The following is a 57,671-nucleotide window of genomic DNA, read 5'->3' on the forward strand; positions in this document are numbered from 1 at the left end:
CGCGGCCGATGAACTCGACCTGTCCGTCCTCGCGCCACCGGGCCAGGTCGCCGGAGCGATACATGCGCTGCCCGGGGCTGAAGGGATTGGCGAGGAAGCGCTCGGCGGTGAGATCGGGCCGGTTCAGGTAACCCTGCGCCAGCCCCGCACCGGCAATGTACAACTCGCCAACAACACCGACAGGAACAGGATGGAGAGATGCGTCGAGGATATGCGCCTGCATGTTGTCCAATGGCCGCCCGATCGGAGCAGCCCCCCGATGCGAGGGGTCAAGCTGGCAGGTCAGGGCAAAGGTGGTGGCTTCAGTTGGCCCGTAGCCATTGACGATCCGAAGTTTCGGGAAGCGCTCCTGCAGCAGCGCGATGGCCGAGGGCGACAATATATCCCCGCCCGCCCAGATCTGCTCGAGGCCCGCGAAGAAATCCGGTGCGGTGCGCACGAACTCGTTGAACAGGCCCGCGGTCAACCAGGCGGAATCCACGCGGTGCTGCCTGAGCACACGGGTCATCTGCGCCGGGTCGGTCGCCTCGCGCGGGCCGATGACGATGGTGCGGCCATTCAGCAGTGGCATCCACAGCTCGAAATTCGAGGCGTCGAAAGCATGTGGCGAATGCAGCAGAACGCGCTTGTGACCGCTGGAAAAGCGGCGGTCGCGGATGAAATCGGCGATATCCTGGTGACGGATCGCGACACCTTTTGGCGTGCCGGTCGAGCCCGAGGTGAACATGACATAGGCCAGCATGTCGGGGACAGGCATATGCGATTCTGACCTCGCCGCAGGCAGCGGCTCGCGGTCAAGACGCAACAGGTGCCGGCTGGTGATGTCGCGCCCTTCGAGAGCGGCATCGGCGATCAGATGACCGGCGCCTGCGGCTGCGATTACCTCGTTCAGACGTTTGTCGGGATGCAATTCGTGCAACGGCACGTAGTGACCACCGCATTTCAGCACCGCCAGTGAAGCTGCGATCACATCGGCCGATCTGCTCAGCAACAGTGCCACCGGCTGACCCATTTCCACACCCTGCCGTTGCAGGACTGCCGCGATGGCATCCGAGCGGGTGTCGATATCGGCAAAACTGTGGCTGACATCACCATCGATTACCGCGACGGCATCGGGCGCCTGCTTCACGACCCCGGCGAAAAGCCCGGTGATCGTTGCGGGTGGAAGATTGGTGGAGGTATCGTTGGAGGTCGCGATCTGCCGGGCTTCGCTGGCGGTCAGCAGGTCGATGAGTGCCAGCGGACGATCGGGCGCGGCAAGGGCGGCGGTGGCGAAATCGAGGAAGCGATCAAGATGCATCCGCATCTGCAACGGTGTGGCGATCTCGGTATTGCCATCGAGGTTGACGGTAAAGACCGGGCTGCCCGGTATGCCGACGATGGTCATCGAAATATCCTGAACCGCGCCGTTCGACAGGGCAGTCAGTTCAGCGGGAATGCCGGCGAAATCGAAATGGTAGTCGAAAGGAACGATATTGATGCGCGGACCGAAGCCGCGAGCCTCGCTGCCGGTCAGTTTCAGGATTTCGGCGCTGCGGCAGCTTTGATGCTTGATCGCGTGGCGGATCCCCGAACCGATCGCGCGGGTCAGGTCGGTCAGTGAGCTGTCCGGGGTCATGTCCAGCCGAAGGGGCGCGACATTGGCCAGCATCCCCGGCGCATTGCGTGTGGTGCGGGTGCGTGCTGCCACCGGAAAGTCGAACAGCATCGATGCGCGCCCGGCGATGCGCTGCAGATAGGCGGCGGCCAGCGCCGTCAAGAGCTGCGGCCAGCGTGTGCCTGTGGTCGCCTCGGCGTCCAGCAGCGCACGCGCCAGATCGGCGGGTATCGCGGCGCTGGCCCGGTGATAGGCCGACGAGGCGCGATGCGGCGAGCCGTCCAGCCCGGCGGGGGCAGGTGCATCCACCAAAAAGTCGCGCCATGCCTCTATATCCCGCGCGTGGCGGCCGGAGGCGCGGTAGCGTTCATCCTCGGCCAGGATCGTTTCGACGCTGTCGACATCGCCGGCCGGTGCAGCGCTTCCGCCGGTGAGCGCGGCGTAATGCGCGGCCAGCCGGCCGTTCATCAACGAGCCGCTGAAACCATCCATGACAGCATGGTGATAGCGCTGGAACAATACTGCGCCATTGCCCGCCAGTTGGTACAGGACGAATGTATATGGCGGTTCGGACGCCAGATCATAGACATGGCGACAGCGTCTTTGCATATCCGCCTCTGCCTCGGCCATGTCGGCGCAGTTGATGATGGTCAGGCCGCTGCCGCAATCACCGGTCTTGAACTGGCGTGGACCGTCGGGCGTATCGATGATGCGCAGACGCAGCGTGTCGAACTCGGCCACGCTGGCATCCAGCGCCTGACGCAATGCATCGGTGTCGACTTCGCCTTGCAGATGCAGATGACCGCGCAGGTCCAGAAGATCGTTGGTCGGGTCAAGTTGTTGGGCGAACCAGATTTCTGCCTGGGAAGCCGAAAGCGGGCGCAGATCGCGGGTATTGATGGTCATCGGAAGAACTCCCGTATTCGGTCTCCGTCACGCGGACAGGGGGACTGACAAGGCGGCAGCGGGGCGGGTGGCGGCGTGGTTCTGCCGTCCCACCAGCCGGGCATAGAATTCATGCGTCGCCACGAGCTCGGCATGCGTGCCCGAGCCCGAGACCTGGCCGCCTTCGAGGAAAACGATCAGGTCGGCGTCGAAAACGGTCGACAGGCGGTGCGCAACCACGATGTTGGTCCGGCCCGCGCGCAAGCGGTCCAGGGAGGCCTTCACCTGGCTTTCGGTTTCGCCGTCCAGCGCCGATGTTGCCTCGTCTAGGATCAGGATCCGGGGATCACGCAGGAACATGCGTGCGATGGCGATCCGCTGGCGCTGACCGCCCGACAGGTTGTTGCCCTGTTCGATCAGATTGGTGTCCAGTCCGCGCGGCAGCGTCTCGATGAAACTCAGCGCATCTGCGCGGGCGGCGGCATCGCGGATCTGGTCGTCGGTGAAATTACCGGTCAGGCCATAGGTGATGTTGTCGCGCATGCTGCCCGGCATGATCGGGGCGTTTTGCGGGACATAGCCGATCATTCGGCGCCAATCCTGCAGGGGTATGCGGGCGATATCCGTGCCGTTCAGCGTGATCCGCCCTTCGGAGGGCAGGTAGAAGCGTTCGATCAGCGACAGGATGGTGCTTTTGCCGCTGCCGCTGGGACCGACCAGCGCAGTGGTGCTGCCCGGCGCAAAGGCCAGTGACAGATCCTGCAGAACCGGCTGGCGGTCACCGTCATCCGCTTGATAGGCGAAAGAGACATGCTCGAAGCGAAGTTCCCCGCCCTCGGCGGGGGCGGGATCGCTGGTGAGATATTCCTCTTCGGTTTCGTCCAGCAGGACGGCGATACGGGCGGATGCGCCCTTGGCTCGCTGGAACTCGGCCATGAACATGGTGAGTTGCATCAGCGGCGAGATGACGTTCAGGATCGACAGGATGAAGGCCGTCAGGGTGCCGACGCTCATGGTTCCGACGGAAACCCGGCTGGCGCCATAGATCAGGATGGTGACGATCGCCGCCGTCATGGCGAGCTGGATCACCGGCTCCAGCGTGGTGTTGACCGTCGAGCTGCGCATGCCCAGGCGCCGCAGCTTTTCCAGTGCCTTGCCGATGCGGCGGCTTTCGCGTTCTTCGGCGGTGAAAGCCTTGACCAGCCGGATTTCCCCGAAGACCTGGGTCAGCAGCCCGCTCAGGCGAGCCGCTTCGTCCTGTGTGCGGCGGCTGAGCCCGTCCAGCAGCATCGACAACGGCACCAGAACCGCGAAAGCGGCGATCATCGCGCCCAGCAATGTCATCGTCAGCGCGTTGTCCAGCGAATACAGAACCACCGCCACCCCGATCAGCATCATCGTGCCAGTAATCAGGTTGACCGTCTGTGTGGTGGTCAGGGCCGAGATGCTTTCGCAATCGCGCATGATCCTACTGACCCTTTCGCCGCTGCCCTCGCGGTCGAAGGCGGGGATCGTCAGCCGCAGCATCTTGTCGGACAGCCGCTGGCGCAGATTGGCAACGATATTGTGGCCGATCCGGGCCAGAAGCAGCGATGAAAGCGCATTGAACAGGGTGGCACCCAGAAGCGCCGCGATCAGGAAGGACATGGTTTCGCTGATCAGCCCGCCGCTGCCTGCGGTATCGACCACCTTGCGGGTCAGCAGCGGAAAGACCAGCGAACAGGCTACGCCCGCCGCTGCTGCCAGGGTGGCCGCGATCAGGGCCGTGACCGAGGGCCGACCCGCGCGGATCAGCCGAAACAGCGGCGTGGAACCGGATGCCATGTCATGTCCTCCATTGGGCTGGCAATGCGCCTTTTCGAGAGCAGCATGACGGGGATTCGAGATCCGGGCTAAACGCCCATTCAGCCTTGCATCTTCTGTCCCGCACAGATGAGGGGGTTAGCTCCGGTCGGCTCGTCTGGCATCAGGGGCAACCCGCATGCGGTGGTTGCGAGGCCTCAAGCCAACCAGGAAATGCACCGCTATACACTTGTTTTGCTGCCGGGTGCCCGAACCATGGACCATGCCAGAATTCTTGACAGAGAAGACGATGGAGTGCTGCTGATCGCCCCCATTGGTTCAGCCGCGAATGCCCGGCCGCGCCTTCTGTCGCTCTACAGCGATCAACTGGAGGTTCTGTCCGAATCCGAACGCGATGCTTTTCTAACCGGGCGGGCGATGGTGATGCGTGGCATGCGCCTGCTACGGTTGCCGCCGCAAGCGATACCCGAACATCCCGAACGGCAGTGGCCGACCGATTTGACCGGTGCAATCAGCCACGACGGCGGCCAGGTGGCCGTCTGGCTGCGCCGAGGCAGAAGCGAATCGCTGGGTTTGGACTTGCGGGCGATTCGCGCTGATGCGCAGGCCGGTCCGCTATCCGGGACGGAGTTGCATTTGCTTGCGCATCAGCCCGGGCTGACGCGGATGCGGCCCGAGGAGAGACGGATGGGGGCGATCTCGGCCAAGCACGCACTGTCCCGCGGACTGGCGTCACGACTGGGCACAGCGGTCGGCCCCGCCGATCTGGAGGTCCGTGCCTCGGCCCGATCGGGAATCAGCCTCCGGCTAGCCGATGCGGTGCTGTACGGGCTGCGACCCGGCAGCCGTTTCCGCGTGGAATTGCGGGTCATGCCGGGGCTGGTGCTGACCCGGGTTCTGGTCGGGGCATTGCCACGGCTGCGGCCCTGCTGAACCGCCGCCCACCGGCCCGCACAGATGCGGGGGCCGGAATAGGCGCGTGCAGGCGGGGCGCTGTCGGTCAGCCGTGGTTTCCTTGAGGCTTCCCGCAATCAGGAAGCAAGGAGCACCTGCCGATGTTCATTCTGATCCAGCCACATGAAATCGCTGCCAACTCTTCGCTGATGCGTGCCATGTTCCGGCTGCGCAAGCGGGTTTTTCACGACCGGCTGAACTGGAAGGTCGAGGTGGCCGGAGACGAGGAACGCGATGGATACGACGATCTGGGCGCCTCCTATCTGGTCTGGTGTTCCAGAGACCGTAGCAAGCTTTACGGAGCCGTGCGGCTGATGCCGACCGATGGGCCGACGCTGTTGCATGACGTATTCTGGGCCACGCATGGCCGTAACGCGGATCTGATCGGCAATGATATCTGGGAAGGCACGCGGATGTGCCTGAACGAGGAACTGTTGTCGCAGGATTTTCCCCATATGGATGCGGGGCGGGGTTTCAGCCTGATGCTGCTGGCACTATGCGAAGCGGCGCTGGCAACGGGTATCAACCGGCTGGTATCGAATTTCGAACCGATGATGGGCCGCGTCTATCGCCGGGCGGGCGTCCGCATGCAGATGCACGGATCAGCCGATGGCTATGGCCGGCGCCCGGTCTGCTGCGCATCCTTTGCCGTTTCGCAGCAGGTGCGGCGCGACATGCAGAAGGCGCTTGGCGTTGCCGGGCCGTTGTTCCACGCTCCGGTTCCACCCATGCTACCCTGCCAGCAGCCGGTAATACGCATTCCCGCGATGCTGCATTGACAGGCGGCCGCTGGTGGAACGCGAACTGGACAGTTTCGCCCTTTATTGTCTGGCTGCGGAAATCCGCCCCGCCGAGACCCTACGGGTTCTGGGGTTGATCGAACGTAGGTTGGCCGGCGATCCGGAAAATGCCGAAATCCATCTCTACAAGGGGGCGCTGCTGTCGCGTATGGGGCTGGAGATACAGCATCCCGCGCAGGCTCAGCGTTTCCTGAAGACGGGGGTCGGGATCATGCGGACCATACAACCCGTGACTCCCATGCGGTCGCTGACGCATTTGCGTATGCTTTATGCCCGCGGAACCACGCAGGTCATCCTGCCGGTGCCGCCGATGACGGTGCGAGAAATCCATGAAGGCATAGTCCGGATCCTCGATCATCCCGGCTTTGGAATGCTGCATGGCTCTCGCCGCGCCGTCGTGCTGGGAATGCAGGCGCACCTGCTGAAAAAGCAGGGGCAGGATCGGATGGCGGCCCGGTTATGGCAGGCTGCCACCCGGATAGAAAAGCGAATTAGCGGCTTTCCAGACGCGCCGCCTCAGATCATCTTGTAGCGCACCGCCTTGGCCACTGCCTGTGCCAGCGAAACGCAGTTCAGTTTCACCCGCGCCAGCTTCAGATAGCTGCGCACGGTATGCTCCGACAGGTTCAGGATGATAGCGATTTCGCTGTAGGTCTTGCCTTGAGCGGTGAAGCGCAAGCATTCGTATTCGCGCGGCGCAAGTTGCGGAATGCCCTTCGCATCGGCCGCAGCCTCGGCCAGCGCCTTTATATGCAGGTCCATATGCGCTTGCTCCAACCCGCTGAGATGCGCGTCGATATGTGCTTCCCAGTCTTCGGGCTCGGCGCGACTGATTGACAGCACGCTCTTGCGGCCATGCGGGTCGATATGGACGAGGCTGTAGCCGACCGTGCCAAGGCCCGCCTGCACGAATTCCTCCATTGTCCGGACCTGATTGTCGTCCAATACCAACTCGGACCAGAAAAAAGCCTCATCGCCTCTTTGTGCGCGTTGCAGAACAGGATCCGCGACCGCCATGTTGTTCAGAAGATAACGGCTGACCCAGCTTTCCGGATAGGTGGTCCGGACGAAAGGATTGTCCATTCCCGTGGTTGGGTTGTTCAGCATATGCAGCGTGACATGATCGACCCGCAGAAGCCCGCGCAAGATCCGGATCGCTTCGGCGGTAGAATTGGCGGGTAACATCGAACGAACAAGTGTCATTTGCGGCCAGAAGGTTGCGTCTTGGGTCTTCACTTTGATCAGTAGCGAAGCATAGCTTAGGCAAATTGTGTGACGCTTTCCTGTCCCGATTTGATTTCAGCCGAAATTTGCCGGATTGTCCGGGTGTACATGTCCGGCCTAGGCGATTAACCGCCGGATTCCGAAAGGCTAGATTCCGGGACTTATCCGGCCGAGCTTTTCCGGGCTAGCTTATCGGCCGCCTCGTCGATTCGGAACTCGGACAGATGTGCCGCCGGCCGCTCGACATCCCGGGCCTGTAGCAGAGCCAGCTTGGCCGTGGCCACGGCTCCAGGCGGGTCTGTGGCAGGCATTCGCGGCGCGGGAAGCGAATGATCGGGAGGAGGATCGGGCAGGATGCGAGCCACGCGCCGCCCCAAAGAATCGAGATAGGTCAGCATGACCGGCACCACCACCAGCGTCAGCAGGGTGGATGAGACCAGCCCACCGATCACTGCATGTGCCATTGGTGCGTTCTGGCTGGTGCCTTCATGAAGACTCAGGGCCATCGGCAGCATCCCGAGGATCATCGCCAGCGTGGTCATCGCAATAGGACGAAAGCGGGTGCGAGCCGCGCTCACGAGGGAGTCGTAGAGATTGAGGCCCTGGCGGACCTGCTGATTGGCATTGTCTACCAGCAGGATGGCGTTCTTGACTACCAGACCCATCAACATGATGATGCCGATCGCCGACATCACGTTGAGACTGGAGCCGCCCAGCCATAGCCCCACGATCACTCCGATCAGCGACAGCGGCAGCGACATCATGATTGCCAGTGGTTGCAGGATGCTGCCGAATTGCGAGGCCAGCACCAGATAGATGCATGCCACCGCCAGCAACAGCGCCGTAACCGCCGAGGCACCCGCTTCGGCCATCTGCTCGGTATCGCCGCCGAGCGAGAAGCGATAGCCTTCGGGCAGCTCCATTTCATTCGTCAGGCGAGAGAGCTGCGCGTGGACGTCGCCGGGCGCGTCGGGGGAAAGATTCGCCTCGATCGTGATCCGCCGCGACAACTGTTCGCGCAAGATTTCGTCCGGGCCGCTGCGCTGCTCGATCCGGGCGATCTGATCCAGCCGGATGATCTGGCCGTTCCCGGAACCGATGCCTACCGGCAGGTTGCCCAATGTGGCGACCCGGCTGCGATCGGCTTCGGCGAGGCGCATGACGACATCATGGCTTTGACTATCGGGGGCGGTCCAGGTGGCGATGGTTTCGCCGGTTGTCATCGACGCCAGAACCGCGCTCAGATCGCGGGCGGTCAGGCCCAGCTCACTGGCCATCTGCCGGTCCGGTTCGATGCCTATCTCGGGCCGAGTCTGCCGCATTGAGGACGAGATATCCTCGACTCCCGGGATATCGGCCAGCCGGCCCGCCACTTGATCGCCGATCCGCCGCAGAACCTCGCTGTTCTGTCCCAGAACGATGATTTGAACCGGTTTCCCGCCACCCGCAGCATTCCCGGCGCTGACCTCTGTTCGCAAGCCCGGGTAACGCCGGAGCATTGGGCGCAGGCTGGCGGCGAACTCTGTCGCCGAGGCATCGCGCTGCGCTTGCGGGACCAGGGTAATCCCGATATTCGCGGTGTTTCGCTGCCCTGTTCCCACACCGGCCGTGCCGATGCTGGCATAGGTAGAGGCAATTTCGAGCATCTCGCCCAGCTTGGCTTCGATCTGGCGCACGCGCGCAGCGGTATAGTCCAGCGAGGATCCCGGGGGCGTTTCGATGCTGATCGAAACGCGGCCATCATCCTCGGCAGGCAGGAATTCGGCGCCGATCATCGGGATCAGGGCAAAACTGCCCAGGAACAGGGCGATGGCCATCGCCAGCGTAACCAGCCGGTGCCGCAATGACCAGCGGAGCACCGAAAGGTAATGCCCGGTCAGGCGGTCGAAGCTTTGATCGAGCCGCGCAACCCATCGCCCGACCGGGCCGCGACGGGCACCGGGATGCGTGGCCGGATCATTCCAGACGCTGGACAGCATCGGGTCCAATGTGAAGGCCACGAACAGTGATATCAGCACGGCCACCGAAACCGTCACGCCGAATTGCAGGAAGAACCGGCCCAGAATGCCTTCCATGAAGGCGACCGACAGGAACACGGCGATGATGGCCAGCGTTGTGGCGGTCACGGCAAGGCCGATCTCTGCCGTTCCGTCCAGAGCCGCATGGCGGTGACTCTTGCCTGCCTCCAGGTGGCGGGTGATGTTTTCGCGCACGACGATGGCATCGTCGATCAGGATGCCGACCGACAGCGACAACGCCATCAGCGTCATGATGTTCAGGGTGAAGCCGAGGAAATGCAACGCCACCATCGTCCCGATCATCGATATCGGCAACGCCAGCCCGGTGATCACGGTCGAGCGCCACGAGTTCAGGAACAGGAACACGATCAGCACCGACAGGATCGCGCCCTCGATCAGCATATTCTGCACGGCGGCCACCGAATCCCTGACCGCGTCTGCCTCGCTGGCGATGATCTCGATGCGCACATCCCCGGGCATCAGATTTCGTTCGGCGCTTTGCGCCGCGTTGGCGATACCGTCGGTCACGTCGATGGTGTTGGCACCCTGAACCTTCATCACGTCGACAGCCAGCGCGGGCTTGCCGTCGAGAAAGGCGAGGCTTTCGGCCTCGGCCGCACCGATGCGGATATCTGCGACTTCGGATAGACGAATCGGCTGCCCGCCTTGGCGACCTATGATCAGGTCACGGAAATCGCCGACATCCGCCAATGCGCCACGGATCTGGATCGACTGCGACCGCGCGCCGCCGGTGATCGTCCCCGCCGGCAGGTTCTCGGCATTGTCCGCGATCGCCGTTCTGACCTCGGACAGAGGAATGCCCTGCGCGGCCAGTCGCTCGGGATCGATGATTACATCCACCTGCGCCGGAACTCCGCCCACCAGCGAGACGCTGCCAACGCCGCCGACGTTGCGCAGCCGGTCAAGAAGGTGATCTTCGGCCAGCCGGGTCAGTTCGGACAGCGAACGGTGGTCGGAACCGATCGCCAGAGAGATGACCGGCGTTGCGGCGGGATCGAATTTCACAATGGTGGGCGTCTCGGCGGCATCCGGCAGGCTGGACTGAACCGTGGCCATCTTGTCGCGCACCTCGTTCATCGCCTCGGCCGGGGATATTCCCAGGTCGAATTGCATTAACACCGTAGCCTGCCCGGCTTGCGCGGTAGAGCGGATCACGTCGATGCCGCTGATCGTGGCCATGCTGTCTTCGACAGGCTTGATGACGTCATTCTCGACCGCTTCCGGCGATGCTCCGTCATAGGCAATCACGATGGCCACGGCGGGCACGTCGATATCGGGCATATGCTCGACTGGCAGGCGGTGCCAGGAGAACAGGCCGAAAATCGTGATGGCCAGCATGACCATTGTTGTGAAAACCGGGTTGTTGACGCTGGTTCGGGTCAGGAACATCAGCGCGGCTCCCCGACCCGAACTTGCATGCCTTCGCGCAGATCCGGCAACCGTCCCGAAACGATCCGGTCCGAGGTCTCCAGGCCCGAGGTTATGGCGATCAGGGCGTTGCCCCACATTGACGGGTCGATTTCGACCGGCTGGCGGATCAGGTGGCCGTTGCTGATCTTGAGCACATGATGACCATCCACGTCTTCCCGCAATGCGTCATGCGGGATGGCGATGGTCTCGGAGATACTGTCGATCTCGATCTGGCCGTTGACGAACATGCCGCCGCGCAGGAGGCCATCGGGATTGTCCACTCGGACCGTCACGGCACTGTTGCGGCTGCCTTCGCTGGCAACGGGAGAAATGCCATCCACACGGCCGATGAACTCCCGGCCCGGCAGACCCGGCGATGTCAGGTGAACCCTTTGCCCGGGTTTCAGCAATACGGTTCTGGCCACCGGGACATCCATCGTCGCCAGCATGCTGGACAGGTCGGCCAGTTCGAATACGGTAGTGCCGTTGGCGACAGTCTGGCCCGGATCGACCTTGCGTGCGGCGATCACGCCATCGAACGGTGCCAGAATGCGGGTGTCGCGGAGAGCTATCTCGGCAGCGGAGACGGCGGCCCGCTGCATTTCCAGGTTGGCCGCCTGCACTTCCAGATTGCTGCGGGAGCTTTCGAGATTCGCTGCGGCGGTCAGACCGCGATCGCTTAGCCGTTCGGACCGCTGCTTCTGCGCCTCGGCCAGCAGCGATTGCGCGCGGTTTGCTTCAAGCGCCGCCTGCTGTTGGAGGAGCTCGGCCCGGAGACTGTCGCTTTCGATCTGCAGCAACAAGTCACCTTGCGACACCCGCTCTCCCAGCCGCGCGCCGACCTGCTCGACCAAGCCGGTCGTCCGGCTGGCGATCTCGACCTGCATATGCGGATGCAGGGTGCCGCTGACCGGCAGGGTTCTGCGAAGCTTTTGTGGCCGCACCGTGATCACATCCAGTGGGTGCAAGATGGTGGCGATATCAGTGGAGGTGGTATCGGAAGGCGCGGCGGGTGGTGCCGGATCGGGTATCACGGCGACGGCCGCCAGTGCCAGAACCAGAAGGCCCAGAAGCCCCCAGGGCCACAGCCGCCGAGGTGATTCGGATGCGGCGGTTTCGCGGCGCAGTTCGCGGGCGGTTTTGGCCCATGCCGGTTTGTCGTTCCGGTGGGCCGGAAGACCTTGCTGATCGTTCGAAGGCTCGGGCGACATCTGGTAGGATTCCGTTTCTGCGCAAGGAGGCGATGTCTCCGGAGAATGCCCGGTATTGGCCAAAATCGGAAAACGCCAGATAAATCCCGTACAAATGAGGGGGTGCCGCCCGGTCGCCCTTGCCCGCCGCGAGGGCCGAGCCCTTAGCCACCCGTCAAGCCAGAGCGAAGCGGAAGCCGGGTGCACGGACCGGATCAGGGTCTAGGGCCACGACTCTAGTAGCCTGAAATCCTGATCGCCGGATTATCTATCGTTCCGATGTGTTGAAGGACGGACATGCAGGCGATCCACCCGTGGGTTGTGCGAAATGGCGCTTTGTCAATCCGCGACCATCATGCTGGCGCGGCATGCCTGCTTGAGCGACGTTTGCGAAGGCGAATGAGCGCGTTCCGGATGCACTCAGTGTCACCGAGAACCTTCAGGAGTTCGGCACATGCGGGCTGCTGCTTTCCGCTCGCCGCGCCATCTGCCTCCAGTAGAGTAGCGACATCCCATGCCCCGCAACATGCTGTAGCGCCCGTGTGATCGCGGTATGCCGAAGGGTATGGAGCGTTACGTCATCCAGCCCGGCATTCTTGCAGATGATTTTCCACGCGATCTTGAGGTTGCGGCAGCGTCTTCCCTGATATTCCACAGTATTTTCTGTTAGCCTTGGGCAAGTGAGGAGCAAGCAGACGCTTGTTTGACGCGTAGGCGATCTTGTGAAGTTGGACTGTGCTGTTGCCTCCCTTCCGACGATTGCGCGCGGACCCTGACCTGCGCGATCACCCGGCCCGCTGCACAAGATGAGAACTCGGGCGTCGGGCGATTGCTCGGCCTGTGCCGGTAGGCCTCAACAATGTTGCGATCAGGGGTTTGTTGGCAGCGCCGGGGCGGGGCCGGTCGATCCACGCTCGACGATGCGGCACGCCAGTTCGACCCGACGAGGCGGCAGATCGGGACCGGTGATTGTCTCGCGCAACAGATCGAGGGCGAGACTGCCAATGGTGCGCATCGGGATCTCGACGGCCGATAGTGGCGGGGTCTGCAGATCGCATTGCGGCAGCCCGTCGAAGCCGAGCACGCTCACCTCGCCCGGAACGTCGATCCCGGCGCTGGCCAAGGCGAGGAGCGCCCCGACGGCGAGGCTGTCTCCTGCCGCCAGAATCGCTGTGAAATCTCGGGGGCCTTTCGAAAGGCGGCGTGTCACTGCGGCGGCGGCGGCATCGGGCAGCCAGTCATCGACCTCCACGACCAGCGAGGGTTCCGGTGCGATTCCCTCGGCTGTCAGCCGGTCCGCCCAGCCTTCGCGGCGGCGTTCTATGGTTCGGCGGCCGGGTCGGGTCAAAAACAGGATTCGCTTGTGTCCGAGCCGGAGCAACAGCTCGGTCGCCCGCGCCGCGGCAGTGCGATTGCAAGGTGCGACTGACGATAGCCGCATCATCGGATCGTCGGCATTGACGAGCACGACCGGCCGGCCGAGCGCGGCGGCCTCGGCAATCGCGGCATCCGTCTCGGGTGTCAGAAGCACATAGCCCGCCGCGCCCTCGTCAGCGGCAAGGGTCGTGTCGAGCGATGCCGTGGCGGTGCGGGTTTCGAGGGTCATGCCTAGGGCCGCCGCGCGATCCCGCATTCCGTCAAGGACGTGCAGCGTGAACTGGCTGCGGGCATAGTCGACCATTGCCGCCTGGCTCGCCACAAGGATTGCCGTGCGGCCCGCCACCGTCGATGGCATCGCGTATCCCAGCAGCGCTGCCGCGTCGCGAATTCTGCTGCGCAGTTCGGGCCGCACGCCGGGACGATCCGCAAGCACGCGGCTCACCGTGGCGATCGAAACGCCACAACGCTCCGCCAGGTCCTCCATCCTGATGCGCCGTCGCTCCATGATCGCTCCCGCCCGGATTCGAGCATAGACTGCAAAAAATTTACATGTTGTGCAAACAATTTTCCGTCAGCTATCCTGATGGCAGGGGAGGAACGTAATGCGAGACGAACTGGCGGTTCGCGATGCGTTGACCCGTGTGGTCGACGGTCTGACCTCGCTGCGCAACGACGGAAGGTTCGACGAACCCAACCTCGATGGCACAGCCGGGGACTATATCAGCTTTCAGGCTTGGGAATGGCCGCAGGGCGTCGGGCTTTATGGGCTTGTCCGGCTGTGGCGCGACACCGGAGAAGAGCGGCTGCGCACCCTGTTGGAAGATTGGTTCGCGGCACATGAAGCGCGCGGGCTGCCCTCTCTCAACGTCAACACGACGGCTCCGATGCTGGCGCTGACCCTGCTTTGGGGCAGGACACGCGATCCGCGCTGGGAGGCGATGCTGTCTGAATGGGCCGACCGTGTGCTGGCCGAGATGCCGCGCACGCCCGAGGGCGGGTTTCAGCATGACGTGTCCGACAAGATCAATGATGGCGAGCTTTGGGACGACACGCTGTTCATGGTGGCGTTGTTTCTGGCCGCCTATGGCGAGTTGTCGGGCCGACGCGCGCTCGTCGACGAGGCACAGCATCAGTTCCTGGTGCATGCGCGTTATCTGGCGGATCCGGAAACAGGGCTCTGGTTCCATGGCTGGAGCTTTCCGCGGCGCGACAACTTTGCCCGGGCCCGCTGGGCACGGGGTAATGCATGGATCACCGCCGGGCTTGCCGATCTGCCCGAGCTCTGCCGACTGGATCCCGCGGTCGCGCGCTTTCTGGATGGGGTGCTCGGCGCGCAGATCGCGGCGCTTTTGCCGCTTCAGACCGCAGGCGGTGCCTGGCGAACCCTGCTTGATGATCCGTCCTCCTATGAGGAAACCTCGGCCACGGCCGGCATCGCCTATGGACTGATGAAAGCCGCACGTCTCGGCCGTGCATCACCCGAGGCACGCAGGGCGGGGCGCCGTGCGGTCGATTATGTGCTGGGGCAGATAGGTGCCGATGGTGTCGTGGGCGGCGTGTCCTACGGCACACGCATGGGCCAGGATCTGCAATTCTACCGCGACATCCCGATACAGCCCACCGGCTACGGTCAGTCGCTCGCCATCCTGTGCCTCGCCGAGGCGCTCAACGATCCGGAGGCCCGATGACCTGGACCACCCGATATGGTGCCGCCCCGTCGGCGATCGACGGAATGACCGCCGATGACCTGCGAAACGAGTTCCTGATCCCGGAGCTCTGGGCAAGAGGCAAGGCGCGGTTTGCCTATACACATGTCGACCGAATGGTGATCGGCGGCGTCGTGCCCGAGACCGGCGGCATCGCCATCGGTGACGGCGCGGAGGTCGGCACACCGCATTTCTTCGATACCCGCGAAGGTGGCATCGCCAATCTCGGGAAAGGGCGGGGGACGGCCGTGGTGGACGGTGAAACGTTTTCGGTCGGCCCGCGCGATATCCTTTATGTCGGGCGCGGCGCAAGAGACGTGCACCTGACTTCCGACGACACAGCAAACCCGGCGATGTTCTATCTGAATTCGGTTCCGGCCGGGGTTGAGCATCCGCATCGCCTGATCACCCGAGCCGAGTCGAAACCGATAACGATGGGCGAGGCCGCAAAATCGAATATGCGGACTTTGAGGATGTATATCCATCCCGAGGTGGCGCCGTCCTGCCTGCTGCTGATGGGGATCACCGATCCGGCGCCGGGAAGCATTTGGAACACGATGCCGCCGCATTTGCACGAGCGGCGGATGGAAGCGTATTTCTACTTTGACATGGACGGGGAGGATCGCGTGTTCCATTTCATGGGTCGTCCCGACAACACCCGCCATCTCGTGGTGGCCTCGGGTGAGGCGGTGCTTTCGCCGGCCTGGTCCATCCACATGGGCGCGGGCACGGGACCCTATGCCTTCGTCTGGGGAATGACCGGCGAGAATCAGGTTTACAAGGATGTCGATCCGATTCCGGTGAGGGCACTCAAATGAGCCGCCTCGACCGTCCGCTCATGCCCGGTGCGCCCATTACCCTCTGGCGGGTTTCGGCGGTTGCGGAAGAACCGTTCGATGTGGCCGAGCGCCCGATGGAGGGCGAGATGGATCCGTTCTTCTTCCTGACCAAGGAGAAGAACTTCATCCCGCACGAATATCCCTGCCGGACAGATTTCGCGGAGCGTTTTCGGGGACGCCGCCCCGACGAACGGGTAACAGGGGCACCGGATCGGGTCTGGCTCGGTTTCGGGTCGCCGCGGCTCGATCTCTCGGGCTTCTGGTTTCGGGCCACGCGTCTGGCCGCCCGGGCCGAGACGCTTGTCATTGCCGAGACCGCCGGGCGCGCGAGGCTGCGGCTGGCCACATGTGGCGGTGCGATACTCCGGTTGAATGGAGAGGAAATTCTGTGGACCGCGGAGTATCGACGGAATTTCGAGACCGTCGCCGAAATCGCGGTGGATCTTGCGATGGGCGAGAACCGGATCGAGTTGTTCCTGGACGACCTGGCCGAGCGGGATACGCGTTTCTATGCGCAGTTGGACTATGATGGGGGTCCAGTTGCGCGGCAGGCGATCCGTATCGGGGCGAGGGCCGAGCATGCGCGGGCGGTGGAAACTGCCCTGGAGACCATGCATTTTTCCCGAACCTGCCATGATGGCGGGCCGGTTCGCCTGACCCTGCCGAATCCGTTGCCGGTTCCGTGCCATGCCGAGATCCGGATCGAGGGCGATTTCATGTCCCACGATCCGCTTCCACCGATGCAGATCGACCTTGCCGCAGGAGCAACCGAGATCGATCTCGGCCATGCCGATGCGCTTCCTGCGGATTTCCGGCATGTCGTGGTGCGCCTTGCGGTCGACGGTTTCGCGGCTGAACGCGTCTATGGCACCGAGATTGCCCATAGCAGGAAGCAGGGTCCGGCGCCTGCCGGCATGGCCGCACGCGTTGCGGAGGCGCTGACCGCCGTTGCCAATGGCGGCGAGGCCGATACCGTTCGGGCGCTGGCGCGGCTTGCGCTGGAGGATGGCGGCGCGGAAACACGGGCGATGATCGAGGCCGCGCTGCCCCGGATTGACGCCTGCTGGGACTGTGCGGATTTTGCGCTTGTGCCGCTGATCTGGTGCCGGACAAGCTGGCCCGAATTGCTGGGGGCAGAGCTTTGCGCACGCATAGACCGGACAATCCGCGCCTACCGGTACTGGATGGACGAGCCCGGCAACGACGTGCAGTGGTATTTCTCCGAGAACCATGCGCTTCTGTTCCATACCGCCGCGCATCTCGGCGGGGCGCTCCTGCCAGAGGGGGTTTTCGTTCGCTCCGGCCGCACGGGAGCGGAACAGTCCCGAATTGGCGCTGAACGGCTTGGCCGCTGGTTCGATCATTTCGAGAGATGGGAGATGGCCGAGTTCAACTCCGCTCCTTATTTTCCGATTGACCTGAAGGGGCTGACGGCGCTTTACGCGCTTTCGCCCGATGCCGGTTTGCGCGAACGTGCCGCAAGCGGGATCCGCCGGCTGATCGATATCGTGGCAAATTCGGCCCACAAGGGCGTGCTCACTGCCGCGCAGGGCCGCAGTTACGAGCATACGCTTCGGGCGTCGATGACGCTGGAGCTTTCTGCGATAGCACGGCTTCTATGGGGGAGTGGAAGCTACGGCACCCGGTTTCATGCGACGCCGCAGCTTGCGGTTTGCCTCAGGGATCACGGGCTGATGCTGCCCGATCACACGGACCGTGCAATCATGGCAGGCGATGGGGCGCAGGAGTGGCGGTTCGCACAGGGTCAGGACGCGATCGCCAGGCTTTATCATCACAAGACCGCCGATCACGCGATGGGCAGTGCCGTTACCTACCGCTGGTATGAATGGGGCTATCAGGAAACCCTGATCCATGCCCGGCTCGGCGAGAACCCGAATGCGCAAGTGTGGATCAACCATCCCGGCGAGGTGACCCATTCAGGCTATGGGCGGCCCTCTTACTGGGGAGGCTCGGCTTCAGTCCCTAGGGTTCAGCAATATCGCGACCTGGCCCTCGTCCGGTTCGCCGGGGTGGCTCCGCAACCGGATTTTACCCATGCTTGGTTCCCCACCGGCGATTTCGACAGCGCCCGAATCCAAGGTGACAGGGCTTTTGCACGGTCCGGGCCTGCCCATCTGATGCTGCGCGGTTCCTCGCCGTTCCGTATGGTTGACAGTGGCCCCGCGGCAGGTAACGAGTTACGCCTTTCCGGGCGCGAAAACTGGTGGCTGTTGCGTCTTGGGTCCGTCCTTGCCCATGGGGACGAGATGGCATTCGCGGCGCGATTCGCCAGGCTGGTTCCCGAGGAGAAAGCGACAGCAATCGAGATAGAGGACCCAGATTACGGGCGTGTGATATTCCATGACGACGGGACGGTGGCGGCGGAGGGCCGTCGGATCGATCCGGCCGAATTCACCGTATCGGGCCAGCGGGAAATCCTGCACCGCGTGCCGTTTGTTTCCACGCAGGACAAGGCAACGGCCAAGGCCGGTGCGGGCCAGAGGCCATGACAGGGAGGAAGACCGGATGAAATTCACGATGGCATCGTTTGCGGCGCTGGCCGTGGCCGGATTCGGCTCGGCAGCGTTTGCCCAGGACAAGGTCGAAGTCCGCGTGATGTGGTACTCCGACGGGATAGAAGGCGAGGTGATGCAGGATCTGCTCGATCGGTTCGAGAAGACGCATCCAGAGATCGATGTGGTTCTCGACAATGTCGCCTATCAGGTGATTCAGGAGCAATTGCCGATCCAGCTAGCCTCCGGCAAGGGGCCGGATATCGCCCGGGTGACGAATCTCAAGGAACAGGCCGAGCACTGGCTGGACCTGCGCGATTATGTCGAGGACCCGGCTTACTGGGAGGCGAATTTCGGCGACCGTTTCGACTGGATGCGTCCGGACGGCTCGGATGCGATACCGGGCTTCATGACCCAGCTCACGCTGACCGGAGGCTTTGCCAACAAGACGCTTTTCGAGCAGGCCGGTGTAGAGATGCCGGGCGACGGGGCAACCTGGGACGACTGGATCGCGGCCTCCAAAGAGGTGATGGAAAGCCAACAATTGCCCGCCGCCTTTGCCATTGACCGCTCGGGACATCGAATCTCGGGACCCAACGCCTCGTATGGCGCGAATTATATCGGCGATGACCGGATGCCCGCGCCGATCGACGACGGCACCATGACCTTTGCCTCCAAGCTTGTCGACTGGACCAATCAGGGGCTCATGCTGCCCGAGGTGTGGGTTTCGGCTGCCGGGACCACCTACCGCGCAGCAGCGGACGATTTCATCAATGCCCAGATCCCATTCTACTATTCCGGCTCCTGGCAGATCGCAAATCTCTCGACCAAGATCGGTGACGCCTTCGATTGGGTCGCTACCGGCTCGCCCTGCGGGAGCGCCGGATGTTCCGGACTCGCCGGCGGCGCGGCTCTCGTGGCGATCAAATACACCCGGCATCCCGAAGAGGTCGCGGCGGTCATGGATTATCTCGCCTCCGAGGAGATCCTGCGCGAGTTCACGGAACGCACCCTGTTCCTGCCGGCACATAAAGGCGTGGTCGAGGCCGGTGGCCTGAATTTCCAATCCGACGACCCGAATGTCGCCCCGGCGCTCGACAAGTTCATCTCTGCCTCGACCGAGACCCTGCCGTTTGCTGATGCCCTGCCGGCGTGGAAATGGGCAAACGCCTATTACGGCGCGCTCGTCACCCGGATCAGCCAGGTCATGGCGGGCGAGATCAGCCTTGAAGAGGCCCGCACGCTGATGGACCAGGACATCGCCGATCAAGTCAGCGCGGCGTCGCAGTAAGCGATGGCCGGGTTTGGCAAAACCTTGGGAAGAGCGGTTACCTGGCCGCTCACCCTGGTGGCAAGGGCCGTCGATCCGCCGCTGCGCGTCTGGCAGCGCTGGACCGGCACCGGGGGCATGGCAGCCGTATTTCTTGCGCCCAATCTCGCGATATTCGGCGTCTTCGTCCTGATCCCCCTGGTTTTGAATTTCGTCTACTCGATGACCGGGGGAACCGGCATCCTTCTTGATCAGCGTTCCTTCATCGGGATGGAACAATACGGCCGGCTGCTCGAATGCGAGGATTATACCCGCCGTATCACCTGCCGCGAGGACCAGTTCTGGACGGCGGTGACCAATACCGCGACCTTCGTGATATTCCAGGTTACGCTGATGGTGACTGTCTCGTTGATCACCGCGCTGATCCTCAACCGCAACATTCGTGGCCGTGGCTTTTTTCGAGCCGTTTTCTTCTTTCCGGTTCTTCTGTCGCCTGTTGTCGTTGGCCTGATCTGGCGCTGGATTTTGCAGCGGCAGGGGCTTTTGAACCTGATCACGGTCAATCTGGGGTTGGAGCCGGAAGTCTGGCTCAATGACAGGTTCTATGCCTTCGCGGCCACGGTCGGGGTGTCAACCTGGGCGCATATGGGTTTCTATACCCTGATCCTCCTGGCCGGGCTGCAGGCTATCCCGCGGGATCTCTATGAAGCTGCAGAGATGGATGCGACACCGCCCATGCGCGTGTTCCGGCGGATCACGTTGCCGCTCCTGGGACCAAACTTCGCTGTGGTTCTGGTGCTGGCGCTGATCCGCGGTGTGCAGATCTTTGACGAGGTCTATGTGCTGACGGGTGGCGGTCCGGGCACCTCTACCCTCTATCTCACGCAATATATCTACGAGGTCGGCTTCGCCTCGATCCTGCGCAATCCGGGATTGGCGGCTGCGGCATCGATCCTGATGGGCGCAGTGCTCGTGGTGCTGACGCTCCTGCAGCTCTGGTTCTCACGCCGGGCAGAAGGGAGACGGGCGCGATGAGCCGTATCCTCACCTTTGTTTTCCGGCGCCGCGGTCATGGCGGGCGCTGGCACTGGACCGACATCGCCACCTGGATCTGGCTGATCGGCGGCACGATCCTGATGTTCGGCCCCGCACTCTGGCTTGTCGCATCATCGTTCAAGGGGCCGGCGCAGCTGGCGGAGTTCCCACCAACGCTCCTGCCTTATATTCAGCAGACGGCAGTGGTCGAGGGATATGACGCCCCGCTGCCGCTTTACACTGCAACGCTGGAAGATGGCTCGGTAGAAGTCCTGGCGGAGATCCGGCGTATCGGCGTCAATTCGCAGATGGTCGATCCCGAGAACCCGGGCGAGCGGATCAATGTGAACATCGCCGACCGCAGCCCTGTCCGCGAGATAGGGTTCGCGACCGGGAATTATGTCGAGCCGCTTGTCGCGAACAATTTCCTGCGTTTCCTCTGGAATTCGGTCTTCGTGACAACAATGGCCACGCTGATCACGCTTCTGACCAATTCCATGGCCGCGTTCGCGCTCTCGAAATATCGGTTCCGGGGCCGTGACGCGGTGATGCTCCTGATCGTTGCCACACTCATGGTGCCACTCTCGGTCATTCTCGTGCCGCTCTATTCGGTGGTGAATGCGACGGGACTTCTCAACACGCTTTGGGGGGTGATCCTGCCCACGGTAGCGACGCCGACGGGGGTTTTCCTGCTCAGGCAATACATGCTCACGATCCCCGACGAGCTTCTGGAAGCCGCGCGGATGGACCATGCCAGCGAATGGCAGATCTATTGGCGGATCGTGCTGCCTCTCGCTGCCCCCGCGCTCGCCGTCCTGGCCATCTTCTCGGTCGTCTGGCGCTGGAACGATTTCCTCTGGCCGCTGATCGTATTGTCGCAGCGCGAGCACTATACGCTGCAGGTCGGGCTCAACACATATGCGGGTGAGTTGAACGTGCAATGGCACTATATCCTTGCCATGACCGTGGTGACGATGATCCCGGTGGTCCTGGTCTTCGTATTCCTGCAGCGCTTCATTACCACCGGAATTGCCGGGGCAGGCATCAAGTAGGGGGACGCATGGGACGGATTGTCTTGAAGGGGATTACCAAGAGCTTTGGCAATGCCGAGGTCATCCATGGCATCGATCTGGAAATCGGCGAAGGCGAACTCGTGGTTTTCGTCGGTCCCTCGGGCTGCGGAAAGTCCACGCTGCTGCGGCTGATCGCGGGCCTCGACCGGCCGACATCCGGCAGGATCGAGATCGACGGCGAGGATGTCACCCGCGTCTCTGCCGCCGATCGCGGTCTCGCCATGGTGTTCCAGTCCTATGCGCTATATCCGCACATGACCGTGCGGCAGAACCTTTCCTTCGGACTGGAGAATACCCGGATGCCGAAATCCGAGATCGCAAGCCGGATTGACGAGGCGGGGCGGATGCTGGAGATCGGCGATCTCATGGAACGGCGACCGACCCAGCTCTCTGGCGGCCAGCGTCAGCGCGTCGCGATCGGCCGTGCCATTGTTCGTAACCCGACCGCGTTTCTTCTGGACGAGCCCTTGTCGAATCTTGACGCCGAGCTCCGCGGAACGATGCGGGCGGAACTTGCTCAACTGCACGAGCGGCTGGCGACCACGATGATCTATGTCACCCATGACCAGGTCGAGGCGATGACGCTTGCAGACAGGATCGTGGTGCTGCGCAAGGGCATGGTCGAACAGGTCGATACACCGCTCGGACTTTACAACCAGCCGCAGAACCTGTTTGTGGCGGGCTTCATCGGGTCTCCTAATATGAACTTCTTCCGCATCCGCGCCACCGGCGGATCCGCAGAGTTGCCCGGTGGGCTGAAGGTTCCGGTTCCGTGCGATGGCGAGGTAACAATTGGTATCCGTCCGCAGAATTTGAAGCTTGCTGTGGATGACGCACCGGCATTGGAAGGGGAAATTCGGCTTGTGGAGGCGCTCGGTGCTGAAACTGTTATCCATGCCGATGCCGTAGACGGAACGCCGATGGTGACGGTCCTTTCCGGCCAACCGGCGCTTGGAGCCGGTCAGCGCATCAGGCTGACTTTTGACGAGTTGCCGCATCTTTTCGGAACGGATGGAATGAGGCTGAATCCGCATTAGGGTAAGCACCGCCGAACAGCTCGGCAGCCGATCCATGCCGATGCGCATCGATGACGGCCCCGTAGTAACCTTCGATAGCTGGCCGTGGGGGGTAAGGAAGGTTCCGGAATAAAACTTAGCCAATTGACGAAGTTTTTCTTGTCCTGCGAATATGAGACATGTTAGTTAGCCGCATGGCTAAACATGAACCTGACCTATCACTCCTTTTCCACGCATTGGCCGATCCGACCCGAAGGTCGATCCTGACGCGCCTGGCCAGGGGGCCTGCGCCGGTCACCGAACTGGCCAACCCCACCGGACTGCGCTTGCCGACGGTGATGCGGCATCTCTCCGTGCTGGAGGCAGCGGGGCTGATCGCCACCTCGAAGGACGGGCGGGTGCGCTCTTGCGCTATTGTGCCCGAGGCGCTCGCCCCGGTGCGGACATGGCTCGATGAACAGCGGGAGATCTGGGAAGGCCGGCTCGACCGGATGGACGAATATGTGATGAAGCTAATGGAGGAACGCGCGAAATGAAACCGGAACAGCTTCCGAATATCGGCACGAGCAGCCGTTTCGCGACACTGACCTTTGAGCGTGAGGTATCCGCCCCGGTCGAGACCCTGTGGCAGGCCTGGACTGCACCCGCCGCCCGCTCGGTCTGGGCCGCGCCTTCGCCCGCAGTTACAGTCGAGTTCCTTGAAGCCGACACGAGGGTGGGCGGACGCGAGGTTTCGCTTTGCAAGGTCGAAGGCCGGTCCGATATCCGTTGCGATTGCGGCTGGCTGGAACTGCGGCCTGAAAAGCGCAGCGTGAATTACGAAGTGATATCGTCCGGCGAGTTGACGCAATCGGCGGCCTTGGTGACAGCGGATTTTGCGGGCACGGCCGAGGGTAGCAAGCTGACGCTGACGGTTCAGCTTTCGTCTGCGGTTGATGACATGGAGGCAGGCTATCGGCAGGGCTTCGGCGCCGGTCTGGACAATCTGGCGGGGGTGGCCGAACGCACCATGATACTGCGACGCAATATCCGGGCACCGCGACAGGTGGTTTGGGAGGCTTGGGCAAATCCGGAAGCGCTGCCTAAATGGTGGGGACCGGACGGGTTCAGCTGCCATACGCACAGGATTGACCTGCGTCCTGGCGGCGAATGGGTCTTTGACATGACAGCGCCGGACGGCACGGTCTTTCCGAACCACCACCTTTACAGGGAGGTCCGGACCGAAGAGCGGATCGGTTACACGCTTTTATGGGGCGAGAACGGACCGAAACACGCCGATGCCTGGATTTCGTTCGAGGAGGTGAACGGGGCCACCGAGGTGACACTCGGCATGGTGTTCAGCACGGCGGCGGAGTTTAGGGACGCCAGGGGTTTCGGTGCGGTGGAACTGGGCCTGCAGACCTTGGGCAAGCTGGCGCGTTTCGTCGGGGCCGATTGACATGCGGTGATTTTCCGCGGGTTGGAACTGGAATTACGGGCGGGGTTCTCATCCATATCGCGCCCGTCCTCACCGGCGACGGCATCCGCCACCCGGTCGGTAGCTCAGTCAGGCCGGAAAAGACCAAGGGCCTGATAGCGGGATAGATCACCAATATATGCTTCCGCTTCGTGGGGTCCAGGAAAATGCCGACCGCTGATCTTCACTCGCGGGACCTGTTAACTCATGTCAGCCCCCGGGCCGCTCGAGTAAGGCTGGATCCAGCGGATTGATCGATAGAGCAGTTTGCTGCTGATCGGGTTCAGTTGCGAGTTGCGCCCCGCGATCGGGCGCTGCCCCCATCCGGCCCATCCGGGCCGGATTCCCCGGGGATATTTGCACGAAGAAGAAGGCGACGGCGCGTCAGCGCGCGTGCCGGTACAGCTCGTCGGACAGCCGCGGGGCGGTCATTGCCTTTTCGCGCACCAATGCGAGAAAGAAGCCGCGAATGCCGTTCAGCATCTTGTTGTGCCTGGCCATTGTCATCTCCTGATCCAGAACTCGTTGCGGTGGATGGCCTGCATCCGGTCACGCAAATTCGATAGCGCAAACATAGGGTGCTGCGGCTGAATGTGAACCGCTGATTCCGAAAAGCCGCTTTGCAGGTGCAGCATGGGTTTCCTGCCCACTGCATTGAGTGGAACCCAGATCCAAGGCGGGCTGTAATGACAAGGCAGCTGAAGATTGCCGCTCTGGAACCCATTCCAAAAGGCGGCGGCGCCTCTCATCGGGCGAACTGTCCGGGAAATACGGCCGCGCTATCTATATCGCTGCAGCCGCGGCAAGCGTTACAGGCGGTTACCGTATGAAAGTGATACACCGCCTTGAGGGGATCAAACCCGGTGACGACCACTTTACCACCGGGACCGGATTGAATGGCATCATGCCTTGTGGCTGGATGCCACAGAACCGCGCCTTTCCACGGGGCATCTATCACGGAAAGCGTGGTCTTCAGCGGATATCCCGGGTCGCGACCGAAATGCTCATGACCGGGTGCCGCATCTCACCTGTCCATTTTGACATTGTGAGCATCCCTGCAAGGAATAGGCCAAGGTGTCACCTGTAGCAGGGCATGAAGTTCCGGATTGGACATTCAAGCCGATGTTGGCGATAAGCTCGAAAACGTTTCGGATCCAGGAGTTGATATCATGGCAACGCTGAAAGATGTCGCCAGGAAGGCCGGGCTTTCGGTGACCCAGGTCAGCCGTGCGCTCAACAATCATTCCGATGTCAGCGCCCGGACGCGCGAGCATGTGCAGGCGGTTGCGCGCTCACTGGGCTATCAACCCAATCTTTCGGCGCGCAAGCTGGTATCGGGACGATCGGGCATGGTGGGGCTGGTTGTGCCCCGGTCTCCCGATCTGGCGTCAGATGGCTTGTTCATGGAGGTTGTCGCCGGGCTGTCCACGCATTTTTCCGCGCGCGAGATGCAATTCGTCGTTCATGTCGCGCAGGAAGGGGAACCGATCCTGCCGGTCTATAGACGGCTGATCGGAAACGGCGCATTGGATGGTTTCGTTCTGATCGATCCCGAGGACAATGACGAGAGGGCGGCGTTCCTGACCGAACTCGATGTGCCATTCGTGGTGCATGGGCGGATCGGCGAAAATCCGGTTCATCCCTATTTCGACATTGAAAACGAAAGTATTTTTTTCGAATTGACGGATCATCTTCTCTCTCTCGGCCACCGACGGATAGCCCTGCTCAACGGGGTCGAGGGGCGCAGCTATGTGGGTGCGCGGTTGCGCGGATATCTGCGTGCCCTGGCCGGGGCGGGAGTGGACGCTGACAAGGCCATCACCCGCAATTGCAAGATGACCGAGGCGTTCGGGCTGGTTTCGACGGTCGATCTGTTCTCACCGGGGGGCGATGCGCCGACGGCGATCATCTGCGGCAATGTGCGGATCGCCAAGGGAGTGTATCAGGCGTTGCAGGCTCTTGGGCTGACGGTTCCGGGTGATGTGTCCGTCATGGCGCATGACGATCATCTGGGCAATCTGCAGACTGCAGCCTTTTATCCCGCGCTCAGCGTGACCGATGCGCCCTTGCGTGACAGCTGGGAGCCCTTGGCCGGGTGCCTGGCCGACGCGATCACCGGAGCGCCATTGTCGAAATTGCAGTTGATAGGCTCCCATCAGTTCCGGTTTCGTCGGTCCACCGCCGCGCCGCAAAGCTGAAAACCCTCTTTGCTTAACGAATCGTTGACAGCGCGAGAATGTTTCCGCTAACAAATCCGAAACGTTTCGGATTGTGATTTAAGTAAAAACATCGCGGCGAGACGCAACGGGGAGCGAAGCGGGCCATGTCGGTGCCGCAAACAGGGAGGAGAAGATCATGAAAATACGGATGGTGAAGTCCGGCTTGTCGATATGCGCGCTATGCGTGGCCGCGGGGATGTCGCCTGCCGGCGCCGAAGAGCTTTTCTATGTCAGCGGGGCGGTCGGGAATGCCCTCGAGAACTTCAGGGAGACGGTGAAGCCATGGGAGGAGGCGACCGGGCATACCGTGACGCTGGTGCCCATGCCGGCTTCGAGTTCGGATCAGTTCGCGCAATATCGCCTGTGGCTGGCTGCCGGGACGACGGATGTGGATCTGTATCAGACCGATGTCATCTGGGCGCCGCAGCTGGCCGATCATTTCGTCGATCTGTCCGATGCCGCCAAGGACCTGATCCCGCAGCATTTCCCCTCGGTTATCGAAAGCCAGACCGTTGACGGCAAGCTGGTCGCGCTGCCGTTGTTCACCGACGCGCCGGCACTGTATTACCGTACCGACTTGCTGGAGAAATACGGCAAGGAAATTCCCGCGACATGGGAGGAGCTGACCCGAACCGCGCAGGAAATCCAGGATGCTGAACGTGCCGAGGGCGCGGCGGATTTGTGGGGATATGTCTGGCAGGGCAACGCCTATGAAGGTCTGACCTGCAATGCGCTGGAATGGATCAAATCCGCCGGTGGCGGGCAGATCGTCGAGCCGGACGGCACCATCTCGGTCAATAACGACGCGGCGGCAAAGGCGCTGGAGATGGCGGCTGGCTGGGTCGGCACGATCAGTCCCGAGGGCGTGCTGGCCTATCAGGAAGAGGAGGCACGCGGCGTCTGGCAGACCGGCAACGCGGTTTTCATGCGCAACTGGCCCTATGCCTACAACCTGTCGAATGGCGATGACAGCGCGGTGAAGGGAAAATTCGATGTGGCGCCGCTGCCATCGGGCGGAGACGGCTCTGCCGCAACGCTCGGCGGCTGGAATGTCGCGGTTTCGAAATATTCGACCAAGCAGGAGGCGGCGATCAGCCTTGCGCTGTATCTGTCGGGACCCGAGGGACAGAAGAGCACGACGCTGAGAAACAGCAACCTGCCGACCATCACCGCGCTTTACGACGATCCCGACATCGCCGAGCAGGTGCCGTTCGTCCCGCGCTGGAAAGAGGTGTTCGAACAGGCGGTCCCGCGCCCTTCGGCGGCGACCAAGGGAAAATATAACGAGGTTTCGGCAAAATTCTGGTCGGCTGTCCACGAAACCCTGTCCGGGACGGGGAGTGCCGCCGAGAATCTCGAATTGCTGGAACTGGATCTCAGCGACATCCAGGGTTCGGGCTGGTGATCTGACCGCCTGACGGCCCCGCCGACCGGGTCGGGCGTTTACCACGCCCGCCCCTTCATCGGCCAGGAGGGCCATGACGAGGAGATATTCCAATGACCGACCTTACCTTGGGCCGTGCCGCCGGTCCCAGTCTGAAGCAACGCAGGCAAAGGGCGGCCTTCTGGTTCCTGGCGCCCATGCTGATCGCGTTGTTCTGCGTCGCCGCGTGGCCGCTCTTGCGCACCATCTGGTTCTCGATGACCGATGCCAGCCTGTCCGGCCTCTATGACGCGGAATGGACCGGTTTCGACAATTACCTGTCCGTCCGGACCCTGTCCTCGGGGCGCGTCGTCTATCGCGGGACGCTTGTTGATCCGGACTGGTGGAACGCGGTCTGGAACACGGTGCGCTTCGCGCTGATCTCGGTCGGTTTCGAGACCGCCTTCGGCCTGGTCGTGGCGCTGGTGATGAATGCCGAATTCAAGGGCAGGGGGCTGGTGCGCGCCGCGATCCTGATCCCCTGGGCAATCCCGACCATCGTTTCGGCCAAGATGTGGGGCTGGATGCTGAACGACCAGTTCGGGATCATCAACGATATCCTTATGGGCATCGGCCTGATCGATCAGAAGATCGCCTGGACCGCCAGCGTGGACACGGCGATGACCGCGGTGCTGATCGTGGATATCTGGAAGACCACGCCCTTCATGGCGCTGTTGATCCTGGCCGGGCTTCAGATGGTGCCCCGCGACATCTACGAGGCGGCGCGGCTGGACGGAGTCCATCCGGTCAAGGTGTTCTTCCGCATCACCCTGCCACTAATCAAGCCCGCGCTGATGGTCGCCGTCATCTTCCGGATGCTGGACGCGCTGCGAATCTTTGATCTGGTCTATGTGCTGACGCCGAACTCGGCGGCAACCAAGACCATGTCGGTCATCAGCCGCGAGAACATGATCGATTTCGACAAATTCGCCTATGGGGCCGCGCAATCGACGCTGCTCTTTGCCATCATCGCCGTTTTCGTCAGCCTCTATATCTGGCTGGGGCGCGTCGATCTGTCGGGGGAAAGCCAGCGATGACCCGCAACCTGCCTTCCCGCATCGCGTTCTATGCATTGGTCGCCGTGATCGTGCTGTTCGCGGTATTCCCGTTCTACTATGCCATCGTCACCAGCTTCTCGACCGGTACGGCGCTGTTCCAGGTGAATTACTGGCCGAAGGTGTTCGATCTTGCCAATTACAAGGCCGTTTTGGGCAGTCGAAACTTTTCACGCTCGATCCTGAACTCGGTCTTCATCGCCGGTTGCACGGTGGGTTTCGCGCTGTTCCTGGCGGTAACCGCCTCTTATGCGCTGGCCCGCGTGCGGTTCCGGGGCAGGGGCCTGCTGCTGATGACCATCCTTGCCGTGTCGATGTTTCCGCAGATTGCCGTTCTGGCGGGATTGTTCGAACTTGTCCGGTTCCTTGGCATCTTCAACACCCCCTGGGCGATGATCCTGTCCTACACCATCTTCACCCTACCCTTCACGGTCTGGGTGCTGACAACCTTCATGCAGGATCTGCCGGTCGAGATCGAAGAGGCCGCCATCGTGGACGGCGCCAGCCCCTGGGTCATCATCACCCGCGTCTTCCTGCCGCTGCTCTGGCCGGCGCTGGTCACGACCGGGCTTCTGGCCTTCATCGGGGCGTGGAACGAATTCCTGTTCGCGCTGACTTTCACCAGTTCGGAATCCATGCGCACCGTTCCGGTGGCCATCGCGCTTTTGTCAGGTGCCTCGCAGCAGGAAATTCCCTGGGGGCCGATCCTCGCGGCCTCGGTCATCGTGACCGTGCCGCTGATCGTCCTCGTCCTTATCTTCCAACGCAAGATCGTCGCGGGCCTGACCGCAGGCGGAGTGAAAGGCTGAAACCATGGCCAAGATCGAACTGAAGAACGTCACCAAATCCTATGGCGCCGTCGAGGTGATCAAGGGCATCGACCTGGAAATCCGCAAGGGCGAGTTCATGGTCTTTGTCGGCCCCTCGGGCTGCGGAAAATCGACCCTGCTGCGTCTTATCGCGGGGCTGGAAGAGATCACCTCGGGCGACCTGCTGTTCGACGACCAGAAGGTGAACCATCTCGTCCCGTCCGACCGAGGTATCGCGATGGTATTCCAAAGCTATGCGCTGTATCCGCATATGAAGGTTTATGACAACATGGCCTTCGGCATGAAGTTGGCACGGGCGGACAAGGCCGAGACCGACAGGCGCGTGCGCGAGGCCGCAAGGCTTTTGCAGATCGAGCATCTGCTCGACCGGCTGCCCAAGCAGCTTTCGGGCGGTCAGCGTCAGCGCGTTGCCATCGGCCGCGCCATCGTGCGCGACCCTCGGGTATTCCTGTTCGACGAGCCGTTGTCGAACCTTGACGCGGCGCTGCGTGTGCAGACCCGGCTGGAGATCGCCAAGCTGCATCACGCGATGGATGACACCACGATGATCTATGTCACCCATGACCAGGTCGAGGCCATGACGCTGGCCGACCGGATCGCGGTGCTGCGCGATGGCAAGCTGGAACAGGTGGGCACACCGGCGGAGCTGTATGAGAATCCCAAATCGATCTTCGTGGCGGGGTTCATCGGCAGTCCGAAGATGAACTTCCTGACCGGCAGCTTTGCGGATGCCAGGGGCTGTGCGACACTTGGCGCCCGGCCTGAACATATCGAGCTGGCACCGGATGGCAGCGGCGAGTGGCAGGGCGAAGTGGTTCATGCCGAGGATCTCGGCTCGGACAACTACCTGTTCGTCGAGATCGGCGCGGATGAGCCCGTGGTCGTGCGCCAGCCCGGCAAGCTGGCAATACCCTATGGCAGCCGGGTATCGTTGCAACCGCAGGCCCAGCATTTGCATCGCTTCGGCGTGGACGGCCAGCCGCTCCGCTGACACTGCCGCCAGCAATACCAGTCAAACCCCGCCGATGCGGTCGGCGGGTCAATCCGAGGAGAGCAAGATGAATATCCGCGTCACCGTGTGGAACGAGAACGTCCATGAGCAGGAAAACGAGATCGTCGCGTCGATCTACCCGAAAGGAATTCATGGCACGATTGCCGAAGAACTGAATGCCGATCCCGCGATCACCGCCGCCACCGCCACGCTGCAGGAGGATGAGCATGGGCTGACCGAGGAAAGGCTGGCCCGGACCGATGTGCTGTTCTGGTGGGGGCATTGCGCCCATGGCCAGGTCGCCGATGAGGTTGTCGAGCGGGTCTGCAATGCCGTCTGGTCCGGCATGGGGATGGTTTTTCTGCACTCGGCGCATTTCTCGAAGCCCTTCAAGCGGCTGATGGGCAGCCCCTGCAACCTGACCTGGCGTGAGGCGGGCGAGCGGGAACGGCTGTGGATCACCTCGCGGGGCCATCCGATCACCGCCGGACTGCCGAACCATTTCGAGCTGGAACACGAAGAGATGTATGGCGAACCCTTCGGTGTGCCCGAGCCGCTGGAGACGGTGTTCCTGAGCTGGTTCTCGGGCGGCGAGGCGTTCCGTTCGGGCCTGACCTACAGGCGCGGGGCCGGAAACATTTTCTATTTCCGGCCGGGGCACGAGACCTATCCGACCTATCACGACGCCAATGTGCAGCGCGTGCTGCTGAACGCGGCGAAATGGGCGTATAACCCGGCGCCGCGGCTTTCCGATCCCAATATCGCGCCGAATGTTCCCGTGACCGAGGCGCTCGAACCCATCGAGGAGCGCGGCCCCCGGCTGCATCAACATGGCGAGGAAGGATTCCGCTGATGAGCAATATCCGGCTTTTGATCCTTGGCACCGGCGGCATGGCACGAAACCATGCCGAGGGTTTCTCCGAGCTTCCGGGTGTCGAGATCGCCGCGGGCGTGGATACCCGCGCCGACCAGCTTGCCGCCTTTTGCGGGGAGTATGGCATCCCAAACGCTTTCGGCTCGCTGGACGAGGCGCTTGCGTGGGGGCAGTTCGATGCGGTGACGAATGTGACTCCCGATGCCGCGCATTACCCGACGACCATGCCTCTGCTGGCGGCGGGCAAGCATGTGCTCTGTGAAAAACCCCTGGCGACCGATGCCGTCCAGGCACAGGAAATGGCCGAGGCTGCCGCGAAGGCGGGCGTGGTGAATATGGTAAACCTGTCCTACCGCAATGTGCCCGCCCTGCAGGAGGCCGCCCGCATGGTTCGCGCCGGCCGGATCGGCACGGTAAGGCATTTCGAGGCATCCTATCTGCAAAGCTGGCTGACCCAGCCTGCCTGGGGCGATTGGCGCAGCGAAAGTCAATGGCTGTGGCGGCTGTCCACCGCGCATGGTTCCAAGGGCGTGCTGGGCGATGTCGGGATCCATATCCTCGATTTCGCGACCTTCATCGCCGCGCAGGACGCGCGCGAGGTCTCCTGTCGCCTTGCCACTTTCGACAAGGTGCCCGGCGGGCGGATCGGGGAATATACCCTTGATGCGAATGACTCTGCCACGATGCAGATCCTGCTGGAAAACGGCACATTGGGAACCGTGGCCGCGACACGCTTTGCCAGCGGCCACCTGAACGATCTTCGGTTGCGTATCTATGGCGACAGGGGCGGGCTGGAAGTGGGCTTCGAGCGTCAGGAAAGCCGTTTGCGCGCCTGCCTTGTCCCCGATCTGCAAAGCGCTGAATGGCATGATGTCGACTGCCCTCCCGTGGTTCCGATCTATCGCCGTTTCATCGATGCGATACGCGGCGAGGGCGCAGCCGATCCCGACTTCGCGCGGGGTGCCGCATTGCAGCGCCTGCTGGACCGCGCCGAGGAATCGGCTTGTCAGGGCGGGCTCAGCCTTGCCGTCTGAACTTATCCGGCGAAGGCCGTCAGGCTGGCTAAGTGGGAAACTCGCGATTAATCTCGGGGGACAGATTGCTTGAGCAGCCCGGGGTCATCAAGATGAACAAAATACCATTCATTATCCTTTCGCTAATTCCGCTGTCCGCATGTGTCGAAAACGGCGCCGTTGGTGTGCCTTACGGCCATAAACCACCGCCGGGGGAATGCCGCACATGGATTCCGGGCGTGCCGGCGGGACATCAGCCACCGCCTTACAAGTGCTGATCGATCCCGGTCTCCGGCCTTGTTCATCCAGGTCGAGACCTTGGAAGCTGCGAAAATATGCGGGCCAGGCAGGCTGTCGAAGCCAGGAATGTGACAGGCACAAGGGTAGTTGCCTGTCGGTATTCCCACATTCCGCAGCTTGCCGGCGTTGTTCATCATGGACCCGGGCCTGATCATACATACCGCGCATGAGATCGTCGGGAGGGTTGAGTTTCCTGGCAGGATCGAGCAATCATCATAAGAGCCGCCTCGTGGGAAGTCGCCCGGATGTCGAAAAAGCTGAAAACTGCAATCGTTGGAGCTGCCATCGCTCTGATCGTTGGTTTTGCGGTTAGTTACGATTTGATAAGTCAGGAAACGGCAGATCAGATAAAGACCAAGACCGACGAAATCCTGACCGAGGAAGAAACGTCCCGGCCGGCATCCGAGACCTCTTCTGCGCCTCCCGTGGAAACTGCACCCGAGGCTTCGGACCCTCCTACGGAAGAAGGAGCGAATGAACCCGCACCGGATCAAGCGCCTTCGGAGTGAGTCAACAGCCTGCCCATCCGTCCGTGCCATACAAAGGGGCGGGGGAAGTGGCAAAAAGAACCGCCATCACTTCTCGCCCGTGTCCGAACGAAGGGGGTTTGCCAGGTTGGCGCTGCGCCGGAATATCCGGCGGCGTGGCACAGAGGGCTGAACCTCCAGTGAACACCATTGATGGGCAGGGCCGGTTCCCGGCGCCACGCTCCCGGGAAAGCGCTATCCCAGGACCCGCATCGCCTGTGTCAGCCCCTCCAGCGTCAGTGGCATCATCCGGTTCTCGAATATCTGCCGGATCATGGCGATGGATTGGGTATAGCGCCAATGCGCCTCGGGCACCGGGTTCAGCCAGACATGGTCGGGCCATGTCTCGCAGACGCGGCGCAGCCAGATCTCGCCGGGTTCCTCGTTCCAATGCTCGTTGGCCCCGCCAGGCACCGCGATCTCGTAGGGGGACATCGAGGCGTCACCGACGAAGATGCATTTGTAGTCGCGGCCAAGGCGGTTCAGGATATCCCATGTTGGGATCTGCTCGGTCCAGCGGCGGTGATTGTCCTTCCAGACGCCTTCATAAAGGCAGTTATGGAAGTAGAAATGCTCCATATGCTTGAATTCCGCCCGGGCGGCCGAGAACAGTTCGTCCACCAGCCGCGTATGGTCGTCCATGCTGCCGCCCACGTCGAGAAACAGCAGCACCTTGACGGCGTTGTGCCGCTCGGGCCGGGTCTGCACGTCGATATAGCCGTGATCGGCAGTGGCGCGGATGGTGGCGGGCAGGTCCAGCTCTTCGTTCGCGCCATGACGCGCCCATTGCCGCAACCGTTTCAGCGCCACCTTGATATTGCGGGTGCCCAGTTCCACGCTGTCGTCGAAATCGCGGAACTCGCGCTTGTCCCAGACCTTGACGGCGCGGCGGTGGCGGCTCTCGTGCTGGCCGATGCGCACGCCCTCGGGATTGTAGCCATAGGCGCCGAAGGGCGAGGTGCCCGCCGTGCCGATCCATTTGTTGCCACCCTGGTGGCGGGATTGCTGCTCGGCCAGGCGCTCGCGCAGCTTCTTCATCAACTCCTCGAAACTGCCGCTGCCCTCGATCCGCGCCCGTTCCTCGTCGGTCAACAGTTTCTCGGCCAGTTTCTCCAGCCATTCCTTCGGGATCGCCTGCTCATGGACCAGCGCCTCGACGGGCACATGCTCCAGCCCGGCGAAGGCCTCGCCGAAGGCGCGGTCGAAACGGTCTATATGACGCTCGTCCTTGACCAGCGCGGCGCGGGCGAAATGGTAGAAACCATCGACCGACCAGCCGGTGACGCCTGCCTGCATCCCTCCCATCAGATCGAGCCATTCACGCAGGGAAACGGGCACCCCCTGCCTGCGCAACTGATCGAGGAAAGGAATGAACATCACACCATCCGGTCGACGATGACGGTGGCGAACAGGCCGATCACCGCAAAGGCCAGCGCAAAGGCGGCGGCGTATTGGGCGCGATCGCGGCGATTCCCGCCAAGTGCGGCGGCGCGGCGCCAGCCCAGAAGGGCGCCGATGACAATGGCGGCGATGACAATCATGATGGCCTCGGTTGATCTTTTGCATCAGCAGATAGACCGTGCTTCAACCTCGTGCAACCGCCCGCTGATTCGGGTGGGTGCGGCGTATTGACCCCGGGAGAGTGACCGATGAGCCAGCTTGACGATATCCGCCAGACGATCCGCGACCTGCATTTGAGCAATGAGGAAGCCCTGATCGGCGAGTTGGTGAGATCCCATGCCCCCGATCAGGAGGCACGCGATCGCATTGCCTCCGGTGCTGCCGATCTGGTCCGGGCTATCCGCTCCGACAGCAAGCCGGGACTGATGGAGGTCTTTCTCGCCGAATACGGCCTGTCCACCGAGGAGGGCGTGGCGCTGATGTGTCTGGCCGAGGCCCTGCTGCGCGTGCCCGATGCCGAGACGATGGACGAGTTGATCGAGGACAAGATCGCGCCATCGGAATGGGGTCAGCATATGGGCAAGTCGTCCTCGTCGCTGGTCAATGCCTCGACATGGGCCCTGATGCTGACGGGCAAGGTTCTGCGCGACGAGCCGCATCCGGGGATCGCGGGCCATCTGCGCAATGCCATCCGCCGCTTGGGCGAGCCGGTGATCCGCACTGCCGTGCACCGCGCCATGCGTGAGATGGGACAGCAATTCGTGCTGGGTGAAACGGTCAAGGACGCGATCAGGCGAGGGCGCGAACGGGTCGGGCAGGGATACAGCTACAGCTATGACATGCTGGGCGAGGCGGCGCGGACCGAGGCCGATGCCCGCGCCTATCTGGCTGCTTACGAAGGGGCGATCCGCTCGCTTGCGGGCGAAGCGAAGGCGGGCGATATCCGCGACAATCCCGGTATCTCGATCAAGCTATCGGCGCTGCATCCGCGCTATGAAGAGCCGCAGCGCGACCGGGTCATGGCCGAACTGGTGCCGATCGTGCTGCGCCTGTGCCGGCAGGCGAAAGAGGCGCGGATGGGGCTGAATATCGACGCCGAGGAAGCCGACCGGCTGGACATCTCGCTGGATGTCATCCAGGCGGTGCTGTCCGATCCCTCGCTGGCCGGTTGGGATGGGTTCGGCGTCGTGGTGCAGGCCTATGGCAAGCGCGCGCCCGCAGTGCTCGACTGGCTGGAGGCGCTGGCCGAAAGCCTTGACCGCAGGATCATGGTGCGGCTGGTCAAGGGCGCCTATTGGGATACCGAGATCAAGCGCTACCAAGTCGAGGGGTTGGCGGATTTCCCGGTCTGGACGCATAAATCGGCCACCGATGTCGCCTGGATCTGCTGTGCGCGGAAACTGCTGGCCAGTCCGCGCATCTATCCGCAATTCGCCACTCATAACGCTCATTCCGTCGCCGCGATCCTGCATCTGGCCGGAGAGGACCGGGATTTCGAGTTCCAGCGCCTGCACGGGATGGGCGAGGCGCTGCACGAGATCGTCAAGGAGCGGCATCACACCCGCTGCCGCATCTATGCCCCGGTCGGCGCGCATGAGGATCTGCTGGCCTATCTGGTCCGCCGACTGTTGGAAAACGGCGCGAATTCCAGTTTCGTCAACCGGATCGTGGACGAGGACATCGCCCCCGAGGATGTCGCCCCCGATCCCTTTGCCGAATGGCAGGCGGTGGCGGGCAAGCCCGCGCCCGGCGTAATTCGCCCGGCCGAGCTTTTCGCCCCCGACCGGATCAATTCGAAAGGCTTCGACCTGCGCGACCCGCTGGAACTGGCGCGGATCGAGGCCGAGCGCACGCGCTGGATCGAGCATCGCTGGACGGGCGGAGCCTTGCTGGCGGCTGCCGGTGACGAGAACGGGCGCGACCTGGAAGAGATCGTCAATCCCGCACATGGCAATGACCGCGTGGGGCAGGTGGCATGGGCCACGGATGAGGATATCGCGGCTGCCCTGTCGGCGGCGCAGATCTGGGATGCCGCGCCCGAGGAACGGGCAGAGGTCCTGCGCCGCGCTGCCGATCTTTACGAGGCGAACTACGGTGAGCTGTTTGCGCTGATCTCGCGCGAGGCGGGAAAATCACTGCCCGACGCGGTGGCCGAGCTGCGCGAGGCGGTGGATTTCCTGCGCTATTACGCGGGTTTCGCGGCGGGGGACGCTCCGCGCGGGGTGTTCACCTGCATCTCGCCGTGGAATTTCCCGCTGGCGATCTTTACTGGCCAGATCGCGGCGGCGCTGGCGGCGGGCAATGCGGTGCTGGCCAAGCCCGCCGAAACCACCAGCCTGATCGCCTGGCGGGCAACGCAATTGCTGCATGAGGCCGGGGTGCCCGTAACCGCGCTGCAGCTTTTGCCGGGCGAGGGACGGCGTGTCGGCACAGCGCTGTGCAGCGATGCGCGTGTGGCCGGGGTATGCTTTACCGGTTCGCTGCCCACCGCGCAGGCGATCAACCGGGCGATGGCCGCGCATCTGTCGCCCGATGCGCCTCTGATCGCCGAAACCGGCGGGCTGAACGCGATGATCGTGGATTCCACCGCCTTGCCCGAACAGGCGGTGCGCGACATCCTCGCCAGCGCCTTCCAGTCGGCGGGGCAACGCTGCTCGGCGCTGCGGGTGCTCTATGTGCAGCGCGATGTCGAGGAAAAGCTGCTGAAGATGCTGCATGGTGCGATGGATGAACTGCATATCGGCGATCCGTGGTATCTGGACAGCGATATCGGCCCGGTCATTTCCGCCGCCGCCAAGAAGGGGATCGAGGATCATATCGCCAAGGCGCGCAGCGAAGGGCGCATCCTGCATCGGCTCAAGACGCCGGGGCGCGGGCATTACGTGGCGCCGGTGACGATCCGCGTGGGTGGGATCGAGGATGTCGAGCGCGAGATCTTCGGCCCGGTTCTGCATGTCGCCAGCTTCGAGGCCAGCGACCTGGACCGGGTGATCGGCGCGATAAATGCCTCGGGCTACGGGTTGACCTTCGGGCTGCATACGCGGATCGACGACCGGGTGCAGCATATCGACAGTCTCGTGAATGCCGGCAATCTCTATGTGAACCGCAACCAGATCGGCGCCATCGTCGGCAGTCAGCCATTCGGCGGCGAGGGGCTGTCGGGGACCGGGCCGAAAGCGGGTGGGCCGCATTATGTCCCGCGTTTCCGGGCGGCGAAGGTGAACCGGATGCCCGCGGCGGAGGGACCCGAGGCCGATCCGGCGGCGCTGCAAAAGGCGCTGGATGCCGCACGGACCGATAGCGCGACCCCGCGTGAAACCCTGCTGCTGCCCGGTCCGACGGGGGAATCCAACCGTCTGACCACCCATGCCCGGGGCACGGTGCTGTGCCTTGGTCCGGACAGCGCAGCGCAGGCATCTATCGCCCGGGCAAAGGGTTGCGCCACTGTGGAGGTGCCGGGAAGCCTGCCCGCCGATGCCCTTGGAACGCTGTCGGGCATGGCGCTGGTGGCCTATGACGGTCCCGAAGAGCAGGCACGGCTATACCGGCAGGCATTGGCGGCGCGCGAGGGGGCGATCATTCCGCTGGTGACCTCGGTGGAACTGCCGGGCTATGCGGTGCTGGAGCGGCATCTGTGCATCGATACGACCGCCTCGGGGGGCAATGCCTCGCTGCTGGCGGCGGCGGAGTAGGGGCAGACCCGTCGCCGGCGGGCTTCACGGAGCGGTGGCGGGACTCGTCGGCGGCCCCTGCAAGGTATTTGGACAAAGAAGAAGAGGGCCTGTCAGGATTCGACCAGCGGTCCGGAGAGGTTGATGGGAGGGGATATGCAGGATTTCGGGGAGTATGATTTCATCATCGTGGGCGCGGGCTCGGGCGGTTGCGTGCTCGCCAATCGTCTTTCCGCCGATCCGCGCAATCGTGTCCTGCTGCTGGAGGCCGGGGGCAGCGACAACCGCTTCTGGGTGCATGTGCCGGTCGGATATCTTTACGCCATGGGCGATCCGACGCTTGACTGGTGTTATCGCACCGAGGCCGAGCCGGGGCTGAATGGCCGCAGCCTGAATTATCCGCGCGGCAAGGTGCTGGGCGGCTGTTCCTCGATCAATGGCATGATCTACATGCGGGGGCAGGCGGGCGATTACGACCGCTGGCGGCAGGCAGGCAATCCGGGCTGGGGCTGGGACGATGTGCTGCCCTATTTCCGTCGTTCCGAACATCATTACGGCCCGTCCGACGCGTTCCATGGCGACAGCGGCGAATTGCGGATCGAGCGGCAGCGGCTGAACTGGCCGATCCTCGATGCCGTGGCCGAGGCGGCGCAGGAGCTGGGTCTGCCGGTCCGCGACGATTTCAACAGCGGCGATAACGAGGGGGTGGGTTATTTCCCTGTCACCCAACATGGCGGCAAAAGGTGGAATTCTCGCAAGGCCTTTCTGAACCCCGCGAAATCCCGCCAGAACCTGCGGATCGAGACCCATGCGCAGGTCGAGTGCCTGTCGCTGGAGGGCGGCCGCGCCACCGGCGTCGTATTCAAGCAAAAGGGCCGCCGGATGCATGCGAAGGCGCGGGGCGAGGTGATCCTTGCAGCGGGGGCGATCAACTCCCCGGCGATCCTGGAACTGAGCGGGATCGGGCAGGGCGAGCGGCTCTCGGATCTGGGCATCGAGACTGTTCTGGACCTGCCGGGAGTGGGAGAGAACCTGCAGGACCATCTGCAACTGCGGACCGTGTTTCGGATCAGCGGTGCGCGCACGCTGAATGATCGGGCGCGGTCGATCTGGGGCAAGGCGGGGATCGCGCTGGAATATGCGTGGCGGCGGTCGGGGCCGATGGCCATGGCACCCAGCCAGCTGGGGATCTTCGCGAAATCCTCGGAAGTCTTCGAGACGGCGAATATCGAATATCACGTCCAGCCTCTGTCGCTGGAGAAATTCGGTGATCCCCTGCATGATTTTCCCGGCCTGACCGTCTCGGTCTGCAACCTGCGGCCCGAGAGCCGGGGGCATAGCCATATCGCGACACCCGATCCGGCGGCGGCGCCTTCCATCGCGCCACGCTACCTGTCGGCGGAAGCGGATCGGCAGGTGGCCATCGACAGCCTCCGTCACGCGCGACGGCTGATGGAAACGCGGCGGATGGCGGAATTCCGGCCCGAAGAGGTCAAACCCGGAGCGCATCTGCAATCGGATGATGAATTGGCCCGGGCGGCGGGGGACGTGGGGACGACGATCTTTCATCCGGTCGGAACCACGAAGATGGGCAATGATCCCATGGCCGTGGTGGATTCGGAGTTGCGGCTGCACGGGATCGAGGGGGTGCGTATCGCGGATGCCGGGATCATGCCGCTGATCCCCTCGGGAAACACGCATGCGCCGGTGACCATGATCGCGGAAAAAGCCGCCGACATGATCCTTGCCGGCGGTTATGCCTATCGAAGCTGATAATCCGGGTTACATCCTGGGCTGGGCAGGGCATGCGGCAATCTATGAGATCGGATTGACGCGTCCGAAGGCGGAATTGGGGAAGGGGGGCTCTGCCCCCGCCCGGCCCGTGGGGTCCGGGCTCCCCCGAGGTGTTGGAACAAAGAAGAAATCCATGCAGGTATTCGACAAGATCATATCGGATCGCGGATCGCGTTATGCCGTTTCGGGTGGGGCGGCGAAAAACCGGGACGAGGTTGCGGCATTGCTTGCGGAACTGAAGCGGAACAAGCGTTTCGCCAAGGCCACGCATAACAGCTGGGCGGCGATTCTGGGCGGGGAGCCGGTGAAGGATGACGATGGCGAGACCGGGGCGGGCGCGCTGATGCTCCAGATGTTGGAGCGGGCCAGGCTGCAGGATCACGTGGTTGTCGTCACGCGCTGGTATGGCGGCAAGCATCTGGGAGGTGATCGCTTTCGCCATGTGGCGGACGCGGTGCGCCATTACCTGCGCGAGACGGGACTGGGGGATTAATTCTGCCCGGTGGTCTTTTCCTGAAGATATTTCTGGAAATTCTCGCCCGATTCATAGCCGTGATCGCGGACCCATTCCAAAAGCGCCGTGGTCGTCCCCTTGCCGAAGGCGCCGGGCATGGTGGCGACCGATGCCTGCGAGGCGGTTACGTCTTCCCCCACCTCTTCGGGCAGGAAGATCATGGTGGGTGTGAACATCGCCCCCCAACGGTTCACCATCTCTTTCTCCGGCAGCTCGGTGCCGTCGAAATCGGTGACGGGAATGTCGCCGAACATATTGATCTGCACAACGAAATAATTGTCTGTGATCAGTTGCGCGATGGCCGGATCCGAAAACACCTCTTCATGCATCCTGGTGCAATAGATGCAGCCCCGCTGTTCGATCAGGATCATCAGGCGCTTGTCCTCCGCATTCGCCTCGGCCAGATCTTCGCGCAGATCCATGAAAGTCTCGCGAATCCAGGGCTCGTCATACAGCCCGTCATCGCCAAGTGTGACCGCATGGGCGGGCAGGGCGAGGGCAAGTGCCAGAAGGGTCGTGCGAAGAAAACCCATGTTATCCTCCTTCAGATCAATGTGGCGGACCAGTTGAAATGCTCGATCATCCAGGCGGCGATCAGGTTCACCGTATTCGTCGCGATCAGGATCGCGAAGAGGATCAGCATGCCTCCCATCAGCTTTTCGACATGTCCCAGATATTTGCGGTTGCGGCCGGCCCAGGCAAGGAAGGGCCGGGCGAAAGCTGCTGCCAGGACGAAGGGCAGTGTCATGGCAAGGCCATAAACCAGCAGCAGCGTGCCGCCGCGCCACAGATCACCGCTGCCCGAGGCGACCAGCAGGATCGCGGTCAGGGCCGGGCCGACGCAGGGCGTCCAGCCGAAGCCGAAGGCAAGGCCCATGACATAGGCACCCGCGATGCCGGCGGGTTGGCTCGGGCCGTCCAATCTTGCCTCGTGATATAGGAAGGGGATGCGGATGACACCGAGGAAATGCAGGCCGAAAAGCGCCAATATAGCCGCAGCGGCATAGCCAAGCGGACCGCGCCATTGGGCGAATAACTGTCCAAGCGCTGTCGCCCCCAGTCCCAGAAGAACGAAGATCGTGGTGACACCAAGCGCGAAAGCGATGGAGGAGGCAACCAGACGCCGGGTGGCACCGCGCGAGATCCCGCCATTACCATGCAGTTGTGAGATCGAGATCCCGGCCATGTAGGACAGGTAGAACGGCACCATGGGCAATATGCATGGCGACAGGAACGACAGGATGCCTGCGACTGCCGCACCCCAATATCCGATCTCCAGCATATGCCTGTCCTTTCCGCGATGACCGCCCGAAGCGGTTTCCGTATAACAATCAAGAATACGAATATGTGCTTATGTCAATCGCGGAAGCGCCGCCCCTGCCATGCGGGTTTGCTTCAGCCCATGCCAAGTGGATCGCTGCGATGTCGGGCGCGTTCGGCGTCGCTTCGTGCGCTCCACAGGGCGATGGCACCCCAGCTTGTGCAGTAGAAACATCCGAAGCCCAGCACCAGCCAACCGGGGAAAGGGCCGATGGAGGCGCGTTCGAGAAGCTCTCCGGCCGATTGCAGTGGTTCCGGGTGGACGACCAGCTTGCCGAGATAGGCGATGGTCTGGATCAGCAGGATCCAGAAGTAATTGCGCCTGATGCGCCGCCCGACCGCCGTCCACATGCTGACATGATAGGAGGGACGGCGGTAATCCTCGGCCAGCCGGTCCTGCCAGCGCTCTTCCATATGCAGATCGCCCTCGGTCAGCATCGGCACCATGAAATGCAACTCGATCCATCGGCAGCGCGCCCGCCAGACATTGAAATAGCGATAGCGCCGCGCTTCGAGCATCAGGAAAAACACGATCAGGATGCCGACCAGCACCAGCGGCAGGGGCGAGGCCTGCGGCGAGGAATAGGCGATGGAAAGCGCCACGCCCAAGGTTACCACCGACCAGTTGGTCGTGGTGTCCAGCCGCGTTCGCCACAGGGTCGAGCGATAGATCTCGCCGCGATAAAGATGCGCGATCACCCCCATCTCGGCTGAATCGAGCCCCGCGCGCGGTGTCAGATTGTCCATCGCTGCATTCCTCCCAAAACCGCGACATATCACCAGCCTGTTCAAGAGATTGGCAGGGTGGGGGGATATGGGCAAGTGGGTGGCGTGACATGTGGTGCCACGGCGAATGTCCTCTTGCCGGTCGGTAAATGAATGCCGCGCCCGTTTCGCGCGCCCCGCGGTTCGGCCGGTCCGGTATCGATGATCCGTGAATATGGCTCAATGGAGAAGAGAACATGGAACTGAAGGGTAAATCCATCATCATCACCGGCGCGAGCAGCGGGATCGGTGCGGCGGCCGCGCTCCTCTTCGCGAAAGAGGGGGCAAATGTCGTCCTTGGCGCCCGCAGATCACCCGAGTTGAAGGCCCTGGCGCAGACCATCAATCAGGGCAGCGGCCGGGCTGTTTTCCTTCCGGGCGATGTGAGGGACGAAACCTACGCCCCGGAACTGGTCGAGCTTGCGGTTGCCGAGTTCGGCAGGCTGGACGGCGCCTTCAACAATGCCGGGATCGTCGGTGACATGGTGCCCGTGCCCGAGATGTCGCTGGCCAACTGGAACGACGTGATGGCGACCGACCTGACAAGCGCCTTCCTGTCCGCGAAGGCCCAGATCCCGGCGCTGAGGCGGAATGGCGGTGGCGCGATTGTTTATACCTCGTCATTCGTGGGGTTCAGCAATGGAGGACTTCCGGGAATGGCTGCCTATGCGGCGGCGAAAGCCGGGCTGATCGGCCTGACGCAATCGATGGCCTCGGAATTCGCGGCCGAGGGAATTCGGATCAACGCGCTGTTGCCTGGCGGCACGGTCACGCCATCGGGGGGCGAGGGCAATCCGGAGGTTCTGGATTTTATCTCTGACCTGCATCCGATGAAACGGATGGCGAGCCCGACGGAGATCGCGCAGGGTGCCCTCTACCTGCTGTCGGAACGGTCCTCCTTCATGACCGGCAGCGCGATGGTGGTCGATGGCGGCATGTCCGTGCGGCTGAACTGAGGCCGTGATCGGGTCCGCCCGGTCAGCGGAGCGGGGCGTGGAGATGTCAGCGCCCCACTGCCTCGCGCCAATGGCGGCGGCAGAGCGAGACATAGGTTTCGTTGCCGCCGACCTGCACCTGTGCGCCCTCGGTAATGGCGCGGCCATCGGCGTCGCGGCGGATCACCATGGTGGCCTTTCTGCCGCAATGGCAGATGGTGCGGACCTCGCGCATGTCATCGGCCAGTGCCAGCAGGGCGGCGGAGCCGGGGAACAGCTCGCCCCGAAAATCGACGCGCAGGCCATAGCACATGACGGGAATGTTCAGGTCATCGGCCACGCGGGCCAATTGCCAGACCTGTTCGCGCGTCAGGAACTGTGCCTCGTCGATGAAAATGCAGGCAGAGCTTTCGCCATGCTCTTCGATGAGCGCGAAGAGGTCGCTTCGGCTGTCGAAGGTCAGCGCGTCATCGGCGATGCCGATCCGGCTGGCGATGCGTCCCTTGCCTGCGCGGTCGTCCAGCGCGGCGGTCAGGAGCAGCGTCCGCATGCCCCGCTCGCGATAATTGTAGGAGGCTTGCAGCAGGAGCGTGCTCTTGCCGGCATTCATCGTCGAGTAATGGAAATAGAGCTTGGCCATGGCGGCAGCAGATAGCGTTACCCGCTATGGCCATCAAGATGGCGAAACTCCGCATTCTGTCCCGCAGGGGGTTGCCAAATTCGTGAGCCGGTGGCAAATACGGTTAACGGCGGCGGCGAAATCCATGGCGCGATTCTGTGCGCCGTCCTTTCATGTCTATATCATAGGTTGATTACGATGCGTGACCAATTGTTCCGCATGGCCCTTGTTCTGGGGCTATTATCCGCCGTCGGTCCCTTCGCGATCGACATGTATTTACCCGCGATGCCGCAGGTGGCCGCCGATCTGAATACGACCGAGGCCGGTGCGGCATTGACGCTGACCTCCTATTTTATCGCCTTCGGGATCGCGCAGATGATCTATGGCCCGATGGCCGATGCGATCGGGCGCAAGAAGCCAATGGCCCTGGGGGTGGCGATTTTTCTGGTCGCCACCGTAGCAGCGGCGCTGGCGCCCACGATCGGCTGGCTGATCCTGGCCCGGGCGGTGCAGGGTTTCGGGGCGGCAACGCTGATGGTGGTGCCGCGCGCGGTGATCCGTGACGTCGCCACCGGACCGGCCGCGGCCAAGATGATGGCGGCAATCATGATCGTCATCTCGATCTCGCCCATGCTGGCGCCGCTGACCGGTTCGCTGGTCATGGCCTGGGGCGGGTGGCGCGAGATCTTCGGGGTGCTGGGTGCGGCGGCGTTGCTGAGCCTGTTCCTGATCCTTGCCGTGCTGCCCGAGACGTCGGAGCCGCAGAACCGGCAACCGGTCCGGATCGCGCAGATGATGGCAGGCGCGCGGCGATTGCTGACTGATCGCCGCTTCATGGGGCTGACCATGATCGGCGGTTTCGGCATGGCCAGCTTCTTCGTGTTCCTGTCCACGGCGAGCTTTGTCTACAAGCATCAATACGGGCTGAGCCCGACCGGCTTCTCCATCGCCTTCGCGATCAATGCCATCGGTTTCTTCAGCGCCTCGCAATTCGCGGGACGTCTGGCCGAGCAATTCGGGATGGAGCGGGTTATCTCGCTGGCGATCACCGGATTCTCCGGGCTGACGCTGATGCTGACGGCACTGGTCTGGTCGGGGGCGGATGCGCTGCCGCTGGTGGTGGCGGGGCTGCTGGTGGCGAATGCCTGCCTCGGGCTGGTCATTCCGACCACGATGGTCATGGCACTGGATCCACATCCGGATATCGCGGGGTTGGCCTCTTCGCTTGGCGGCACGATCCAGATGCTGACCGGGGGGCTGATGATCGCGGTCACGGGGCCGTTCATGGATAACACATCCGCGACAATGGTTGCCGGGATCGCGCTTTGCGCCCTGCTGGCATGGTGCGCGGCGGCGGCTTCGCTGCCCCGTCTGCGCCTTGGCCGCATGGTCTGAGCCAGCATATCCTGCCGGTCATGGCGTGGCCCGGCCGCGATTTTTGCCGCGGCCGGGAAGCCGGGGGCCGGGATGTTGGCATCGTCACCGGCAAGAACCCGCTCCGCGATCGGCAAGTCTGTGCGTTGCCCGAAAAGTGTTAGCGAAAACAAGATTGTCTGTGCCGGCCTGCATGATATGCAGCCCGCAATCATGACAGGAGCATTTGATGATGATGACCGATACGGTGCGCCGCATTCTTGCCAATTACGAAGGAGAGACGCCGGGTGTTAAGGCGCAGCTTGCGCGTATGCTGATGACGGGCAAGCTGGCCGGTACCGGGAAGATGATCATCCTGCCGGTCGACCAGGGCTTCGAGCATGGGCCAGCACGTTCATTCGCGCCCAATCCGGCGGGATATGACCCGCATTACCATTACCAGCTTGCCATCGATGCGGGGCTGAACGCCTTCGCGGCACCCCTTGGCATGATCGAGGCCGGGGCCGACAGTTTCGCGGGCCAGATCCCCACGATCCTCAAGGTGAACAGCGCCAACAGCCTGATGTCGGGAACGGCGGGCAAGAACCAGGCACTGACCGCCAGCGTCGATGACGCGCTGCGGTTGGGCTGCTCTGCCATAGGCTTCACGATCTATCCGGGCTCGGACATGGCGCTGGACATGTTCGAGGAGATCAAGGAGATGCGCCGCGAAGCCGCCGCCAAGGGTGTTGCCACGGTGATCTGGTCCTATCCGCGCGGCGAGGCGATCTCGAAGGATGGCGAAACGGCCATCGACATCGCCGCCTATGCCGCACAGATGGCGGCGCTGCTGGGTGCGCATATCATCAAGATCAAGCTGTCGACCGATCACCTGGAACTCGGCGAGGCCAAGAAGGTCTATGAGGCGCAGAAGATCGATATCTCGACCCAGGCCAAGCGGGTGGAGCATTGCATGCAATCGGCATTCGCCGGGCGCCGGATCGTGGTGTTCTCGGGCGGTGCGGCGAAGGGCGCGGATGCGGTCTATGACGATGCGCGGGCGATCCGCGATGGCGGCGGCAACGGCTCGATCATCGGGCGCAACAGCTTCCAGCGGTCGCGCGAGGACGCGCTGGATATGCTGCAGAAGCTCGTCGATATCTACAAGGGTGCCTGACCGGTAGCCCGGCGGACGCGCCGCCCTGCCGGGCGCGATGCGATTTGCGCCTGACGGCGCGGGAAGAGGGGGCGCTCGCGCCCCCTCTTGCACCTGCGGTGCAATTCACCCCCGAAGGTATTTGGACAAAGAAGAAACAACCTGTCCGCGTCAGCTCCGCAACCCGGTTTCTTCCAGAAGGCCCTTGCGCTTGGCCTCGTAGTAATAGCCCCGCGCATACCACATGACCGCCTTGTCATGATTGCCATTGGCGACCAGATAGGCGCCGCGCAGGTATTTCACCCCGTATTTCAGGTTGGTATCGGCGTCGAGCAAGCCGCTGGCGGGGCCGCGATAGCCCATTGTCCGGGCCGTTTGCGGCAGGATCTGCATCAGCCCGTAATAGGGGCCGTTGCGCGCGCCGGGCCTATGGGTGGATTCACGGATAACGATGCGCTGAACCAGAGAAGCGGGGACGCCGTAATGCGCCGCCCAGTAATTGATGCGCGAGCGCAGATAAGGTGTCTCGTTGGGATGAAGGCCAGATTCGTCGCCTTTCCCTCGCGGTTCACGCGATTTCCGGCCGCAGGCTGCCAGCGCGAGACCGCCAAGCAGCAATCCGCGGCGCGCGATTCCTCCGCCCGGAGCCCTCCGGGCAGGGGGCATGGGCGACGCCCAGTCAGACATGGATTGCCCCGTCGCCACAGGCAAGGGCAGCCTCGCGCACGGCCTCGGAGGTGGTCGGGTGAGCATGGCAGGTCAGCGCCAGATCCTCGGCGGAAGCGCCGAATTCCATGGCCACGCAGACCTCGTGGATCATCTCTCCGGCATTGGGGCCGATGATGTGACAGCCGAGGATACGGTCGGTCTCGGCATCGGCGATCAGCTTGACGAAACCATCCGGCTGCATCATCGCCTTGGCGCGGGCATTGCCCATGAAGGGGAACTTTCCGATCCTGATCTTGCGGCCGTTTTCCTTCGCGGCCTCTTCGGTCAGGCCGACATTCGCCACCTCGGGGGTGGTGTAGATCACGCCGGGGATGACGTCGTAATTCACATGCCCATGTTTGCCGGCGATGATTTCGGCCACCGCCATGCCCTCATCCTCGGCCTTGTGCGCCAGCATCGGGCCGGGAACGCAATCGCCGATGGCATAAATCCCGGGCACATTCGTGGCCCAATGCCCATCGATCTTGACGAAGCCGCGATCGGTCATCCCGACACCGATCTTGTCCAGCCCCAGCCCCTCGACCTGCGGGCGGCGGCCGGTGGCGACCAGCACGCAATCGGCCTCCAGCACATGTTCGCTGTCGTCCTTTTTCAGCGCATAGGTGAGTTTCGCCTTGCCCTTGGCGACCTCTGCCCCCATGACCGCCGCGCCGAGGACGAATTTGAGGCCCTGCCTGGTCAGGGTTTTCTGAAGCTGTTTCTGCACCTCGCCATCCATGCCTGGGGTAATGACGTCAAGATATTCGACCACCGTCACCTCGGTGCCGAGGCGGGCATAGACCGAGCCGAGTTCCAGCCCGATGACACCGGCGCCGATCACCACCATGGATTTCGGGATCTTCGGCAGCGACAGCGCACCGGTCGAGTCGACCAACACGCCGGCATCGTTATCGACCTCCACCCCCTTCAGCGCAGAGGGGACCGAGCCGGTCGCGATGACGATATTCTTGGCCTCGTGCAGGGTGTCGCCGATTCTGACCTTGCCGGGACCCTCGATGCTGGCCCAACCCTTCAGCCAGTCGATCTTGTTTTTCTTGAACAGGAACTCGATGCCCTTGGTATTGCCGCCCACCGTTTCGGCCTTGTAGCCTTGCATCTTGGTCCAGTCGGTTTTGATCTTGCCGCCGATCAGGCCCATGCGGTCGAAATTCTCATGGGCCTCATGCAGCATGTGGCTGGCATGCAGGAGTGCCTTGGACGGGATGCAGCCGACATTCAGGCAGGTTCCGCCAAGCGTCTCGCGCCCTTCGACGCAGGCGACCTTGAGGCCCAGCTGGGCGGCACGGATCGCGCAGACATAACCGCCGGGACCGGCGCCGATCACGATCAGATCATAGGTGGACATTACACACTCCTTCTGTCCTTCGGGCCATGCGGCCTATCGACCGCTGTTGTATCGTTTTTCCGCGCCGCATCAGAACAGCGCCGCCAGTATCATCAGCATCGTGGCCGCGAAGCCGACCGCCCAGATGGCCGAGCGCCACGGCACCCAGCCCAGCAGATAGGCGGGCACATAGAGGATCCGGGCAAGCAGGTAGATCCACGCGCAAATGGCAGTCGGGGCCGAACTTTGCTGGCCCGTCACCACCACGACCACTGCAAGGGTGAACAGGATCAACCCTTCGAAGTGATTGTTCAGCGCCCGGTGCAGCCGGCCCGCCCGGCCTGTCAGGGCGGGGACGTCATCGCGAGGGCCCAACGCGGCTTCGGGGCCGATCTGCCGGTTCGCGGCGATCGAGAAACCCGCGAATTGCAGGCCCTGCAATAGCCCGGCCAGCGCCAATGCCGTCAACTCCGCGCCCATGTCATGCCGTTTCGACGAAGTGAAAGCTGGTGCCGGTCACACCTGCCTGAGAGTTGAACACGCCCGCCGCGCCGTCCAGGTAAGCCTTGGCCGCGCGGGCGTCGGTGACGTTGAATAGCGCCCATATATTTGTGCCGTCCTCGCGCCAGAGTTGCAGCAGCGACAGCCCGTTATTTCCGCGATCCTCGGCATCGGCATCAAAGGCGGATTTGAATGTGGCATAGTCGCCGATCCGGTAATGGGCGAGCATTTGCATGGATCATTCCCTCGTCAGTGCCGCACGGATCACGCGCCGGTCCGCATCGGTGATTTCGAACAGCCCGCGTCGGGCCAGCATCCCCCAGCTTCCACGCGTGAAGTCCAGTTGCTTGGTCAACTCGGCGAGCGGCGTTTCGGTTGCGTCGAGCCAGTCGATATCGCGGCGGAAACCCATTACTCCGCCATTCATCCTGATTTGATAGGGCTCTGCGTCCTTCACGCTGCCGATAGCTGTGAAGGCTTTCAGGATCTCGCCGCCGTTTGGCAGGGTTCGTGGCGAATAATAGATCAGCCAATCGCCCGGCGTCAGACGCAGAAGCGGGCCCAGCTTGCCATGACCCAGCACCGTGAAGCCGCCTTCGATGCTTTCAAGGGCGTGGTCACGGCTGACGACACCAATCCAGTTGCGGGTCTCCGCCTGCGCCGGTCCGGGCTGGCCTGCGGCTGTGGTGAGACTGGATTGCGTCTTGGCGGACATGAATACCTCATTGGCGGGGCGGGGTGCGAGCCCCGTCCCGGCAGGTCTTTGGCTTACAGATCCATTAACAGGCGGCGCGGATCCTCCAGCGCCTCCTTGACGCGGACAAGGAAGGTCACGGCGCCCTTGCCGTCGACGATGCGGTGGTCATAGGACAGCGCCAGATACATCATCGGGCGGATGACGATCTCGCCGCCGACCACCATGGGACGTTCCTGGATCTTATGCATGCCCAGAATGCCCGATTGCGGCGGATTCAGGATCGGCGAGGACATCAGCGAGCCGTAAACCCCGCCATTCGAGATGGTGAAGGTGCCGCCCTGCATCTCGGCCATGTTCAGCTTGCCGTCGCGGCCCTTGGCGCCAAGCTCGCCGATCTCCTTCTCGATCTCGGCAAAGCTCTTGCGGTCGGCATCGCGGACGACGGGCACGACGAGGCCCGAAGGGGTGCCGACGGCCACGCCCATATTGACATAGTTCTTGTAGACCACATCGGTGCCGTCGATCTCGGCATTGACTTCGGGCACTTCCTTCAGCGCATGGCAGCAGGCCTTGGCGAAGAAGGACATGAAGCCCAGCTTGACCTTGTGCTTCTTTTCGAAGGCGTCCTTGTATTCGTTGCGAAGCTGCATGATGGCGGACATGTCGGCTTCATTATAGGTCGTCAGCATCGCCGCGGTGTTCTGGGCGTCCTTCAGGCGGCGGGCGATGGTCTGGCGCAACCGGGTCATCTTGACCCGTTCCTCGCGCGCGGCGTCCTGTGCGGGGGAAGGCGCGCGCGCGGCGGCGGGCACGGTTTTCGGCGCGGCGGCGCCGGCCACATCCTCCTTCATGATCCGACCATCGCGGCCCGAACCCTGCACCTGATCGCGGCTGATGCCCTTTTCCGCCATCGCCTTCTTGGCGGCGGGCGCATCCTCGACATCCTTGCCGGTGGCCGGGGCGCTGGTCGTGGCGCTGCCTTGCTGGGTCGCCGGGGCGGGGCTGGCTGTCGCGTTGCCTGCGGCGCCCTCGGAGATCACCGCCAGTTTCGCCTTGGCATCCACGGTGGAACCTTCCGGTGCGAGGATCTCGGCCAATACACCGGCAGCGGGGGCGGGCACCTCGACAGAAACCTTGTCGGTTTCCAGCTCGCACAGCATCTCGTCGGCGGCGACACTGTCGCCCACCTGCTTGAACCAGGTGGCGACGGTCGCTTCGGTGACGCTTTCGCCGAGCGCCGGAACCATCACGTCGACCGAGGCGCCACTCTTGGCCGGAGCGGGGGACGGAGCAGGGTCGGCCTTGCCGTCTGCCGCCTGCGCTTTGGGTGCCTCTGGTTTCGCCGCAACCTCGGATGCACCCTCTGCGATTTGCGCCAGCAGGGCGGCGGGGCCGACGGTCTCGCCTTCGGCTGCCACGATCTCGGCCAGGACGCCGGCGGCGGGGCTGGGAACCTCGACGGTCACCTTGTCGGTTTCCAGTTCGCACAGCATTTCATCGACGGCAACCGTATCGCCGGGTTTCTTGAACCAGGTGGCGATGGTCGCCTCGGTGACGGATTCGCCCAGTGCGGGGACACGAACTTCGGTGGTCATCGGATCATCCTTCGATAGTGAGCGCTTCGTTCACCAGCGCTTCTTGTTCAGACTTGTGACGCGAGGCGAGGCCGGTCGCGGGCGAGGCGGCGGCATTGCGCCCGACATAGCGGGCACGGCTGTGCCTGGCTCCCAAACGCTCCAGCACCCATTCGATATAGGGCTCGACAAAGGACCAGCCGCCCTGGTTCTTGGGCTCTTCCTGGCACCAGACGATTTCGGCCTGCTTGAAGCGCCCCAGTTCCTTGACCATCGCCTGCGCGGGGAAGGGATAGAACTGCTCCAGCCGCATCAGGTAGACATCGGTGATGCCCGCCTCGTCACGAGCCTTGAGCAGGTCGTAATAGACCTTGCCCGAGCAGATCACGACGCGGCGGATCTTGTCGTCAGCGTCCAGCTTGGTTTCGGAGTTCCCCCGCTCGGCATCGTCCCACAACACGCGGTGGAAGGTCGAGCCGGTCTGGAACTCCTCGGCCTTGCTGACCGCCAGCGGGTGGCGCAGCAGCGATTTCGGGGTCATCAGGACCAGCGGCTTGCGGAAACCGCGATGGATCTGGCGGCGCAGGATGTGGAAGTAATTCGCCGGAGTCGTGCAATTGGCGACGATCCAGTTGTCCTCGGCGCACATCTGCAGGAAACGCTCCAGCCGGGCCGAGCTGTGCTCGGGGCCCTGACCCTCGAAACCGTGGGGCAGCAGCATGACCAGCCCGGACATGCGCAGCCACTTCTTTTCGCCCGAGGAAATGAACTGATCGAACATGATCTGGGCGCCATTGGCAAAGTCGCCGAATTGCGCCTCCCACATGACCAGCGCGTTCGGTTCGGCCAGTGAATAGCCGTATTCGAAGCCCAGCACCGCATATTCCGACAGCATCGAGTCGATGACCTCGTAACGGGCCTGGTCCTTCGAAATGTGGTTCAGCGGATAATAACGCTCTTCGCTTTTCTGGTCTATGATCGCCGAATGACGCTGGCTGAAAGTGCCGCGCGCACTGTCCTGCCCGGCCAGCCGCACGCCATGCCCCTCGGCCAGCAGCGAGCCGAAAGCCAGGGCCTCGCCCGTCGCCCAATCGAAACCTTCCCCGGTTTCGAACATCTTCTTCTTGGCCTCCAGCAGCCGGCCCACGGTCTTGTGCAGGCTCACCCCGTCGGGAACCGTGGTCAGCGCGCGGCCAATCTGTGTCATCGCTTCGGGAGCGATGCCGGTTTCGCCAGGGACATATTCCGCACCCTCGCGTTCGATACCGGACCACTTGCCATCAAGCCAGTCGGCCTTGTTCGGCTTGTAATTCTTGCCGATCTCGAACTCTTCGTTCAGATGCGCCTGGAAGCTGGCCTTCATATCCTCGATCTCGCCCTCGGGGATCAGCCCGTCGGCGACCAGCCTGTCGGTGTAAAGCTGCAGCGTCGTCTTGTGCGACTTGATCTTGGTATACATGGCCGGGTTGGTAAACATCGGCTCGTCGCCTTCGTTGTGGCCGAAGCGGCGATAGCAGATGATGTCGAGGACCACATCCTTGTGGAATTTCTGCCGGAATTCGGTTGCCACGCGGGCGGCATGCACGACCGCCTCGGGGTCGTCGCCATTGACGTGGAAGATTGGCGCCTCGACCATCATCGCGATATCGGTCGGATAGGGCGATGTACGGCTGAAATGCGGCGCGGTCGTGAAACCGATCTGGTTGTTCACGACGATATGCATCGTACCGCCCGTGCGGTGCCCGCGAATACCCGAAAGCTGCAGGCATTCCGCGACGACGCCCTGACCGGCAAAGGCTGCATCGCCATGCAGCAGGATCGGCAGCACCGCCGTCCGGTCGGGGCTGTCCTTCAACTGGTCGCCCTTGGCGCGGGCCTTGCCCAGCACGACCGGGTTCACCGCCTCCAGATGGCTGGGATTGGCAGTCAGCGACAGGTGGACCGTGTTGCCATCGAACTCGCGGTCCGAGGAGGCGCCCAAATGGTACTTCACGTCGCCCGAACCATCCACGTCCTCGGGCTTGAAGCTGCCGCCCTGGAATTCGTGGAAGATCGCGCGATAGGGCTTTGACATGACGTTGGCCAGCACCGACAGGCGGCCGCGGTGAGGCATGCCGATGACGATCTCTTTCACGCCAAGCGCTCCGCCGCGCTTGATGATCTGCTCCATCGCGGGGATCAGCGCTTCACCACCGTCGAGACCGAAACGCTTGGTGCCCATATATTTTACATGCAGGAACTTCTCGAAGCCCTCGGCCTCGACCAGCTTGTTGAGGATGGCGCGGCGGCCATTCTTGGTGAACTGGATCTCCTTGCCGTAACCCTCGATCCGCTCCTTCAGCCAGGCGGCTTCCTCGGGATTGGAGATATGCATGTATTGCAGCGCGAAAGTGCCGCAATAGGTTCGCTTCATCAATTCGGCGATCTGCCGGATCGTGGCAATTTCGAGCCCGAGCACATTGTCGATGAAGATCGGACGGTCCAGGTCATCGGGGCCGAAGCCATAGGTGGCGGCTTTCAATTCGCCATGATCGGGAACACTGCGCAGCCCGAGCGGGTCCAGATCGGCATGCAGATGGCCGCGAATCCTATAGGCGCGGATCAGCATCAGGGCGCGGATCGAATCCAGCACCGCCTGACGCATCTGGCCCTCGGTCAGGTCGATGCCCTTCTCGCTGGCCTTGGCGGCGATCTTCTTCATCGCGGCGTCTGCCTCGGCCTTCGGGGCCATCGGCCATTCGCCCGTCAAGGCGGCGGTGTTGTCGTCGCTCGGCATTGGCGGCCAGTCGCTGCGCGCCCATGACGGCCCCCGGGCCTCGCGCAGCGCATCCCCGTCGGCATCGCCGAGGGTGCGGAAGAAGGCATCCCAGGCCTGATCGACGGCGGCCGGATCCTTGGCCCATTGACCGTAAAGCTGTTCGACATAGGCCGCGTTATGGCCCTGGAGAAACGAGGAATCGTGGAAATCAGAGTTGTTTGGCTGGTCGTTCATGGCTCATCCCCGGTTCAGGGCAGAAGAAAAGGTTGTCAGGCACAGTAGATATCGATCATGGCGGCGCCGGGATCGGTATAGGGATCGATGCGGGGCACATGTTCGATGCGGGCGACCCTGCGGCTTTCGAGGCCGCAAAGCGCCCGCGCCGCGCCCTGATCGGCGGAGGCCGGGGCGCGGGCAGGATGGTAGATCAGCCGCCAGCCGTAATCGCGACGGGCAACGGTGCGGACTGAATCGGCTGGAAGAGAACTGGCTCTGTGCAGGTCGGTCCGGGCAGGGATACCCCCGGGCAAAACGAGATCCGTGGGCTTGCCGCCACAGGCGGTCAGTGTCAGCAGCGCGGCGAATGACAGCGGAGCAATGGAACGGGAATGCCACGCCGGACGCATTCCTGCGGGTTTTGCTTGTCGGGCCTCTGGTCCCTGTTCGTCCACGTCATGCCTCGCGCGGTGGTTGTCCCGTGCCCCCATACTCAGATGGGGGGCACGGGCTGTCAATTCATCAGCTTTTGATGGCCTTCAGAACGGCCTCGCCCAGACCCGCGGGGCTGTCGGCGACGACGATCCCGGCGCGTTTCATGGCCTCGATCTTGGATTCGGCATCACCCTTGCCGCCCGAGACAATCGCGCCGGCATGCCCCATGCGGCGGCCCGGAGGCGCGGTGCGGCCGGCGATGAAACCGGCGGTGGGCTTCCATTTGCCCTTCTTCTTCTGTTCGGCCAGGAATTCGGCGGCCTCTTCCTCGGCGCTGCCGCCGATCTCGCCGATCATGATGATCGATTCGGTCTCGTCATCGTCGAGGAACATCTGCAGCACGTCGATATGCTCCATCCCCTTGATCGGATCGCCCCCGATACCCACGGCGCTGGACTGGCCAAGGCCGACATCGGAGGTCTGCTTGACCGCCTCGTAGGTCAGCGTGCCCGAGCGGGAGACCACGCCGACCGAGCCACGCTTGAAGATGCTGCCGGGCATGATGCCGATCTTGCATTCGTCGGGCGTCATGATGCCGGGGCAGTTCGGCCCGATCAGTTTCGAGGCGCTGCCTTCGAGCGCGCGCTTGACCCGCATCATGTCGAGCACCGGAATACCCTCGGTGATCGCCACGATCAGCGGGATCCCGGCGTCGATCGCCTCAAGGATCGAATCGGCGGCGAAGGGGGGCGGCACATAGATGGCAGTAGCATTGGCGCCGGTTTTCGCGACGGCCTCATGGACGGAGTTGAAAACCGGCAGATCCAGATGCTCGGTCCCGCCCTTGCCGGGGGTCACGCCGCCGACCATCTGCGTGCCATAGGCGATCGCCTGCTCGGTATGGAAGGTGCCCTGGGAGCCGGTGATCCCCTGGCAGATGACTTTGGTGTTCTTGTCTACGAGAATGGCCATTATTTGGCGTCTCCGAATTTACGAGAGTTTCGTTGCGTTCGTGGGCAGAGGGTCACCCCTTCACCGCCTTCACGATCTTCTCGGCCCCGTCCTTGAGGTCATCTGCGGCGATCACGTTCAGACCGCTTTCGTTGATGATCTGCTTGCCCTTGTCGACATTGGTGCCCTCCAGGCGCACGACCAGCGGCACCTGCAGCCCCACCTCTTTCACGGCGGTCACGATACCCTCGGCGATGATGTCACAGCGCATGATACCGCCGAAGATGTTGACGAGGATGCCTTTGACGTTCTGGTCGGAGGTGATGATCTTGAACGCCTCGGTCACCTTTTCGGTGGTGGCGCCGCCGCCGACATCGAGGAAGTTGGCGGGCTCGGCCCCGAACAGCTTGATGATGTCCATCGTCGCCATCGCCAGGCCGGCGCCGTTCACCATGCAGCCGATCTCGCCATCCAGCGCGATATAGTTCAGGTCGAACTTCGATGCCGCCAGTTCCTTGGGGTCTTCCTCTGTCTCGTCGCGCAGCGCGATGATGTCCGACTGGCGATAGAGCGCGTTATTGTCGAAGCCCATCTTGGCGTCGAGGCATTTGAGGTTGCCGTCGGTGGTCACGATCAGCGGGTTGATCTCCAGCATCTCCATGTCCTTCTCGATGAACATGCGATACAGGTTGCGGATCAGCGCCACGCATTGCTTGACCTGCGCACCCTTCAGGCCGAGGGCGAAGGCCACGCGGCGGCCATGGAAATCCGACAGGCCCGAGGCGGGGTCGACGCTGAAGCTGACGATCTTGTCGGGGGTGCTTGCCGCCACCTCCTCGATATCCATGCCGCCCTCGGTCGAGGCGACGAAGCTGATGCGCGAGGTGCCGCGATCGACCAGCAGGGCGAGGTAAAGCTCACGCTCGATATCCGAGCCATCCTCGATATAGATGCGGTTGACCTGCTTACCTGCGGGGCCGGTCTGATGCGTGACCAGCGTGCGGCCCAGCATCTGGCGGGTCAGCTCCTCGGCCTCTGCGACGGATTTGGCCAGCCGCACGCCGCCCTTTTCGCCCGCCGCGGCTTCCTTGAACGAGCCCTTGCCGCGGCCGCCGGCATGGATCTGCGCCTTGACCACCCAAAGCGGGCCATCCAGTTCGCCCGCGGCGGATTTGGCTTCGTCAGCCTTCATCACCACGCGGCCGTCACTGACCGGCGCGCCGTATTGACGCAGCAGCGCCTTGGCCTGATATTCGTGAATGTTCATCGCGACCCCCTCGTCGGTTCAGCAGATTTATCCGAACTCTTGGCACAGCTTTGCACTGGTAGGGAACCGTTTTTCCGGGAAAATAGGTAAAATTGCACGCAATGGGAATTTTGTGATCACAGGCATTCTGCACGTGATCACAAAGCCTGAAAGATAGGCGATTCCCGCAGCGCTAACATCGAGCCACGGCAGGTCTCAGTTGAACAGGACCATGTATAGGCCCGCACGGCTGCCGAAGATTCCAGAGAATTCCCGCCATGAATCGCGGC

Annotated in this window: 49 protein-coding genes (1 of these 49 running past the window's edge); 26 read left to right on the top strand and 23 right to left on the bottom strand. The window is 62.8% G+C overall.

Going from position 1 to position 57,671, the window contains the following annotated elements:
- Together C9E81_RS18345 and C9E81_RS18350 are read right to left on the bottom strand one after the other, a co-directional pair.
- A partial coding sequence (locus tag C9E81_RS18345) for an amino acid adenylation domain-containing protein (protein WP_122113816.1) occupies positions 1–2,503 on the bottom strand: 2,503 nt, incomplete at its 3' end.
- 27 nt (positions 2,504–2,530) lie between these two features.
- A complete protein-coding gene (locus C9E81_RS18350) occupies positions 2,531–4,306 on the bottom strand; it encodes an ABC transporter ATP-binding protein (protein ID WP_122113817.1) in 1,776 nt (591 codons plus the stop codon).
- Between the two features lie 273 nt (positions 4,307–4,579).
- On the opposite strand from C9E81_RS18350, the gene C9E81_RS18355 reads away from it, so the two are divergent.
- The 3 genes from C9E81_RS18355 to C9E81_RS18365 all read left to right on the top strand — a co-directional run bounded on the left by C9E81_RS18355 (position 4,580) and on the right by C9E81_RS18365 (position 6,571).
- Positions 4,580–5,218 carry a hypothetical protein gene (locus C9E81_RS18355; protein WP_147457628.1) on the top strand — a complete coding sequence of 213 codons (639 nt, stop codon included), beginning with the start codon at positions 4,580–4,582 and terminating at the stop codon, positions 5,216–5,218.
- Between the two features lie 122 nt (positions 5,219–5,340).
- Positions 5,341–6,018: an acyl-homoserine-lactone synthase gene (locus tag C9E81_RS18360; RefSeq protein ID WP_122113819.1), complete on the top strand. Its 678-nt coding sequence runs from the start codon at positions 5,341–5,343 to the stop codon at positions 6,016–6,018.
- 13 nt (positions 6,019–6,031) lie between these two features.
- Positions 6,032–6,571 carry a hypothetical protein gene (locus C9E81_RS18365; RefSeq protein WP_122113820.1) on the top strand — a complete coding sequence of 180 codons (540 nt, stop codon included), beginning with the start codon at positions 6,032–6,034 and terminating at the stop codon, positions 6,569–6,571.
- Here C9E81_RS18365 and C9E81_RS18370 read toward each other — a convergent pair.
- From C9E81_RS18370 to C9E81_RS18385, 4 genes are all read right to left on the bottom strand, one after another.
- Positions 6,556–7,224, bottom strand: coding sequence for a helix-turn-helix transcriptional regulator (locus C9E81_RS18370; protein ID WP_166461973.1), 669 nt, complete (start codon positions 7,222–7,224; stop codon positions 6,556–6,558). The genes C9E81_RS18365 and C9E81_RS18370 overlap by 16 nt on opposite strands.
- Before the next feature lie 200 nt (positions 7,225–7,424).
- Complete coding sequence (locus tag C9E81_RS18375) at positions 7,425–10,691, bottom strand: efflux RND transporter permease subunit (RefSeq protein WP_122113822.1); 3,267 nt, start codon at positions 10,689–10,691, stop codon at positions 7,425–7,427.
- Positions 10,691–11,923: an efflux RND transporter periplasmic adaptor subunit gene (locus C9E81_RS18380; protein WP_122113823.1), complete on the bottom strand. Its 1,233-nt coding sequence runs from the start codon at positions 11,921–11,923 to the stop codon at positions 10,691–10,693. The genes C9E81_RS18375 and C9E81_RS18380 overlap by 1 nt, the downstream gene beginning before the upstream one ends.
- Before the next feature lie 847 nt (positions 11,924–12,770).
- Positions 12,771–13,787 carry a LacI family DNA-binding transcriptional regulator gene (locus C9E81_RS18385; protein WP_122113824.1) on the bottom strand — a complete coding sequence of 339 codons (1,017 nt, stop codon included), beginning with the start codon at positions 13,785–13,787 and terminating at the stop codon, positions 12,771–12,773.
- A 97-nt stretch (positions 13,788–13,884) separates the two neighbouring features.
- Here C9E81_RS18385 and bglB point away from each other — a divergent pair, with 97 nt between their 5' ends.
- The 17 genes from bglB to C9E81_RS18470 all read left to right on the top strand — a co-directional run bounded on the left by bglB (position 13,885) and on the right by C9E81_RS18470 (position 33,404).
- Positions 13,885–14,970: a beta-galactosidase BglB gene (bglB, locus tag C9E81_RS18390; protein WP_122113825.1), complete on the top strand. Its 1,086-nt coding sequence runs from the start codon at positions 13,885–13,887 to the stop codon at positions 14,968–14,970.
- Positions 14,967–15,806: a 5-dehydro-4-deoxy-D-glucuronate isomerase gene (gene kduI / locus C9E81_RS18395; protein ID WP_122113826.1), complete on the top strand. Its 840-nt coding sequence runs from the start codon at positions 14,967–14,969 to the stop codon at positions 15,804–15,806. The genes bglB and kduI overlap by 4 nt, the downstream gene beginning before the upstream one ends.
- Positions 15,803–18,337, top strand: a complete 2,535-nt coding sequence (locus tag C9E81_RS18400; protein ID WP_122113827.1) for a hypothetical protein — start codon at positions 15,803–15,805, stop codon at positions 18,335–18,337. Before kduI ends, C9E81_RS18400 begins: the two co-directional genes overlap by 4 nt.
- A 16-nt stretch (positions 18,338–18,353) precedes the next feature.
- Positions 18,354–19,631, top strand: a complete 1,278-nt coding sequence (locus tag C9E81_RS18405) for an ABC transporter substrate-binding protein (RefSeq protein WP_122113828.1) — start codon at positions 18,354–18,356, stop codon at positions 19,629–19,631.
- A gap of 3 nt (positions 19,632–19,634) precedes the next feature.
- A complete protein-coding gene (locus C9E81_RS18410; protein WP_122113829.1) occupies positions 19,635–20,645 on the top strand; it encodes a carbohydrate ABC transporter permease in 1,011 nt (336 codons plus the stop codon).
- On the top strand, positions 20,642–21,697 hold the full coding sequence (locus C9E81_RS18415) for a carbohydrate ABC transporter permease (RefSeq protein ID WP_122113830.1): 1,056 nt from the start codon (positions 20,642–20,644) through the stop codon (positions 21,695–21,697). The genes C9E81_RS18410 and C9E81_RS18415 overlap by 4 nt, the downstream gene beginning before the upstream one ends.
- Positions 21,698–21,705: 8 nt before the next feature.
- Positions 21,706–22,755, top strand: coding sequence for an ABC transporter ATP-binding protein (locus C9E81_RS18420; protein ID WP_122113831.1), 1,050 nt, complete (start codon positions 21,706–21,708; stop codon positions 22,753–22,755).
- Between the two features lie 173 nt (positions 22,756–22,928).
- Positions 22,929–23,270, top strand: a complete 342-nt coding sequence (locus tag C9E81_RS18425) for an ArsR/SmtB family transcription factor (protein ID WP_208021220.1) — start codon at positions 22,929–22,931, stop codon at positions 23,268–23,270.
- Complete coding sequence (locus C9E81_RS18430; RefSeq protein ID WP_122113833.1) at positions 23,267–24,172, top strand: SRPBCC family protein; 906 nt, start codon at positions 23,267–23,269, stop codon at positions 24,170–24,172. Before C9E81_RS18425 ends, C9E81_RS18430 begins: the two co-directional genes overlap by 4 nt.
- A gap of 1,187 nt (positions 24,173–25,359) precedes the next feature.
- Positions 25,360–26,388, top strand: coding sequence for a substrate-binding domain-containing protein (locus C9E81_RS18435; RefSeq protein WP_147457629.1), 1,029 nt, complete (start codon positions 25,360–25,362; stop codon positions 26,386–26,388).
- A 157-nt stretch (positions 26,389–26,545) separates the two neighbouring features.
- The gene (locus C9E81_RS18440) at positions 26,546–27,814 is read left to right on the top strand and encodes an ABC transporter substrate-binding protein (protein ID WP_122113835.1); all 1,269 of its coding nucleotides are present in this window, start codon (positions 26,546–26,548) and stop codon (positions 27,812–27,814) included.
- A gap of 92 nt (positions 27,815–27,906) precedes the next feature.
- A complete protein-coding gene (locus C9E81_RS18445; protein ID WP_122113836.1) occupies positions 27,907–28,869 on the top strand; it encodes a carbohydrate ABC transporter permease in 963 nt (320 codons plus the stop codon).
- Entirely contained in the window at positions 28,866–29,696 is an 831-nt protein-coding gene (locus C9E81_RS18450; protein WP_122113837.1) for a carbohydrate ABC transporter permease, read from the top strand. Before C9E81_RS18445 ends, C9E81_RS18450 begins: the two co-directional genes overlap by 4 nt.
- Positions 29,697–29,700: 4 nt before the next feature.
- A complete protein-coding gene (locus tag C9E81_RS18455; protein ID WP_122113838.1) occupies positions 29,701–30,708 on the top strand; it encodes an ABC transporter ATP-binding protein in 1,008 nt (335 codons plus the stop codon).
- Positions 30,709–30,775: 67 nt separating this feature from the next.
- Entirely contained in the window at positions 30,776–31,561 is a 786-nt protein-coding gene (locus C9E81_RS18460) for a ThuA domain-containing protein (protein WP_122113839.1), read from the top strand.
- On the top strand, positions 31,561–32,616 hold the full coding sequence (locus C9E81_RS18465) for a Gfo/Idh/MocA family protein (protein ID WP_208021221.1): 1,056 nt from the start codon (positions 31,561–31,563) through the stop codon (positions 32,614–32,616). Before C9E81_RS18460 ends, C9E81_RS18465 begins: the two co-directional genes overlap by 1 nt.
- 524 nt (positions 32,617–33,140) lie before the next feature.
- Entirely contained in the window at positions 33,141–33,404 is a 264-nt protein-coding gene (locus tag C9E81_RS18470; RefSeq protein WP_122113840.1) for a hypothetical protein, read from the top strand.
- Positions 33,405–33,617: 213 nt separating this feature from the next.
- On the opposite strand, the gene C9E81_RS18475 is transcribed toward C9E81_RS18470, so the two are convergent.
- Together C9E81_RS18475 and C9E81_RS22995 are read right to left on the bottom strand one after the other, a co-directional pair.
- Positions 33,618–34,799: a vWA domain-containing protein gene (locus C9E81_RS18475; protein WP_122113841.1), complete on the bottom strand. Its 1,182-nt coding sequence runs from the start codon at positions 34,797–34,799 to the stop codon at positions 33,618–33,620.
- A complete protein-coding gene (locus C9E81_RS22995) occupies positions 34,799–34,963 on the bottom strand; it encodes a hypothetical protein (RefSeq protein ID WP_166461974.1) in 165 nt (54 codons plus the stop codon). Before C9E81_RS22995 ends, C9E81_RS18475 begins: the two co-directional genes overlap by 1 nt.
- Before the next feature lie 108 nt (positions 34,964–35,071).
- Between C9E81_RS22995 and putA the strand changes: the two genes are divergently transcribed.
- From putA to C9E81_RS18490, 3 genes are all read left to right on the top strand, one after another.
- The gene (gene putA / locus C9E81_RS18480) at positions 35,072–38,515 is read left to right on the top strand and encodes a bifunctional proline dehydrogenase/L-glutamate gamma-semialdehyde dehydrogenase PutA (protein ID WP_122113842.1); all 3,444 of its coding nucleotides are present in this window, start codon (positions 35,072–35,074) and stop codon (positions 38,513–38,515) included.
- Positions 38,516–38,638: 123 nt separating this feature from the next.
- On the top strand, positions 38,639–40,267 hold the full coding sequence (locus C9E81_RS18485; protein WP_122113843.1) for a GMC family oxidoreductase: 1,629 nt from the start codon (positions 38,639–38,641) through the stop codon (positions 40,265–40,267).
- A 154-nt stretch (positions 40,268–40,421) separates the two neighbouring features.
- Positions 40,422–40,781: a YigZ family protein gene (locus C9E81_RS18490; RefSeq protein WP_122113942.1), complete on the top strand. Its 360-nt coding sequence runs from the start codon at positions 40,422–40,424 to the stop codon at positions 40,779–40,781.
- Here C9E81_RS18490 and C9E81_RS18495 read toward each other — a convergent pair.
- The 3 genes from C9E81_RS18495 to C9E81_RS18505 all read right to left on the bottom strand — a co-directional run bounded on the left by C9E81_RS18495 (position 40,778) and on the right by C9E81_RS18505 (position 42,869).
- A complete protein-coding gene (locus C9E81_RS18495) occupies positions 40,778–41,335 on the bottom strand; it encodes a thioredoxin family protein (protein ID WP_122113844.1) in 558 nt (185 codons plus the stop codon). The two genes, C9E81_RS18490 and C9E81_RS18495, sit on opposite strands and share 4 nt — an antisense overlap.
- Positions 41,336–41,346: 11 nt before the next feature.
- On the bottom strand, positions 41,347–42,084 hold the full coding sequence (locus C9E81_RS18500; RefSeq protein ID WP_122113845.1) for a cytochrome c biogenesis CcdA family protein: 738 nt from the start codon (positions 42,082–42,084) through the stop codon (positions 41,347–41,349).
- A 113-nt stretch (positions 42,085–42,197) separates the two neighbouring features.
- A complete protein-coding gene (locus C9E81_RS18505; RefSeq protein ID WP_243698722.1) occupies positions 42,198–42,869 on the bottom strand; it encodes a DUF2270 domain-containing protein in 672 nt (223 codons plus the stop codon).
- Between the two features lie 215 nt (positions 42,870–43,084).
- On the opposite strand from C9E81_RS18505, the gene C9E81_RS18510 reads away from it, so the two are divergent.
- Positions 43,085–43,843: an SDR family oxidoreductase gene (locus C9E81_RS18510; protein ID WP_122113846.1), complete on the top strand. Its 759-nt coding sequence runs from the start codon at positions 43,085–43,087 to the stop codon at positions 43,841–43,843.
- A 46-nt stretch (positions 43,844–43,889) separates the two neighbouring features.
- Here the strand turns inward: C9E81_RS18510 and C9E81_RS18515 are convergent, their stop codons facing one another.
- A complete protein-coding gene (locus C9E81_RS18515; RefSeq protein ID WP_122113847.1) occupies positions 43,890–44,462 on the bottom strand; it encodes a thymidine kinase in 573 nt (190 codons plus the stop codon).
- A 177-nt stretch (positions 44,463–44,639) separates the two neighbouring features.
- Here C9E81_RS18515 and C9E81_RS18520 point away from each other — a divergent pair, with 177 nt between their 5' ends.
- Positions 44,640–45,836: a multidrug effflux MFS transporter gene (locus C9E81_RS18520; protein ID WP_122113848.1), complete on the top strand. Its 1,197-nt coding sequence runs from the start codon at positions 44,640–44,642 to the stop codon at positions 45,834–45,836.
- Between the two features lie 208 nt (positions 45,837–46,044).
- Positions 46,045–46,971 carry a class I fructose-bisphosphate aldolase gene (locus C9E81_RS18525; RefSeq protein ID WP_122113849.1) on the top strand — a complete coding sequence of 309 codons (927 nt, stop codon included), beginning with the start codon at positions 46,045–46,047 and terminating at the stop codon, positions 46,969–46,971.
- Between the two features lie 150 nt (positions 46,972–47,121).
- On the opposite strand, the gene C9E81_RS18530 is transcribed toward C9E81_RS18525, so the two are convergent.
- The 11 genes from C9E81_RS18530 to C9E81_RS18580 all read right to left on the bottom strand — a co-directional run.
- On the bottom strand, positions 47,122–47,616 hold the full coding sequence (locus C9E81_RS18530) for a lytic transglycosylase domain-containing protein (RefSeq protein ID WP_122113850.1): 495 nt from the start codon (positions 47,614–47,616) through the stop codon (positions 47,122–47,124).
- 13 nt (positions 47,617–47,629) lie between these two features.
- Positions 47,630–49,024 (bottom strand): dihydrolipoyl dehydrogenase, encoded by a 1,395-nt coding sequence (gene lpdA / locus C9E81_RS18535; RefSeq protein ID WP_122113851.1) that lies wholly within the window; start codon positions 49,022–49,024, stop codon positions 47,630–47,632.
- A gap of 69 nt (positions 49,025–49,093) precedes the next feature.
- Positions 49,094–49,483 (bottom strand): MAPEG family protein, encoded by a 390-nt coding sequence (locus tag C9E81_RS18540; protein WP_122113852.1) that lies wholly within the window; start codon positions 49,481–49,483, stop codon positions 49,094–49,096.
- A 1-nt stretch (position 49,484) separates the two neighbouring features.
- Positions 49,485–49,739 carry a hypothetical protein gene (locus tag C9E81_RS18545; RefSeq protein ID WP_122113853.1) on the bottom strand — a complete coding sequence of 85 codons (255 nt, stop codon included), beginning with the start codon at positions 49,737–49,739 and terminating at the stop codon, positions 49,485–49,487.
- A 3-nt stretch (positions 49,740–49,742) separates the two neighbouring features.
- Positions 49,743–50,219, bottom strand: coding sequence for an EVE domain-containing protein (locus tag C9E81_RS18550; RefSeq protein WP_122113854.1), 477 nt, complete (start codon positions 50,217–50,219; stop codon positions 49,743–49,745).
- Between the two features lie 53 nt (positions 50,220–50,272).
- The gene (odhB, locus tag C9E81_RS18555; protein WP_122113855.1) at positions 50,273–51,796 is read right to left on the bottom strand and encodes a 2-oxoglutarate dehydrogenase complex dihydrolipoyllysine-residue succinyltransferase; all 1,524 of its coding nucleotides are present in this window, start codon (positions 51,794–51,796) and stop codon (positions 50,273–50,275) included.
- 4 nt (positions 51,797–51,800) lie between these two features.
- Positions 51,801–54,767: a 2-oxoglutarate dehydrogenase E1 component gene (locus tag C9E81_RS18560; RefSeq protein ID WP_122113856.1), complete on the bottom strand. Its 2,967-nt coding sequence runs from the start codon at positions 54,765–54,767 to the stop codon at positions 51,801–51,803.
- Positions 54,768–54,802: 35 nt separating this feature from the next.
- Positions 54,803–55,159, bottom strand: coding sequence for a hypothetical protein (locus C9E81_RS18565; protein ID WP_122113857.1), 357 nt, complete (start codon positions 55,157–55,159; stop codon positions 54,803–54,805).
- A gap of 112 nt (positions 55,160–55,271) precedes the next feature.
- Positions 55,272–56,156 carry a succinate--CoA ligase subunit alpha gene (sucD, locus tag C9E81_RS18570; RefSeq protein ID WP_122113858.1) on the bottom strand — a complete coding sequence of 295 codons (885 nt, stop codon included), beginning with the start codon at positions 56,154–56,156 and terminating at the stop codon, positions 55,272–55,274.
- A 52-nt stretch (positions 56,157–56,208) separates the two neighbouring features.
- Positions 56,209–57,402 (bottom strand): ADP-forming succinate--CoA ligase subunit beta, encoded by a 1,194-nt coding sequence (gene sucC / locus C9E81_RS18575; RefSeq protein WP_122113859.1) that lies wholly within the window; start codon positions 57,400–57,402, stop codon positions 56,209–56,211.
- A 195-nt stretch (positions 57,403–57,597) separates the two neighbouring features.
- Positions 57,598–57,671, bottom strand: the 3' end of a protein-coding gene (locus tag C9E81_RS18580) for a hypothetical protein (protein WP_147457630.1). Its footprint extends 1,105 nt past the window's final position; the window shows 74 of its 1,179 coding nt (coding positions 1,106–1,179); its start codon lies off the right edge, out of view; its stop codon occupies positions 57,598–57,600.

Source organism: Paracoccus alkanivorans (assembly GCF_003697785.1).
GTDB lineage: Bacteria > Pseudomonadota > Alphaproteobacteria > Rhodobacterales > Rhodobacteraceae > Paracoccus > Paracoccus alkanivorans.

What these genes read in the sequence shown, in the direction of transcription:
- C9E81_RS18530 (WP_122113850.1), bottom strand. Translation starts at nt 47,616, where the DNA reads ATGCCCCCTGCCCGGAGGGCTCCGGGCGGAGGAATCGCGCGCCGCGGA.
- C9E81_RS18470 (WP_122113840.1), top strand. Translation starts at nt 33,141, where the DNA reads ATGTCGAAAAAGCTGAAAACTGCAATCGTTGGAGCTGCCATCGCTCTG.
- C9E81_RS18425 (WP_208021220.1), top strand. Translation starts at nt 22,929, where the DNA reads ATGGCTAAACATGAACCTGACCTATCACTCCTTTTCCACGCATTGGCC.
- C9E81_RS18415 (WP_122113830.1), top strand. Translation starts at nt 20,642, where the DNA reads ATGAGCCGTATCCTCACCTTTGTTTTCCGGCGCCGCGGTCATGGCGGG.
- C9E81_RS22995 (WP_166461974.1), bottom strand. Translation starts at nt 34,963, where the DNA reads ATGATTGTCATCGCCGCCATTGTCATCGGCGCCCTTCTGGGCTGGCGC.
- C9E81_RS18430 (WP_122113833.1), top strand. Translation starts at nt 23,267, where the DNA reads ATGAAACCGGAACAGCTTCCGAATATCGGCACGAGCAGCCGTTTCGCG.
- C9E81_RS18485 (WP_122113843.1), top strand. Translation starts at nt 38,639, where the DNA reads ATGGGAGGGGATATGCAGGATTTCGGGGAGTATGATTTCATCATCGTG.
- C9E81_RS18475 (WP_122113841.1), bottom strand. Translation starts at nt 34,799, where the DNA reads ATGTTCATTCCTTTCCTCGATCAGTTGCGCAGGCAGGGGGTGCCCGTT.
- C9E81_RS18450 (WP_122113837.1), top strand. Translation starts at nt 28,866, where the DNA reads ATGACCCGCAACCTGCCTTCCCGCATCGCGTTCTATGCATTGGTCGCC.
- C9E81_RS18360 (WP_122113819.1), top strand. Translation starts at nt 5,341, where the DNA reads ATGTTCATTCTGATCCAGCCACATGAAATCGCTGCCAACTCTTCGCTG.
- C9E81_RS18545 (WP_122113853.1), bottom strand. Translation starts at nt 49,739, where the DNA reads ATGCAAATGCTCGCCCATTACCGGATCGGCGACTATGCCACATTCAAA.
- putA (WP_122113842.1), top strand. Translation starts at nt 35,072, where the DNA reads ATGAGCCAGCTTGACGATATCCGCCAGACGATCCGCGACCTGCATTTG.
- C9E81_RS18445 (WP_122113836.1), top strand. Translation starts at nt 27,907, where the DNA reads ATGACCGACCTTACCTTGGGCCGTGCCGCCGGTCCCAGTCTGAAGCAA.
- C9E81_RS18505 (WP_243698722.1), bottom strand. Translation starts at nt 42,869, where the DNA reads ATGGACAATCTGACACCGCGCGCGGGGCTCGATTCAGCCGAGATGGGG.
- odhB (WP_122113855.1), bottom strand. Translation starts at nt 51,796, where the DNA reads ATGACCACCGAAGTTCGTGTCCCCGCACTGGGCGAATCCGTCACCGAG.
- C9E81_RS18460 (WP_122113839.1), top strand. Translation starts at nt 30,776, where the DNA reads ATGAATATCCGCGTCACCGTGTGGAACGAGAACGTCCATGAGCAGGAA.
- C9E81_RS18420 (WP_122113831.1), top strand. Translation starts at nt 21,706, where the DNA reads ATGGGACGGATTGTCTTGAAGGGGATTACCAAGAGCTTTGGCAATGCC.
- C9E81_RS18375 (WP_122113822.1), bottom strand. Translation starts at nt 10,691, where the DNA reads ATGTTCCTGACCCGAACCAGCGTCAACAACCCGGTTTTCACAACAATG.
- C9E81_RS18490 (WP_122113942.1), top strand. Translation starts at nt 40,422, where the DNA reads ATGCAGGTATTCGACAAGATCATATCGGATCGCGGATCGCGTTATGCC.
- C9E81_RS18520 (WP_122113848.1), top strand. Translation starts at nt 44,640, where the DNA reads ATGCGTGACCAATTGTTCCGCATGGCCCTTGTTCTGGGGCTATTATCC.
- C9E81_RS18380 (WP_122113823.1), bottom strand. Translation starts at nt 11,923, where the DNA reads ATGTCGCCCGAGCCTTCGAACGATCAGCAAGGTCTTCCGGCCCACCGG.
- sucD (WP_122113858.1), bottom strand. Translation starts at nt 56,156, where the DNA reads ATGGCCATTCTCGTAGACAAGAACACCAAAGTCATCTGCCAGGGGATC.
- bglB (WP_122113825.1), top strand. Translation starts at nt 13,885, where the DNA reads ATGCGAGACGAACTGGCGGTTCGCGATGCGTTGACCCGTGTGGTCGAC.
- C9E81_RS18550 (WP_122113854.1), bottom strand. Translation starts at nt 50,219, where the DNA reads ATGTCCGCCAAGACGCAATCCAGTCTCACCACAGCCGCAGGCCAGCCC.
- C9E81_RS18400 (WP_122113827.1), top strand. Translation starts at nt 15,803, where the DNA reads ATGAGCCGCCTCGACCGTCCGCTCATGCCCGGTGCGCCCATTACCCTC.
- C9E81_RS18440 (WP_122113835.1), top strand. Translation starts at nt 26,546, where the DNA reads ATGAAAATACGGATGGTGAAGTCCGGCTTGTCGATATGCGCGCTATGC.
- C9E81_RS18525 (WP_122113849.1), top strand. Translation starts at nt 46,045, where the DNA reads ATGATGATGACCGATACGGTGCGCCGCATTCTTGCCAATTACGAAGGA.
- C9E81_RS18500 (WP_122113845.1), bottom strand. Translation starts at nt 42,084, where the DNA reads ATGCTGGAGATCGGATATTGGGGTGCGGCAGTCGCAGGCATCCTGTCG.
- C9E81_RS18370 (WP_166461973.1), bottom strand. Translation starts at nt 7,224, where the DNA reads ATGTTACCCGCCAATTCTACCGCCGAAGCGATCCGGATCTTGCGCGGG.
- C9E81_RS18350 (WP_122113817.1), bottom strand. Translation starts at nt 4,306, where the DNA reads ATGGCATCCGGTTCCACGCCGCTGTTTCGGCTGATCCGCGCGGGTCGG.
- C9E81_RS18410 (WP_122113829.1), top strand. Translation starts at nt 19,635, where the DNA reads ATGGCCGGGTTTGGCAAAACCTTGGGAAGAGCGGTTACCTGGCCGCTC.
- C9E81_RS18565 (WP_122113857.1), bottom strand. Translation starts at nt 55,159, where the DNA reads ATGCGTCCGGCGTGGCATTCCCGTTCCATTGCTCCGCTGTCATTCGCC.
- C9E81_RS18455 (WP_122113838.1), top strand. Translation starts at nt 29,701, where the DNA reads ATGGCCAAGATCGAACTGAAGAACGTCACCAAATCCTATGGCGCCGTC.
- kduI (WP_122113826.1), top strand. Translation starts at nt 14,967, where the DNA reads ATGACCTGGACCACCCGATATGGTGCCGCCCCGTCGGCGATCGACGGA.
- sucC (WP_122113859.1), bottom strand. Translation starts at nt 57,402, where the DNA reads ATGAACATTCACGAATATCAGGCCAAGGCGCTGCTGCGTCAATACGGC.
- C9E81_RS18435 (WP_147457629.1), top strand. Translation starts at nt 25,360, where the DNA reads ATGGCAACGCTGAAAGATGTCGCCAGGAAGGCCGGGCTTTCGGTGACC.
- C9E81_RS18540 (WP_122113852.1), bottom strand. Translation starts at nt 49,483, where the DNA reads ATGGGCGCGGAGTTGACGGCATTGGCGCTGGCCGGGCTATTGCAGGGC.
- C9E81_RS18385 (WP_122113824.1), bottom strand. Translation starts at nt 13,787, where the DNA reads ATGGAGCGACGGCGCATCAGGATGGAGGACCTGGCGGAGCGTTGTGGC.
- C9E81_RS18495 (WP_122113844.1), bottom strand. Translation starts at nt 41,335, where the DNA reads ATGGGTTTTCTTCGCACGACCCTTCTGGCACTTGCCCTCGCCCTGCCC.
- C9E81_RS18405 (WP_122113828.1), top strand. Translation starts at nt 18,354, where the DNA reads ATGAAATTCACGATGGCATCGTTTGCGGCGCTGGCCGTGGCCGGATTC.
- C9E81_RS18560 (WP_122113856.1), bottom strand. Translation starts at nt 54,767, where the DNA reads ATGAACGACCAGCCAAACAACTCTGATTTCCACGATTCCTCGTTTCTC.
- C9E81_RS18515 (WP_122113847.1), bottom strand. Translation starts at nt 44,462, where the DNA reads ATGGCCAAGCTCTATTTCCATTACTCGACGATGAATGCCGGCAAGAGC.
- C9E81_RS18510 (WP_122113846.1), top strand. Translation starts at nt 43,085, where the DNA reads ATGGAACTGAAGGGTAAATCCATCATCATCACCGGCGCGAGCAGCGGG.
- C9E81_RS18465 (WP_208021221.1), top strand. Translation starts at nt 31,561, where the DNA reads ATGAGCAATATCCGGCTTTTGATCCTTGGCACCGGCGGCATGGCACGA.
- lpdA (WP_122113851.1), bottom strand. Translation starts at nt 49,024, where the DNA reads ATGTCCACCTATGATCTGATCGTGATCGGCGCCGGTCCCGGCGGTTAT.